We start from the raw sequence: 57,671 nt of genomic DNA on the forward strand, positions 1-57,671 counted from the left end.
CCAGTGCCGGATAATCCCGGACACAGGCCTCAGTGGCCTCATCCAGAGTGAGGGTGCTGTCCTCGTCCCCGGCAAGGCCGGCGCGCAGGGCGTGCAGCCAGCGCCAGCTTTCGTGAATGCGGCACTCCGGGCGTAAATAGCGCGGATCGAAAACCTGGAAGAAGCGCTGAGCGCGACCCTCCAGATTGACCAGGGTGCCATTCGCCTCGGCGAAGCTTGCTGCTGGCAGCCCCAGCAACGCCTGCTGCCAGGTACGAGTACGCTGATGATCCAGCACTACCAGAGTGGTCGCAGTATCCAGCGCTGCCTCGACGCGCGCCTCCGGCAACCGGGCGTACAAATCGTTTTCCAGCACCACGAGGGCGTCTGCGCGGCCTTCGACGATCTCATCCAGGGCCCACTCCAGCGAACGACCGCCCAGCATGGCAAGGCCGGTGCTGTTGGCTTCCTGGCGTACCAGCGTAAGGCCAGCGCGTTTGGTGCGCCGCGACAGCGCCCGGGCAATGCTGCCCGCCGCATCGAGCACCTGGGTGGATTGCAATGAGCCACCGCTGATCACCAGCGGCCTGTCTGCCGCCATCAGCTGTCTGGCCACCGTCTGCGCCGCGGCTATAAGGGTCGCATCAAGACCAGTGACCGCCGGTGAGTTCTCGTCGATGACATGGGCAATGGCGAAGCCAAGACGGGCGATATCGGCAGGCGCCAACCGCCAGCTGTCGGCACTGATTTCGTCGAGTTCGGTGGTGCTGGGATAGGCTATGTACAGTGGGTGGCGGCTGTCCTGGGCCAGGGTCTTGACAGCTTCGGCGTTCCACACTGGGATGCCGCGCTCCTGTGCCAAGGCATCACGCTGCGCCAGTACTGCCTGACGTACCGCAAGCGCCAGGCGCGCGGCGCTGTGCATCAGATCCTCGCCCAGCACCAATACCGCGTCGTGCGCTTCCACTTCGCGCAACGTGGGAATCGGCAGGCCGCAAGAGCCTTCCAGTTCCGCCATGCGCTCAAGACAGGCCAGCTCCCCGGCGACGATGCCGCTGGAGAAGTTGTCGCGTCCGACCAGTGCGATCAACTGATGATTGCTTTCCAGGCTGGCGCGTGGCGAACCAATGCAGATGACTCGTCGAGCACTGTGCAGCAGATCCACACCGCGGTTCAGCGCGGGGTCCACGTCCAAGACAACGGCCTCATCTGCACGCTCGCTGCGCCGGTCACTACGCCACTCTGGCTGACGCGGCCGGTCGGCACGATTGACGTAGCCGTAGCCGAAACGCCCCCGGTCGCACAGAAAGTAGCGATTGAGCTCACCGTGATAGCGGTTCTCGATGCGGCGAATCTCGCCGTAGCGCTCTCCCGGGCTGATGTTGCAGCCCTGAGCGCACTGATGGCAAACGCTGGGCGCGAACTGCATATCCCACTTGCGGACATAGTGATCAGAATGGGTCTGGTCAGTGAACACCCCGGTGGGACAGACCTCGGTCAGGTTGCCGGAAAACGGACTTTCCAGAACACCCTCCTGATGGCGCCCGAAATACAAGTTGTTGTTCATGCCGAAGACGCCAAGGTCAGTGCCTCCGGCGTAGTCATTGTAAAAGCGCACGCAGCGATAGCAGTTAATGCAACGGTTCATCTCGTGGGCGATGAAGGGCCCCAGATACTGATTGCGGTGGGTGCGTTTGCTAAAGCGATAGCGGCGCCGGTCGTGGCCGGTCATCACCGTCATGTCCTGCAGGTGGCAGTGCCCGCCCTCTTCGCAGACCGGGCAGTCGTGAGGATGATAGGTCATCAGCCACTCCACCACGCCCGCCCGAAACGCCTTGGCTTCCTCATCGTCGATGGAAATCCAGCTGTCGTCGGTGGACGGCGTCATACACGACATCACCAGCTTGCCCTCGGTATCGTCTTTGTCTTTGTACTGCTTCACTGCACATTGACGGCAAGCGCCGATGCTGCCCAGAGCGGGATGCCAGCAAAAGTAGGGAATATCGAGTCCCAGAGATAGACAGGCATGCAACAGGTTGTCCGCCCCGTCGACCTGATAGGCCTTGCCGTCCACGTGAATCGTTGCCATCAGCTCACCCCCTCGAGCGTTGAATACGCGATACCGGCCTCAAACTCCGTCCGGAAGTGCCGGATCGCCGACTCCAGCGGCATCGCCGCCCCAGGGGCGTGGGCACAGAAGGTCAGGCCTGGCCCCAGGTCTTGCGCGTGCTGCTCAAGGAGTTCGATATCGCCCGGCTTGCCCTCACCACGCTCCAGCGCCTGCAGCAGTTTCACCGTCCAGGGCAGGCCGTCGCGACAAGGGGTGCACCAGCCGCAGGACTCCCGCGCGAAGAACTGCTCCAGGTTACGCAGCAGCGACAGCAGGCTCTGACGCTGGCTTAGCACCGCTATCAGGCCAGTGCCCAGGCGACTGCCGTATTGATCAACAGTATCGAAGTCCAAGGCCAGCTCCAGATGCTCCGGCAGTAGAAAACCAGTGCTACCGCCGCCAGGCAGCCAGGCCTTGAGGCTGTGGCCCTGCCGCATGCCGCCAGCGCGCTCGAGAATCTCCCGGCCGCTGGTGCCGATAGGCAGTTCCCACAGCCCCGGGCGTTCGACCAGCCCGGAGACGCCATACAGCTTGGTGCCACCATCGTCGCTCAGCCCACCAGACAAGCCCTGATACCAGTCCGCACCATGCTGCATCACGCCTGGCACGTTGCACAGGGTCTCCACGTTGTTGACGACGGTGGGCTTGCCCCAAGCACCGGACTGGCCGGGAAACGGCGGCTTGGCCCGCGGATTAGCACGCTTGCCTTCCAGGGAGTTGATCAGCGCGGTTTCTTCCCCGCAGATATAGCGCCCGGCGCCAGTATGCAGGGCAATATCAAAATCGAAGCCACTGCCGGCGATGTCGCTCCCCAACAACCCCGCCTGCCGCGCCTCCTCGATGGCGAGAGCCACAGAGCGCGCCGCCTCGACGTATTCGCCGCGCAGGAAGATGTAGCCGCAACGGGAGCGGTTGGCATAGCCGGCGATAATCATGCCCTCAATCAACAGGTGCGGCTGTTGCTCCAGCAGCAGACGATCCTTGAAGGTACCCGGTTCCATTTCGTCAGCGTTGCAGATCAGGTAGCCGCGCGGTAAATGATCCCCCACCAGGGTCAGACTCCACTTGACCCCGGCGGAGAAGCCGCCGCCGCCCCGGCCACGCACATTGGCCTGCTTCATGGTATCAATCACGTTATCAGGCGTGCACTGCTTGAGGGTGTGCGTTGCGCCCTGATAGCCCTCCTTCGCACAATATTCCTCGAACCCGACCCGCGCGCCGTCCTCGCGCAGTCGCCAGGTGAGTGGGTGAGTGTCGGCGCGGCGTTCATCGGCACTCTGGTGCAGCTGGCAGTGATAGCGCAGTCGTGAATCCTGGGGTATCGCCTTCATGGATAGGCCTCCAGAAGTTCATCCAGATCGCCCGCCGTGACAGGGCCAAAAGTATCGTCGTCAATCATCAGAGCAGGGCCGCGATCGCAGGCCCCCAGACAGCACACCGGCAACAGAGTAAAACGTCCGTCCTCGGTGGTCTGGCCAAAGCGGATGCCGAGCCGTTCGCGCAAGGCCATGCTCAATTCCTCATAGCCAGTGAGAAAGCAGGAGCTGCTGTCGCACAGCAGGATCACATGACGCCCTACCGGCTGACGAAAGATCAGGCTGTAGAAGGTCGCCACGCCCTCCACCTCTCCTGCACCGATGCCCAGCGTCTTGGCGATGGCGGCAATCGCCCCGTCGGGAACCCAGCCGTGGCGCCGCTGCACGATTTTTAGCGCTTCGATGCAGGCCGCCTGGGGCTGCTCGTAATGATCACGCTGAGTGAGCATGGCGCGCCGGTCGTCCTCGTGAAGTACGAAGCCGTCGCTATCCGTAGCGATGGGCGTGGCGGTAGCGGAAGAGAAAAGAGTGTCAGACATAGTTAGCGGTCCACGTCGGCCATGACGAAATCGATACTGCCCAAGTGCGCGATCAGATCCGGCAAGAAGCCGCCACGCACCAGCTCGGGAATCTGCTGCAGATGCGGAAAGCTCGGTGTGCGAATACGCGTACGATAGCTCATAGCGCTGCCGTCACTGGTCAGGTAGTAGCTGTTGATACCTTTGGTGGCCTCGATCATCTGCAGCGATTCGTTGGCAGACAGCACCGGCCCCCAGGACACCTGCAAAAAATGGGTAATCAGGGTTTCAATATGCTCGAGCATACGCTCCCGGGGCGGCGGCGTGGTCAGCGGATGATCCGCCTTGTAGTCCCCTGCGGGCATGTGATTGATACACTGCTGGAGGATTCTCACGCTCTGACGCATCTCCTCGATGCGCAGCTGGCCGCGGTCGAAGGCGTCGCCGTTGTGGGCCAGCGGTATCTCGAAGTCAAAGTTCTCGTAGCCGGAGTAGGGGCGCTGCTTGCGCAGGTCGAAGTCACAGCCGGTGGCGCGCAGGTTGGGGCCGGTGACGCCCCAGGCCAGGGCGTTGGCGGTATCGAAGGCCGCAATGTGTTTGGTGCGATCACGAACCAGAGAATTTTCCATCATCGCCCGTTCGTATTCCTTAAGCCGGGCGGGCATCCAGTTGACGAAACCCTGCATGAGCTTGTCCCAGCCTTTCGGCAGATCCTGCATCACGCCACCGATGCGATACCAGGCCGGGTGCATACGAGAGCCGGTGATCGCCTCGATCACGTCGTAGCCTTTCTGTCGGTCGGTAAAAGCATAGAACACTGGCGACATGGCGCCGATATCCTGCAGATAGGTGCCCAGAAACAGCAAGTGGCTGGTAATGCGAAACAGCTCAGCCATCATCACTCGAATGGTCTGGGCGCGTTCTGTCACCTGTATGCCGGCGAGCTTCTCCACCGCCAGTACATAGGGCAGATTGTTCATTACGCCGCCCACGTAATCGATACGGTCGGTGTAGGGAATGAAGCTGTGCCAGGACTGGCGCTCGGCCATCTTTTCCGCACCGCGATGGTGATAGCCGATATCCGGCACACAGTCGATGACCTCTTCGCCGTCGAGCTGTAGCACGATGCGAAAGGCGCCGTGAGCGGAGGGGTGATTAGGCCCCAGATTGAGAAACATAAAGTCGGTGTTATCGCTTTGGCGTTGCATGCCCCAATCTTCAGGCTTGAACTGCAACGCTTCTTGCTCCCTCTCCTGGCTCTCCACGGTCATGCTGTAAGGGTCGACTTCCGTGGCTCTGGCATGGTGGTCCTTACGCAGCGGGTGGCCCTTCCACGTAGGTGGCATCAGAATACGAGACAGGTGGGGATGACCCTCAAAGCGAATGCCGAACATGTCCCAGACTTCGCGCTCGTACCAGTTGGCGTTGGGGTAGACAGGTATTACTGTGGGCAATGACAGATCGTGTTCAGAAAGCGCCACCTTAAGCATGATGTCGCGATTCCCCGAGACGGACAGCAGCTGATAGAACACAGTGAAGTCCGCCTCCGGCAGGCCGTGGCGTTGGCTGCGCAGGCGCTCATCAACGGCCGACAGATCAAACAGCATTTCGAACGGCTCGGGCAGCCGGCTCAGTGCAGTCAGCACCTCCACCAGTGCGTCCCGACTCACCCACAGCACGGGCATGCCGGTCAAAGTAGCCTGCTCACACAGTACCTGATCACCGAAGCGCTCACGTAGCAGCTCAATCAGTGAGCCGGCCCGTTGATCGAGAGCGGCTGTCGCATTGGTGTCGGGGTTAACAACGCTCATCTTGGCAGTGTCCCTTTCGCCCTGAAACGCTCTAAGAATGCCAGTCTGGAGCCTGCCTACAATCTTGCGAAGCCAAGGGCAGGCTCTAGGATTAAATGCTGTCCGGTGTGCGCAGCTCGGTCACCTGAATACGCCGATCGCGGTGCTTCTCGCGCTGGGACGGCATTTCGGCGCGGTACACGCCCTGATCGCCCACCACCCAGGACAGCGGTCGACGCTCTTCCTGAATCGAGTCCTGCAGCAGCTGCAACCCCTGTAGAAAGGCCTCGGGGCGAGGCGGACAGCCGGGCACATAGACATCCACCGGCAAAAACTTGTCAACCCCCTGCACCACCGAATAAATATCGTACATGCCACCCGAGTTGGCGCAGGAGCCCATGGAAATCACCCACTTGGGTTCGAGCATCTGGTCGTAGAGTTGCTGAATAATCGGCGCCATCTTCACGAAACAGGTGCCTGCAATAACCATGAAGTCTGCCTGCCGCGGAGACGCACGGATGACCTCGGCACCAAAACGCGCGATATCGTGGGGCGACGTAAACGCCGTGGTCATCTCCACATAACAGCAGGACAGCCCGAAGTTATACGGCCACAGGGAGTTTTTGCGCCCCCAATTGACTGCCGAGTGGAGTACCTCTTCAAGCTTGCCGGTGAACACACTGCGGTGCACCTGCTGCCTCATCGGATCGTCCACGCGCTGACGCTCACCTAAGGGATAGCGGGCGTTTTCTGCTGCCAGCGCATCTTCAACCCGAGTCAGGGTGTAGGTCATTACTTACCTCCTCGATGCAACCGGGCACTACCTTGCGGCGCCCAGTCCAGCGCACCGGCGCGGCGGTCATAAACCAGCCCGGCAAGTAGGATGAAGATGAACACCGCCGCACCCCAAAAGCCGTTCCAGCCCACCTCGCGCACCGACACGGCCCAGGCAAACAGGAACATGGCTTCGATATCGAAAATCACGAAAAGCATGGCGACGAGATAGAATTGGATGGAAAAACCTTGGCGTGCGCTACCGGTGCCAATGATGCCACTCTCGAAAGGCAGCGCCTTGCTCCGCCCCTGGCTGCGCCCGCCAAGCAGCGCGGACACGCCAAGCATGAAAGCACACAGGCCTATGACGGCTGCGATAAAAAGCCCAATGGCCCAGTACTCGGCTATTAACGCTACCCCATCCTGCTGCATAGTTGTCCTGATAATCACTTATGAGCATGTAGTCTTACTGAGCTCATTAATTTCGACTATTCCTAAACTTAGGAGACGGTTAGATTCCTGTCAAAGATCGGCTCGCTGCTGCGGGGCTAATGAACTTCACCTATGTCAACTCAGTAACCGGAACATTCTTCGGTACGGATGTTGTCTTCATTAACCTCAAGGTCCTCCAATGGCCTTGACCATCTCCGGCGGGCCAGACGGGACACTGATGGCACACAGGTAGTGCAACTGTTTGTTTGGCTGAACATGACCTAGACTTTCAAACAAGCGTGATCTCTTATGGGGTTGGAACCGCTTTATATGCTTTGCCGCTCTGGCCGAAGCGTATGTGCTGATAAATAAGGAGAACACAATGACAGGATTTGTTTCACTCAAGAAACCAATTGTCGCTGCGCTACTCTGCCTCTTGGTAGCGTCTTTTAATACCCATGCGCAGACAAGCGCCGCAGACATCATTGCCAAGGCCCGGGAGCGGGCCCGGAATATAGAAGAGTTTAAAGGCGTGTTGAACGATCCGGATCAGAACGTACGCCTGGCGGCCTTTGAGGTGATGGTAACCAATGGCGACCCTTTGATGCGGGAACTTGCCCTCGATACCGGATTCGCCAGCACGGACCAAGTGCTGCGGGCGCTCGCTTTCAAGTATGCCGTGCTGGGGCTGGAACAGATTATTCTGACGTTGGAGAAAGCGGATTCTGCCCCAAAAAACGTTCAGGAAAGAACGGACGCTTACCTGGAAAAATACGGCCAGAAGCTCGTGATAAATATTGATACAGGCGAGGTTGATCTAAATACCGGTTACTTTTCATATGGAAACAAGACTGGCAACATTAGCGGCACAGTCATGACATTCACTTACGGTAACTACATCGGCGACCTGCGACTTCAAGATGATAATTCGCTTGCCGGACATGTGAGTTTTGCAAACGGTAACTCACAATTCAAGGCGACCGCGCCTATTCGATGACCTGAAGCCGACCCAGCGCCACTGCATCCCCTGCGTCTTGGGAGCTGTAAATTTCAATCCGAAGCTTAAGTGCCCGGACCGGCAAAAAGTCGATCCGGGCCCTACCATCGTGATAGGTCAAGATTTCGGTAGCCACGGAGCGCCAAGCCGAACTGCCTGGCTTGATTGAAGTCAGAACCTGGACCTGTGCTGGTAAGAGCTTGGCATCCACCTCCGGGCTCGAGGTGAACTCAACCCCCCTAACTGCCCGGATACTCTGAGGTCCATCCAATTCAAGCACTGCGGGCCAGGCCGGGACATGGGCCGACCAGAAGCCATCGGTGCCTGGTTCGGTCAGCGTTGCTGTAGTATGTGATACGCCTGTTGAATCCACGTTCCACCCGCTTATTTTCCACATTCCAGAGCGTACTGCCGCTGGCTTCGTTTGAACAGTGCGAATCTCATGAAGACGAGCTTCCACTTTGTCGAGCAATGTATCCACTCGCATGACTTTGCCCACACCTGCGCGGGCATCAACCGAGAGCAGCATGCCTACCACCTGCCCGTTCACCATAAGAAGACTGCCACTATCGCCTCGCTGGATCCGTTCTGAATCCAGATTGGGGCGAATACGCAAGAATGTTTCCCCGTCATCATCCACAACGGTTACCGGCAGATGGCGAACGGTGCCATCACCATTGATTGTGCGCAGAGCCCCAAGGCCGCTGTTCCGCAGATGATGCTCCACTTGACGGCTGAGGCTGCCCAGAGTGCGGCCGCAGTCCTGAGCAAGATTGCCTTCCACCCGGACAATCGCGATGTCATCGCCAAGGTCAATAATCTCGGCTGTGTCGGCCCGCAGCCCGGCCCGGCCTTCACGAAGTAATGATAAGACCGTTCCCTGCTGAGCAACATGGTTTGGCATAATACCAAGACACCGACCGCCGCTATGCACCATCCACGCCTGACCGATTTCCTGTGCCAAAGCCTCATAAGAGCGAACTACAGACTGCTGTGCGGCCGCTGGGGACACCGCCAACAGCCCAGCAAAGAGCGCCGTAACAGTCCGGATTGCAACGCCGCCAAAATCGAACATCAGCCCCTCCAGAATTGCTGCCAGTGACGACGCAGCTCAACGCGCCTCCGTCGCCAGGAACTGGCCTCATGACAGATACCGGAGGTTTCTGAATAGATCGCCATCAAGGTCAATAATGAGAAAATCGCAACCGCCCAGGTCGTCACGGCGCTATGATGCATCAGTCGAGCGATCAGCCCCGGTGAGAAGGTGTACCCTGCATCGCCGAAGCGGATGATCCTGATCGCCTTGGCAGTCCCGAACGCGACCACGGTCATGGCTACGGGTTCGGTCAGTTCGGGCAAGAGATCGTAGTAAATGAACCCCTTTGTGACCTCAGAGCGATCGTTGGCTTCACGGTCCAGATCAATACGGTCGCCCGGCATTAATTCGGTGGAGGCGACCAAAGCCCGCCCGCCAACCGCTTCGTCCGAGTGCGTGTAAAGTTCGATGGAGCCTTTACGCAGCAGTGTGGATTCTCGCCAGGAGACGTCTTTCCCGATACTCCCCGACCCGGAGAAAGGCAGAACCATTCGGCCTGGCGGCGAATCCTCACCAGGCCGCGGAAATCTGAGTATAGCTTCAGTCCCGATCAGATCCGGATCACTCGATCCCGCAGTGATCAACGCAAGTTGGTCCAAATCTTTGCCTTGAGCGTTGATGTGGGCCAGCAACGCGCCGTCTTCCGCTGTATCCAGCCGTACGATGCTGCCTGACATGGGAAACCGCAGGGCCAGTTCGTGGGTTGTGTCGTTCAGATTGCCAAGGTTATAGCTTTCCCACCGTCGCCCCGGACAGGGACTGACTGCAGAATCAAGCGCTGGGTAGGGTGGCGGCTCAATACCTGCCCGTATACAAAGCTGCGCCCCGGCTATGCGCCAGAGTACTTGCTGATCCGGTGAGAGCATAAGCGTGACATGCTCAGTTTCCGCCTTGATCGAAAACGAAAAAGGCTTTGGCGAGAACAGCGCAAACAGGATCAAGCTGACCATCGCAATGACCAGAAACGGCCTTAGCCAGTGCAGGCCGGCAAGAGAGAGACTCCACGCGCCGCTGCAAAGCCCCCGAACCGCCCGTGATCGCTCCGACCAGCTCACGCTTCAGGGCCCAATTGCACCTCGACTTCGACGCTTCCTAATGGCCGGCCATACCGCTCGCGCTCGATGAGGATAACCTGGCGGCCCTGGTCGAGCTGACTGACAGGAACCGAGCACTGGTAGTCATAACTCGTTCGGCGGCCAGCCATGAATTCTGTGCAGCTTGCGCCGGACCCGTCCGGTGTCTGGTAAAAAACCGCTGTTGCGCCAAAACCGTTGATCAATAATTCCACAGAATCGAAGTTCTGGTCCCGCGCCGCAATGAGGTAAGTGTTCGAGCCCTGCTCGCAACTGCCTGGTGTGGTCTGAACTGCCAGATCACCTTGTTCATAACCAAGAATGAGATCTGGCTGTTTGGTTTCCTTATACGGGAGTTGTATGAGAGTGGCTGCATCAGTCTGAAGGGGAACGCTATAGCTATTGCGCGAGTAGTAGACCCCGTCCCGCGATTGCGTGGTCAGGCAGATCATTCTCGCAGTAGTCTGAAGAACCAGTCCGGCCAGGGTTGCTGGCCCTGACTGGGCGCCCGCCGCCGCTATGCCGACGATAACTGTGCCGCTGACGCTTACATCCTTCTGCACAGACTCGAAAAAATCATCACCTTCGCGGTTGGCCACCACGAGCGAGTCTGAATACGCCGGACTGATAGCGCTTGGACAGAGAGTTGCGCTCAGAAATAACCACATAAGCGCACGGCTTTTTTGTAAGTATTCTGGCTGCATCTGACTGCTGCTCCCCGTGAGTTCTATCGGAGCCCACTACCTCTGCTCAGCCCCATCAAAAATCCATTAGCGACTTCCCTGTGCACTTTATTGCATTTCGTTAATGCTATTTTAGACCAAGGCGAGGTGCCTGGAAATGGTAAAGCAGCAGATCGATTTTGATGGTGTGATTGCAGATGATGCCTCTGAACGGAGCTACAAAACCGGAGCACTGGAAGACGTTCAGGAGCTTCAAGTCAGACGATGCGTAAGATGCCTCCCAGGGGTAATCCTTTAATGCCATAACAACTCCGTACAATCAGGCAGTAGGGTGTAGGTAGTTCCCGCCCCCATATGCCACTTCGCCCCGGGCCTCCGCATGTGGTTTTCCCTGTTCGGTGGTCATCACCTGATCCCACTTTCCGCTGATGTAAGCGCTTTCACACAAGAATTTCGGATCTGCCAAACTAAATAGTCACCACGGTCCTCACGGGAGAAGATCAACGTTCCCAGAGCAAATAGCTTTCAACTACATCTCTGACGAATACAGCGTAGCCATCGACCGCAACGCCTTGATCACGATACTTACGGCGTTTCAGATACCAGTCTTGCAGTAAGGCCTTAATCATCGAGGAAACCAAACGGGCATTTTTGGCTCCGTACACCCCCATTTTGATACCATCTTCAATGACGCCCATGAAGATCTCTTCAATTTCAAGTTCAATCGCAATGGCATCTCGTTTTTCCTGAGCAGGCAGGCTCTTCGCTTCCATATAGGAAAAATAGAACCAGGCACGCATTTGCTCGCTCAAGTACAAATGCGCCTTGATCGCCGCAAATAGTCGGTCACGTGTACCCTCAACCTGGCTCGTGTAATGCAGGAGGGTACGGCGCGTGATAATGAACCCGTGGCTCTGTATCAAATGAATAAGATCGTCCTTGTTACGAATGTAAGCATATAGCCCACCCATACTCATCCCGGAGTCCGCACACAGATCCCGCAAGGTCATCGCGTGAAAACCCTTGGAATTAGCCAACCGGAGCGTTGACTCAATGATTCGTACCAGGCTCTTGACTGCAGTTGCCTCCTTTTTGATGCTGATACGGTCTTTGTTCTGACGGTAAACATCGCGGATCACACCCTCCTTTGACAGACTCAATTCGCCGCGGAATGCTTCATAGTTCTCAATCATGTGTGCTCCTACAGCCGCGGCCCCGTCCATATTAGGCGACCGACAAGAACCTTTCCTGAGTTGCATGATCAGTCTTCAGCTCATCACTACTGGCCTGATGAACAACCTGCCCCTTCTCCAGAATGTATGCTCGCCGGGCGTGTTTAAGTGCGAATCGAACGCTCTGATCGGTGAACAGTATGGTCGTGGTCTGACTAAGATCATCAATCAACTCCCCTATTTGCTGAACAATCACGGGGGCCAGGCCCTCATTGGGCTCATCCAGTAACAAAAGCCTTGGCTGAATCATCAGCGAACGAGCGACCGCCAGCATTTGCTGCTGACCACCGGACAAGGTCGCCCCGTCCTGGTCTTCTCGCTCTCCCAGCATTTCGTATTTCTTGAGAATATTGTCCACCGTCCAGTGAGCGACACTCCCTTTGCGCTGATACGCGGCTACTTCGAGGTTGTCCCGGACACTCAGGCTGGGGAAAATCCGGCGATCCTCCGGCACATAGCCAATTCCCGAACGGGCAATTCGGTGCGGCGGCAACCCCTGTATGTGCTTGCCGTCAAACTTCACCTCACCGGACCGCGGAGGCGTTAGGCCAATAATACTTTTCAGTGTTGTGCTCTTTCCTGCTCCGTTGCGGCCCAGTAGACAAACAGTCTCACCCTCTTCCAACTGAAGAGTAACGCCATGAAGCGCCTGGCTTTCGCCATAAAACGTCTGGATATTGCGAACATCAAGAATCATGCGCCGGTCTCCTCGGTCTCTTCGTCTTCTTCCTCACCCAGATACGCACGACGAACCTCCGGATGGCTCTTCACTTCCGATGGCGTGCCGGCAAACAACTTTTCGCCACGGTGCATCACCAGGATGCGATCGGCCACATCGAAAACCACATCCATGTCGTGCTCCGTGATCAGGAACGTGTAGTCGCCGCTGTCTGCCAGACTCTTGATCAGCCGTGTGGTTCGCCGGGTTTCATCCGGTGTCATACCTGCAGTAGGCTCGTCCAGCAGAACCAGTTTCGGGCGCGTTGCCAGAACCATAGCAATCTCCAAAAGACGCTTGTCACCGTAACTGATGACCTCCGCACGTTGATGCTTGAGGCTATCGATACCCAGGCGCTTGAGGAGCTCGACTGCCTCCTGCTGAATACCCGTGTTGCGCGACGCAATATTAAACAGCTTGCGACTATGGCCATGGTAAGCAGACAACACGACCTCCACGTTCTCCTGAACGGACATCTCAGGAAAAATATTGTTGATCTGGAACGAACGTGAAACTCCCAACCTGCTGATTTTATGGGGTGGTAAGCCAGTGATGTCTTTACCATCAAGCGTGATACTGCCCTCAGTGGGCTGCATTCGGCCAGAAACCATATTGTAGAACGTTGTCTTGCCAGCGCCATTAGGGCCAATAATGGCCATGGTTTCCTTCGATATCACTTCCAGATTGATGCCCGAGACCGCCGCATTTCCGCCAAAACGTTTGGTAAGATTCGATATGGTGAGAATTGGACTCGTCATTTCTTTATCTCCATCCACCAGTCAAGAACCGTACCCAGTAAACCCTTACGGAAGAAAATAACCATCAAGGCGAGAATGATACCCAGTACAAGCATCCAGGACTCTGTAAAGCTGGTTATCCAGGTTTCCAACAGTATGAACACTGCCGAACCAATGAACGGCCCCAAAAAGTAGCCTGTGCCACCCAGGATAGCCATCAGTATTGGCTCTGCTGACATCGACCAGTGCAGCAGCTCGGGGCTCGCCACGCGAAGGAACGGAGCAATCAGGCCGCCTGCCAGGCCAGCAAAAGACCCTGCAATCACAAAGGCCACCAACCGGTATGTACGCACATTCAGACCGGCAAATGACACCCGCTCGGGATTCTGGCGAATCGCTCTCAGGATCATCCCGAATGAACTGCGGCATATCAGATAGAGCGTTGCCGACGCAATGGCAACAATGGCCAGCACGACATGGTAATAGACAGCTGGGTTCCCCAGAGTCAGATCAAGCCCCAGCCCGAACGAACCCAGAGAGAAGCCCGCCAGTCCGTCACTGCCATTGGTGACTGAGCGCCACTGGTACGCAATAGCAAACACCATCATGCCAAAGGCCAGTGTCAACATGGCGAAATACACTTCATTTAGCCGAACGCAGAAAAAACCAATGACCAGGGCTAACAGCGCTGAGACACCCATGGATACCAGCAGGCTGATAACGAACGGCCACTCCAGATGTATTAGCACCAGTGCCATAGCATAGGAACCGATACCAAAGAAGGCGGCGTGCCCGAAACTCAGCATCCCGGTATAACCAAAAATCAGATTAAAACTGGCTGCGAACAAACCCAGAATAAGAATTTCCGTAAAAATGAAAATATAAAAATAAGAGGCAATCCAGGGCACCGAAATCAGCCCCGCAATCACCAAAGCCAGCAAGGCCCATAACACTCTGGTTTTCATGCCGTTGCTCCTTTGCCCATAATGCCATTAGGTTTGAACAACAGAACCAGTGCCATGCCCAGGAAAGGCAAAAGCATGTTCACTTCCGGGAAATAACGACCACCAAAGCCATGGATCAACCCGAGAACAATGGCGCCAAGCAAGGCTCCGGGAAAGCTCCCAAGCCCGCCGATGACCACCACAATGAAGGACTCGATAATGATCTTGTCGCCCATGCCGGGATCCAATGCACGCATCGGCGCGGCAATCACCCCACCGAAAGCCGCAAGCCAGGCGCCAAAGGCAAACACACCGGTCACAACCACCCGGGTATTAATGCACAAAACCTCAGCCATATCGCGGTCGAGCGCCGCCGCGCGCATGATTCGACCGACTCGGGTCCGATTAAACAGGAACCAGAGCCCCGCCAGTAACAGCAAGCCCATAACAATCACGAACAGACTGTATGTCGGTATGGAGCTGTCCAGAATATCCATCGACCCGGCCAGCAACTGCGGTGGTTGAACGACCTGAATGCCACTCCCCCAGATCATTCGGACACTTTCGTTAATAATTAACAGAAGCGCGAAAGTAAGCAGCAGGCTGTCTGCTACATCCCTGGAATAGATATACCGCAATAAAAACCGGTCGATGAATACCGCCAATATAGCCACGCCAAGCGGAGCCAGGAGCAACGCTGCCCAAAACGGCATACCGGCTATATTGATCAGGGTAAATGCCAGGTACGCTCCCAGCATGTAGAGCGCTCCGTGAGCAAAGTTAATGATATTCAGAACACCGAACACGATGTTCAGGCCCACTGCGATAATGAACAGCAGAAGCCCGATATCAAGACTATTCAGCAACGCCGATCCGATGCCAGTCATGAATTACCTCATTTCGTTAGGGCCGGTTTCATGGCGCCCTGCACGGACGCCACAACAAGCTTTTGGACAACCGTCAGTTCAGAGCTTGCAACCGGTCTCTTCGACAGAGCGAGCCACCTGTTCGCCGTCAAAGATCTGCAGATCAGTCAGTGTGCGGATACCGTACTCAGGGTGCATTGGGCCTGAAATCCCCCAGTTCGGACTTACCATTGCCTGATTATCTCCTTTGCGGAACGTAACCGTGCCGTTCGGCGCTTCCATACTCATACCACTAAGTGCCTTTGCAACCGCAGGGCCATCGGTCGTACCCGCTGCTTCTATTGCCTTTTTGTAGGCATGAATTGCCGCATAAGCGCCTTCAGCGTTGTAGCTGGGAGGAGTACCGTAAGCATCGACATAGGCCTTAACGAAACGGGCATTGATGTCGTTATCATAGGCTTCGTACCAGTACCGGGTAGAAAGGTGCACGCCTTCCGGCATCCCATCGCCAAGAGCAGACAGCACTTCGGTTGCTGCGCCAACGGTAAACAACACTTCGAAGTTCTTCTCAAAGAATCCGCGATTGTTGGCCTGACGAATAAAGTTGACCAGATCACCACCCCAGACAGAAATAAGAACACCGTCAGCATCCGAGTCCATCACCCGATCAATGAAGGGCGTAAAATCTTCCGCTCCAAAGCGCGGAAAATTGGTTTCCGACATCAGGTTGACATCAGGCTTGATGTCTTTGAGGTAATTCCCGAAATACTCCCAGGACTGGTGACCGAAAGCATAGTCCGGACCGATAGTCGTCCAGTTAGTGGCATCAAGTTTTCCCGCCACCAGAGCAGCGGCTTTCATATTCTGGGCAACGTTTACGCTGATACGGTAGGTAAACGCATTACACAGTTCTCCAGTCACATCGGGGGTGGCTGCGTGGGTAATAATGAGTGGTTTCTGCAGTTCCGGCATTGTCGGCACCATGCCCTGCGCAACACCGGAACTATCCAGCCCTACCAGAGCGTCGACACCTTCGGAGTAAACCAATTTCCGGGCTGCCTGAATGGCCACCGATGCTTTACCCTGGCTATCTTCATAGATCATCTCGACTTGACGACCCAGAATTCCTCCAGTGGCGTTGATTTCATCGACCGCAAGGTTGATGCCCTTCTGGGCAAACTCACCATAGGTCGCAGCACTGCCAGAGAGAATATAGATTCCCCCTATACGGATCGGGTCCTCCGCGTAACTGGTGCTTGCGGCACCAATCGAAGCAGCTGCCGTCATCGCAACCAGGATTTTTTTTGCGCATGTTTTTATCATTGTAATGCCCCTTCGTTGTTGTAGTTGTTGTCATTGGTTAAAATCTTCTGGACGCTATTGCAACCTCCTTCTGACCGCGGTCAGACCTATCATGGGACCAACGAATCCCGGAGTATATTTTTGCGGACCTTCCCCGTAGCGGTTTTCGGCAACTCACCAAACACCACTTTTCCGGGCGCCTTGAAATGTGGCATGCGCTCCCTGCAAAACGCGATAATGTCTGCGGGGGTCATCTCCCCACTGTCTTCAACCAGACTGACAAAGGCACAAGGCACCTCGCCCCATTTTTCATCGGCCATTGCTACGACAGCTGCCTCGGAAATCTGTGGGTGCTGGTAAAGGACTTCTTCCACTTCAAGGCTGGAGATGTTCTCTCCGCCGGATATGATCACATCCTTCGCCCGGTCCCGGATCTCAACGTAGTGATCGGGGTGCATAACCGCCAGATCGCCTGTGTGAAACCAGCCATTACTGAAAGCATTGGCCGTCGCGTCCGGATTTTTCAGGTAGCCCTTCATCACGGTGTTTCCCCGGATACAGATCTCACCCATGGTATTGCCATCCGCAGGCACGGATTCGCCACTCACAACATCGAGAACAACGATCTCATCCAGCCCGTGTGTAAAAACGCCTTGGCGGGACATTTTTAACGCTCTTTGCTCCAGAGGAAGGGCTTGCCATTCGGGCTGTGGCACGCACAATGCGGACGGACCAAATGTCTCGGTAAGCCCATAAAGGTGAGTAATCTGAAAACCAATCTCTTCCGCTTTGCGAATCACACTGCTGGGGGGCGCCGCTCCACCCAGGGCAAACTGTGTCGAACGGGAAAGTTTCAGCTCCTGTCGCCCAAGCTCCTGCAGTAACATATTCATAACCACCGGCGCGCCACACATATGCGTCACGCCCTGGGTCTCGATGTGGCGATAAATTTTCATCGGGTCCACTTCCCGAAGACAAACGTGGGTTCCGCCCACGGCCGTTATCGCCCATGTGTAGGCCCAACCGTTGCAATGGAACATAGGAAGAGTCCACAGGTAGACCGTCTCGGGCGTCATTTCAAACACCATGGCGTTCGTCATTGCTGCCAGGAAAGCGCCACGGTGGTGGTAGATCACGCCTTTCGGATTGCCGGTGGTGCCCGACGTATAATTCAGAGAAATGGCATCCCACTCGTCATTGGGGCGCTGCCAACTGGCCTCCGCGCTCCCCTCTGACAGAAAGCTTTCATAATTCTGCTGTGCAAGCCCATCACTCTCACCAGCCTTACTCTCGATAGAAATTAAAAGCGGCGGCACGTCCAGCTCCGAAACCGCAGCGCGCACTACATTCTCCCAGCCGGTATCATAGAACAGCACCCGCGCCTCACCATGACCCAAAATAAAGGACAGCGTCGCGGCATCGAGGCGAATGTTAATCGTGTTGATAACGGCTCCCGCCATCGGCACGGAGTAGTGGGACTCAAGCATCTCATGGCTATTGGGACTTAATATCGCAACCGTATCCCCGGGGTTAATACCTCTGCGCCGCAGAGCATCGCCCATCTGGCAGCAGCGCCGGTACAGCTCGCGATAGGAAAACCTCTGGTCGCCATCGATGACCGCTTGTTTATCCGGATACACGGTTGCAGAGCGCTGCAACAACGTCAGGGGCGTCAAAGCTGAATAATTGGCGCGTGTTCTGTCGAACTTTTTGTATTTATTCATGATTCACCGTTTCAGATAACCTGGGCTGTTTATTCCCAAGCGAGCCTCCGTTAACGTTCGAAGCAGGTTACGCAGGGCCTCATCGCCTCCATCCAGCCGACGTTCTCGAATCGCCTCGGCAAGAAATGCCTCACATTCAGCATGATGATGTGGCTCAGATCGCGCCTCCAAAAATGCGCTGACAGCCCGATCAGCCTTCTCCACCTTGGCCTGCTCATCCTGCCCAAGCTCGCGGATTGCCATACCCATAGCATTGGCAATCATCAGCGCTTCGTATTTGTGCTCTCCCTTGAGCTCTGGTGTCAGTGAGTTCATCAGCACCCGGCGCGCTTCGGTCAACAGATCGTGGATGTCCGGTTTATTGATCACTGATCGCCCTCCAATTCCTGAATCTGCGTCAATAGGTCATACTCCATCTGCGCGACCATTCGACCGGTCAGCGCCAGTTCCAACGAGCGTTGTTCGCCGGAGATGTGCCGGCGCGCTTGTTGAAGCGCGATCATCGCCCAACGTACGAGAGCCATCACTTCCCAATAACTGACAGCGGTCGAATCAATCTCAGTGCCACCGGCTTCGCGGTAACCGTCCAGAAAATCCTGCTTCTCACCGACCCCGCCCGCTTCCCGCTCATGCGCTCCAAACCGCCAACTGCGGCTACAAAACCAGCCGAGGTCCTCCGCCGGATCACTCCAGGCAGCGAACTCCCAATCCAGGACAGCGGTCAACTGTTCACCAGCCATCATGTAGTTTCCGGTTCGAAAGTCGCAGTGGCACAGCACCGTTGGACCCGGTTCAGGCGTGTTGTCTTCCAACCAGTTGAGCGCCCATTCCAGAACGGGATGGGGCTCTGCGATTTCCCGGAGGTGCCGCCGGTAAATCGCTACACGGCTCAACGCCGCGCCGTCCTGACCAGGTAATGTCAGAAAATCCAGCGACCGCACCGGTGGGCGCACTGTGTGTAATTTGGCAAGCTCTGCGCCTAGCCGTCGGACAATGTTGCGGCGTTGCTCTGCAGTTAAATCTGACTTGACCAATTTGCGGGGTGATGCGCTCCCGTCCGCCCGGGTCATGACATAAAACAACTGCCCGCTGACATCAAGATCTGCGCACAGCCAAAGCGGTTCCGGTACGGTGACCCCCGCTTTAAACGCCGCTTCCAGCACCCGGAACTCCTCGGGTCTGGAAAGGCTTTCCGCAACGCCTGAAGGGGCATCCTGCCGCACCACAAGCTCCTGAAGACCTGGCCGATCCCCACCTTCGATCTGCAAGCTCAATCCGAAGTTGTCCTGAATGGCGCCCCCGGAGAGCTTTTCAAACGTGATTACTTTGGCGCTTCGAGCGCCGGATTGGTGAACGACAAACCGGCTGAAGGCCTCCGCAAGCTCAGACATCAGGCTTATACCCCCCAACGCCAGAAATCAGCGCGCTCGGCCAACAATGTTTTTGAGAACACCATCTTGTGAATTTCCGATGCGCCATCAACCAGCCGCGCCTGGCGCGCATATCGATAGATCCATTCCAGAGGGGTGTCTTTGGAGTAGCCTCTCGCCCCACACAATTGAATAGCGGTATCTACGGCTTTGTGCAAGGTATCGGCAACCGCCACTTTCGCCATGGAGACTTCTTTCCGGGCAAAGTCACCCTGGTCCAGCTTCCAGGCCGCATGCATGGTCAGCAAACGACCGACCTGGATATCCATCGCAGCCTCACCCAAGAGCCACTGCACTCCCTCGCGCTGAGCCAAGGTCTGGCCAAAGGACTCTCGCGTATTGACATATTCAGTGGCGATTTCGAGGGATCGGCGCGCCAAGCCAAGCCAGCGCATGCAGTGAGTAAGCCGCGCAGTACCAAGGCGAATCTGGGTAAGTTTCAGGCCGTCTCCGACCTCCATCAGACGGTTCTCATCCGGAATTTCCAAGCCATCAAACCGGAGTTCACAGTGCCCGCCATGCTCTTCCGGTCCCATGATGGGAATGCGCCGAATAATCTCCCAACCCGGATCATCCTTGTGGAACATAAAGGCCGTTAAACCCTTTCTGGTGTCGTCGGACGTTCGGGCAATCAGAATGAAATGGGAGGCTGCGGCAGCGCCCGTAATATAGTGTTTATGCCCATGGATAACCCACTTGTCACCCACACGCTTTGCGCTTGTCTGCATCATGCCGGGGTCTGAGCCACAGCCGGGGGGTGGTTCCGTCATCACAAATGCGGATCGCACCGTCCCCTCCACAATGGGCTTTAGCCAACGCTCCTTCTGCGCCTCAGTAGCGACCTTCGCCAATACGATCATGTTGCCATCATCGGGCGCTGCGGAATTGAAAACCACTGGACCAAAAATCGAGCGGTTCATTTCCTCGTAACAGGCTGCCATACCCGAGATATCAAGCCCTTTCCCACCAAGGTGCTCCGGAATCTGCAGACACCATAGCCCCTCCTGCTTTGCTTTGGCACGCATTTTTTCCAGATGTTCTTGCGCAATATTCTCATGCTCATCGTAAGCTTCCGGATTACTCTCCAGCGGCAACAGATGCTGTTCCACAAAGTCTCTTATCCGCTCTCGATAAGACTCATTTTTGGCATTGAGATTAAAATCCACAGCGGGAACCTCTATAGCGAAGATTGAAGATGACCGCCACCCACCACAAGGGTGCTGCCGGTCATGTAACCAGAAAGCTCCGATGCCAGAAGCAGCAACGGGCCACACAGATCGTCTGGCTGCCCAAGGCGCCGCTGGGGAATGCGGCGAATCATCTTCTGGCCCGGCTCGGTAACGAAGAACTCTCGGTTCAGGTCGGTTTCTATATACCCGGGTGCCAGCGCGTTTACACGAATGCCGTAGCGAGCAAGCACCCGGTAAAACTTTTTCCCAACCCGCCCGCAGCGCCTGTGACAAGTGCGATCCTGCCATCGGTGCATAGAGGCCAGTTGGAACTCTCAGGATTCGTTTCATTGGAATTGTTCATTTTTCTCCCTACTTACAAAATAGATCGAGCGCTCGATTTATTCAAGAAAATAGAAGTAATAAGTTTCAAAAGATCTCGTCAATGAGCGCTAAATGGCACGTTGGGGCCTTTTCATAATAGAACCAATACTGGGAGGGGACACTGGAAACTGCAATTTGACTAAACGATGCCTTTAGTCCAGAACATAGGATAAGTCCGTCACTGCGGAGTATCCATTATGACTAGAAACCATAGTGTCCAGGCCAACTCAACCCCGGATGCGCCTGATTCAGAGCTCCATCGCGCCATCTCTGATTTGCTGGCAACCGCCGATATACACATCGGCGGCCAACGGCCCTGGGATATCCGGTTCAATGCCCCGGGCGTGATTGAGCGTGCCATTACCAAAGGCAATCTCGGATTCGGCGAAGCCTATATGGACGGAGACTGGGACGCTGATCGGCTGGATGAATTCTTCTGCCGGCTGCTGAGCTGCAGGCTGGATCAACACTTCAAGCCCCGCAAGCAACTGCTCTATTATCTCAGCGCTACCCTGCGCAACCTTCAGCAGGGCAAACGAGTGTGGAAGGTAGCCCAGGTCCATTACGATCTGGGCAATGAATTCTATAAAACCATGCTTGATCCACGCATGAACTACAGCTGTGGCTACTGGAAGAATGCCGACAACCTGGCCGCCGCCCAGGAAGCAAAACTCGACCTCGTTTGCCGCAAGCTCGGCTTGCAACCAGGCATGCGGGTGCTCGACATTGGCTGTGGCTGGGGCAGTTTTATGGGTTACGCGGCGGAGCACTACGGCGTGGAATGCGTCGGTTTCACCGTTTCCCAGGCCCAGGCCGACTGGGCCCGGACTCAATACGCCGACTTACCCATTGAAGTGAGACTGCAGGATTACCGGGAGGTAGAAGGCAAGTTTGACCGCATCGCCAGTATCGGCATGTTTGAACATGTTGGCCGCAAGAACCATCTGGAATTCATGCGCGTAGCTAACAACGCTCTCACCGAAGACGGGCTGCTTCTGCTCCACACCATCGGCAAAAACAAGTCCCGGACTGTGACAGACCCCTGGATCGAAAAATACATTTTCCCCAATGGAGATTTACCTTCCATTCGCCAGATCGCGGATGCTTCTGAAGGTCTGTTTATAGTTGAGGATCTGGAAAATTTTGGTGCCGATTACGACAAAACGCTGATGGCCTGGCACGCCAATTTCGAGGCGGCCTGGCCATCCTTTCGAGAGAGTCTGGGCGATCGTTTCTATCGAATGTGGCGGTACTATCTGTTGTCCTGCGCCGGCGCTTTCCGGGCCCGGGACCTGCAATTGTGGCAATGGGTACTGTCCAAAGGAGGTGTACAGGGCGGTTATTTGTTCAGATTATCCCAGACCTGCCGTTAACCAGAGCATCGAGCACCTAAAAAGAGATAGAACCGTGGCTGTAAACAGATTTGAATCAATTGAGCGTCGACTCGGCGTAAGCGGCAAACTCCTGATTGCTCCCGTTTTCATTCTGCTGCTTTTTGCGTTCGTCACTTTTTACAGTATCAGAGAGTTTCAAAGCCTGGACGAACGAATGAGCACCGTTGCGCGGGATTTGGCTCCGGAAACGGCCGTTGCGACGGGCGTTCTCATCAATCTATACAGGATGAGACTGTGGGTCTTTGATTATTACGTCACTGGCAATGACGAAATCCTGTCTCGCTTTGAACGGCTCGAATCCGAGTTTTTTAGCGGAATATCCGTTGGACAGAAAAACATGCTGAATTCAGACCGCAAACAGCTTGTGGATGAAATTGAGCAAGCAACATCGCGATACATTGATATTTTCAAAGCGGAATTGGTGCCTGCCAAGCAGCAAGTACAACGTATCATTACCAACGAGCTCGACAAATATGGCCCCACCGCATCGGAAGCACTGCGAAGAGCCATCGACGGGATTACCAACAGAGATCCGGATAGCCAATTACGAGTCGTTCTGGAACAGCTGACCAACGACACACTCCTGATGCGAATGACAGCACAGCGATACTTCGCAAACGGCGACGAATCCTCGGAAAAAGCCCTTGGGTATGCTATTGAGGATCTGGCCGATGGCCTCGCTTTTCTCGATATGGACACGGTCCCGCAGTACATCAGACAGTACATCGATACCGCAACAGAGGCGCTGGGAAAATACCAGGCATCGGTAGACGATCTGCTGGTCCATCAAAGAGCGATGATCAACACGAAAAACACCGAGCTTGACGTGTTGGGCCCAAAGATCACCGAGCTGGCCCGGGATCTTGAGCGGAAGGTCTTCACCGCCCTTGAAGCTGTAGCCGACGAAGCCGAAGCCGAAACCGGCACGGCACTCAGTTTTATACTCGCTGCATTCATCGCCTCTGTCATTCTGGGGCTGGTGGTTGCCTTTGTGATGAGCCGGATTATGGGCGCGAGTGTCAAACGCGCCCGAACAGAAATCCTCACGTACCTGAAAGACATTGGCAATAACAATGGCGATATCTCGACCCGGCTAACCAGCGGGCGCCCGGATGAGATCGGGGACTTTATTTCGGCGGTAAACTCGTTTCTGGAAACTCTGGAAAATACCATTTCCCGGATTGTTACGTCATCGCGCCGTCTCAGCACTGAATCGGAATCCTTGTCGGGCATAACCAACAGAACCTCAGGGAATGCCGAACAACAGCGAGATCAGATCACCCAGATGTCGGCCGCTATGCAGGAGATGGTTTCCACCTCGGATGAAATCGCGTCCAATACGAGCGACACAGATGAATCTGCGCGCCAGGCGGCCAACCTGGCAGATACGGGACAAGCGACGGTTGCGACGGCCATTAGATCCGTATCCAACCTGGCAGAACAGGTCGAAGAGGGTTCTCAGCGCATTCAACGTCTGGAACAGGAGTCGGGCGAAATTGGCGGTGTGCTGGAGGTTATCCAGGCGATTGCAGAACAAACCAACCTCCTGGCCCTGAATGCGGCTATCGAAGCGGCTCGCGCAGGTGATGCAGGCCGGGGTTTCTCGGTAGTTGCAGACGAAGTCCGTGGCCTGGCCAAGCGGGTTCAGGATTCAACCGTCGACATCGAACGGATCGTATCAAACCTGCAAAGCGGTGCGGCGGGCGCCGTGGTTGATATGAGCAAAGCCAAGCACATGGCCGGCGAGGCCAGAGAAGAAGCCTCCAAATCCGGCACCGCCTTATCAGAAATTCTGGCTGCGGTGAACCGCATCGTGGAAATGACAACACAGATCGCAAGCGCCACCGAGCAACAGCGTGCAACGGCGGCAGAGATGACTCAAAACTTCGAAGCCAGCAGTAGCGCTATCGATGAGCTTACGGACGACATTGCCCACGTTAACCAGTCCAGCAAATCGATGGCCGATATGGCCGAAGATCTGGACGGCTTGGTGCGCCGATTCAAGATCGTTTGATGCAGGTAAGACCAAATGCGGGTTAGGGTGAGTCTAAAGGCCTCGATAGCCAGGCCGCCCCGCGCACCCCGCTGGAATCCCCGTGGGCGGCCTTTATGACCGGCGTTCCACACTCTCCGCCAAACACGTACGTCGCCAACCTTGGCGGCAGCTCCCGATAGATTTGTTCGGTATTACTCATACCACCGCCCAGTACAATAACGTCCGGGTCCAATACATTGATAACGGCCGCAAGGCCGCGGGCGAGGTGCTCCAAGTACTGGTCGAGGGTTTCAACAGCCGCTTTTTTACCCTTAAGGGCATTTTCGGCGATGTCGCGTGCGGCCTGTGCCTCCCCTGTCAGCAGTTTGTGCGTCAGTGCCAGTCCGGTGCCAGAAAGAAAGGTTTCGTTACAGCCGTCGCGACCACAGAAGCAGGGGCGCAGTGCCAACTCGGCTTGCGGGGTCCAGGCCAACGGATTGTGGCCCCACTCGCCCGCAACGCCGTTAAGGCCCGTGAGAATTTGACCATTCACACTTATGCCGGCTCCGCAGCCAGTACCCAGTATGGCTGCGAATACCAGATTGTGGTTTTTGCCTGCGCCATCAGTGGCCTCGGAAAGCGCCAGGCAATTGGCGTCGTTGGTGAGAGTGACCCGCCTTTGCAACAGGGCGCGCAAGTCATCCTGCATGGGTTGTCCGTTGAGCCAGGTGGAGTTGCCGTTCTTCACCCTGCCAGTGATGCGGGAAACGCTACCGGGTATGCCAATGCCCACGGGCAAACCGCTGACCCCGGCCTGCAATTCAGCGTCCAGCACCAGTGTTTGTATGGTTTGAAGAGTGGCATGGTAATCTCCCACAGGTGTCGGCACGCGTTTTCTGAAATGTTCGCTGTTCTTGAAATACTGGTCGCCCTGACGGTCAATCAGGATGACTTCAGTTTTGGTGCCACCCAGATCAATACCAATATGCCAATTGCTGTGCATGGAGCATTTCTCCTCGAGGCTCAAGCTCGCTCAGCGCGCGTCCACTCATTCATTAGGCCACAAAATACGGTATTCTGCTCTCGGCTACATCCATTAAATGCCTGCAAAACATACCTGCAAAAAGAGGAATTCCCTTCCGATGCCCTACCCCATCGAAGACAAGCTCGTTATTGCGGTTGCCTCCAGCGCTCTGTTTGACCTCTCCAGGTCTGATCGTGTGTTCCGGGAACAGGGTGAAAAGGCCTATCGGAAATATCAGGAGGCCCACCTGGATGAGCCTTTGCGTAAGGGCGTTGCCTTCCCGTTTGTAAGGCGTTTTCTGAGCGTGAATCAGAAGTTTCCGGAGCAATGCCCGGTGGAAGTGGTGTTGCTGTCGCGAAACTCGGTTATTACCGGAAAGCGGGTATTCCACTCCATTCACCACCACCGCCTGGATATTTCCCGCGCAGCATTTCTGGAGGGCAAATCACCCTATGCCTACATTCCAGCGTTCAATGCATCGCTGTTTCTCTCAGCTAACGCGACCGATGTAGGCCAAGCAATAGACTATGGCTACGCAGCTGGCACGGTTCTGCCGAGTAAGGTTGTGGATGATGAGGCTGATACGGAGCTGCGCATTGCTTTCGACTTTGATGGCGTGATCGCCGATGACGCCTCTGAGCGGGTATACAAAGCCGGCTCATTGGAAGACTTTCAGGAGCACGAGACGTCTTGCTCCCAAATCCCACATAGCCCCGGCCCGCTTGCAGATTTGTTCCGGAAGCTTTCACACCTGCAAAAACTGGAAGACCAGGCTTTAACGGACAATCCCGACTATCGGCGGGTATTGCGAACCGCCATTGTGACGGCCCGCAATGCGCCGTCCCATGAGCGGGTGATTACAACGCTGGAGCACTGGGGCGTGGATGCCAATGAGGTTTTCTTCTTGGGGGGCATGAAGAAAGACCGGATTCTGAACGTGCTCAAACCCCACATGTTTTTTGATGACCAACGATCGCACCTGGAATCCGATGCCGGCGATATTCCGATGGTGCATATTCCGTTTGGAGTGGCGAATATGGAAGCTTGAAGATGTCGCCAGACCTCTGGGCCAGCCCGAGCATCGGTCACTACTTAGGCACAACCCAAACCTGCATTTAAACCGCCTGCGCTTTATCGAGACTTGGCACTACACTAATAGTTCGAGATTTCCGCTATCTCTGGTTTTAATATCACCCTCCCAAGACGAGAGCTATGAATAACTACAAATCTACATTTCTCTTTTTGAGTGGACTAATAACACTCCCATTCACAATGACGGCTCATGGGCAATCTGCCGCCGACATAGTCGTGACGGCTCCAGTGATGGAGCGTGCTTTATATGAAACACCGGCAGCCATGTCGATCGTTCAGCAGGACGCCATTCATAAAGGCCAGCCCAGGTTAAAAATGGGTGAGACTCTGGGTCAGGTTCCGGGCATTTTTCTGCAAAATCAGGAGAACTACGCCCAAGGTGAACGCATAGCCATACGTGGATTTGGAGCGCGAGCGCCTTTTGGCGTTCGGGGTATTACGGTTGTCGTTGATGGCATTCCCTACACCCTGCCGGATGGGCAGGCCCAGTTGGACGCTATCGACCTCGACAGCGCCGAGCGCATCGAAATTATTCGGGGCCCGGCCTCGGTTCTTTATGGGAACGCAGCGGGTGGCGTTATCAGCGTAACCACCGCAGACGGGCACCGTAAGCCCGATGAAACATCGGTTCGTGTCACCGGCGGAAGCGATAGCTTTGGCAAGATCTCAGTAAAAAACAGCCAAAACAACGGCCCCTGGTCACACAGCGTAAGCGCTTCTGCGCTGAACTATGAAGGCTATCGCGATAATGCCAAGGTGGAGAAATACCTTCTCAATACCAAATTGCGCCGCGAGCTGGGTAACGACCGTTCGCTGACCGCTATCCTGAATCTCCTGGACAACCCGCGCTCCGAAGACCCTGGCGCCCTGACCGCTGAGCAGGTTGAAACAGACCGGTCCCAGGCCGGGCGTTTTACGGAAGAGTACGGCACGGGGCAAACCGTCGATCAACAAGTGTTTGGCCTGCAATATCAGGATCTATCTATGGGACCAGGCGAGTTCCGGGCCAAAACATTCTATCTGCGCAGGAACTTTGAGCAGCAACTGCCCTACCCTGGTGACAGCCGCATCGATTACGATCGGGATTATTTTGGAGCAAGGGCTGATTATCGGCAGTCGCTTGAACTCTCAGGATTTCCTTTTCGCTATGTCACGGGTGTGGAAGCCCGTGAACAACGGGATGACCGTATCCGCCGTCAAATGAGCTTCGCCGGTGATCTGCAAGGGCGGACCGCAGATGAACTACAAACGGCAACCACTTTGGGCGCCTTTGCGCAAGGCGACCTGAACCTTACCAATCAATTGATCCTGTCGGTTGGCGGTCGTTTCGATCGAACTCGCCTTAAGGTTGAAGATGATTTTTCGGCGGATGGGGACCAAAGCGGGAGCCGAACGTTCAGGGAATGGAGCGGATCTGCAGGTTTGAGCTATCGTTACCGGCCATCCCACCAGGCATACGCCAATATCAGCACGGCCTTCGAAACGCCGACGTTCTCGGAGTTTGCCAACCCATCTGGAGTGGGTGGGCTCAACCCGGAGACCGAACCGCAAAAATCTCAAAATCATGAACTGGGGCTGCGCGGTGAACTGAGCAACGGCATTGATTATGACCTCACGCTGTTCTGGGTTGATGTTCGCGATGAACTGATCCCCTATGAGTTGCCGGGGCCCGATGACCGAACTTTCTACCGCAATGCCGGGGATACAACCCGCAAAGGCATCGAGGCGGCGGCCGGTTGGCTTTTTTCACCAAGCTGGCGTGCAGAAACCGCACTCACTCTGGCCAGCTACGAGTTTGATACCTACCGTTCTGGAAGCGACCGTTACGATGGCAACCGATTACCTGGCCTGCCCGAGCAGGTTTGGTCCAACCGACTGACATGGCAAGGCTTAGGCGGCACTTTTGCCACACTGGAGGCTCGTTATATCGGAGATATAGTCGCAGACGATGCCAATGAGGTAAAAGTCGACGATTACTGGCTGGTAAACCTGCGGGGCGGCAACACCCTATACGCCGGCAGAAATCTTCTTTTGAAAGGTTTTGCGGGCATTCGCAACCTGGGCGACAAGGATCACTTCGCTAACGTTCGCATTAACGCCAGCAATGACCGGTACTTTGAGCCCGCCGCAGGGCGCACCTGGTACGCCGGGCTCGAGTTTGTTTTCTGAATACCTAAGTGCTGAGGCCCGCAAACCAAGCTCATTATACCTTTGGGGCTTCAAGTGCTTTGTAACGTTCCGCTAACTCAGCACGAATCGCACGACGCTGCTGGCCGTTAGCGAAGCGTCTGATTTCATCAGGAGTGCGTGGCTCCAGTTTTGGCACTTTCACTGTTGCCCCGGTCTCATCAACCGCCACCACAGTAAAAAAGCAACTATTGGTATGTCTGACCAGCCTTTCATTGATGTTTTCCGTGATCACTTTTATACCCACCTCCATTGAGGTGTTTCCTGTGTAGTTTACGCTGGCCAGAAAAGTAACCAACTCTCCCACATGGACAGGCTGACGAAACGTCACCTGGTCGACCGACAGGGTAACGACATAATTGCCTGCATAACGGCTGGCGCACGCATAGGCCACTTCATCAAGATATTTAAGCAGCGTGCCGCCGTGAACATTGCCAGAAAAGTTGGCTTTATCAGGCGTCATTAAAACAGTCATTGTTAACGTTGCTGAACCAAGAGCCATAGTGTTCTCTTATTAAATGAACCGCAGAGTTGACCCTCAGAATCAGCGATAGTGCGACTACCGTCAACCGTAACATCAATAATGGAACCTAGCCCGCTTCCACCATTGGCTCTGCCGTAGCCCAGCGTGAGCTTTGCTGTGACGACACGGCCTGAATCACGCCCGAGACAATAATCAATACGCTGAGTCCTGATAACCGCTCGCCCATAAAAAAGTGTGCAACCGTGGACGCTGTAACAGGGGCCAGGTACAACAACATAACCGCGTTCGCCATACTGGTGTAATTCAAAGCCATTACATAAAAGACCACAAAGCATGCGAGGAACGCGCCTGTCACCAAAACTTTAATACCAGGCCAGGTAAATATTTTATCTTTCTGGCCTGTAAACAGAAGGAAGAAACCCATTAAAACGGCACCCAAAAACAGGCGATAAAACGTAACCGTTTCGGCACTGACATCGGCATAAACCGCAACCGCGCCAATTGTGCCCATGAAAACGGCCGAAAGAACGGCCGCTAAAATGTGTGGATTCATTCGTTCAAGGTTCCTTGTAAAGCCCGGGAAGGCATGGATTATCAGCGTTTTGTCTGGACTGGCCTGAAGAAGAAAAAGCAGCGATATAAAGGCGCAGATCGGTAAGGTTATCTTTAATAGATGTCAGGATGTGATAGGGGTTATCCATATTGAACACTGCCAAGTGCAGCAGGCTGATCAGGAGATCGGCTATTGCTGATAGTACAAAACATACACAATAAACCAAAGAATCCGATTTCCTGATAGAATCCCGGCTCAAACAATCCGTTCTGTCGAAGCTTTCAGGCCAAACGCCTGTCTTCGGGTTGTGACCCCGCATAACCGGTCCGATTTGAGCATTTAATGATCCAAGATACATCTTTCGAAAACAACGGGGTCAAGCCATCCCGCCGCTTCTGCGTAGCGCCGATGATGGATTGGACTACCCCGCAATATCGTTACCTCGCACGCCTGTTAAGCCGGCATACGCTGCTCTATACCGAGATGGTCACTACAGGAGCACTGATTCACGGAGATACTGAGCGGTTTTTGCATCACAATCCTGCCGAATGCCCGCTGGCACTCCAGCTTGGCGGCAGTGATGCAGGTGAGCTGGCCCATTGTGCTCGATTGGCGGAGCAGTTTGGTTTCAGTGAGGTAAATCTGAACGTTGGCTGCCCCAGCGACCGGGTTCAGAACAACATGATCGGGGCGTGCCTGATGGCACACCCGGATAAGGTAGCTGAAGGCGTCAAAGCGATGATTGAAGCCACGCAGCTTCCGGTTACCGTCAAGCACCGTATTGGCATTAATGGCCGGGAATCCTGGGACGATCTTTGCGAGTTTGTGGACAAGGTAAGCGCCGCCGGATGCCGGACATTTATCGTGCATGCCCGTATTGCCGTACTTGAAGGCCTGAGCCCCAAGGAAAACCGGGATATTCCGCCGTTAAAGTACGATTGGGTGTACCGCTTGAAGCAGAAATATCCGCACCTTGAGATCGTTATCAACGGCGGCATAAAAACCTTTGAAGAGTGCCATGAACATTTGCGGCACACCGATGGCGTGATGCTTGGCCGCGAGGCATACCACAACCCCTGGCTTCTGGCGGGCGTGGATCCGGAGTTCTTCGGTTGCGAGACCGCCACGGCCTCACGCCATGACGCCCTCAGGGCCATGTACCCGTTTATCCAGAGCGAACTCGAGCGCGGAGTTTTCCTCTGCCACATATCCCGGCATTTGCTGGGGCTTTTTCACGGTGTACCCGGCGGGCGCCAGTTTCGTCGTTATATCAGCGAAAACGCTCATAAGCCCGGCGCAGGGCTGGAGGTCATTGAGACCGCTCTGGAGAAGGTTCACGAACCCGCGCAGCCTATGTTAAATGAAGAGACAACCAGCGCCTGACCGCGACCTTAACGCTTTATTGCCAGAACCTTACTTTTTGCTGTCTTGTTCCTGTCTTTACAGCCCGCTATTGTAGACCTATAACCAGCACCCGGGATTCGGATGTGCTGATACAACATCAATCCGGACGACAGTACGAATGGCCAATAAACTCGAACAATTGAAGACGATGACAACGGTAGTCGCCGACACCGGCGATATCGATGCCATCGCCCAATGGCGCCCGCAGGATGCGACAACAAACCCTTCATTGTTGCTCAAGGCAGCCGCTTCCGATGCCTACCGCCCTATGCTGGCAAAGGCGGTCGCCATGGCCCGCAAACAGGGTGGTTCCGACGCCGAGCAGTTAACGGTGGCAACCGATATGCTGGCAGTTCTTGCGTGCCAGGAAATACTCAATCTGATTCCGGGTGTGGTTTCAACGGAAGTCGACGCTCGATTGTCATTCGATACCGAGGCCACGCTCAAGCGCGCACGCCGCCTTATAGAGCTCTATGACCAACAGGGAGTCGATACCCGCCGGGTTCTGATCAAGATTGCTGCCACCTGGGAAGGCATCCGTGCGGCGGAAATACTTGAACAGGAAGGCATACGCTGCAATCTCACTCTGTTGTTCTCATTTGTACAGGCTGCTGCTTGTGCTCAAGCCGGTGCGTTCCTGATTTCACCTTTTGTGGGTCGCATACTGGACTGGCACCTTGCCAGCAGCGGGCGGGACCACTTCCCTGCCGCCGAGGACCCCGGTGTACGTTCAGTCGCCCGCATCTATAATTACTACAAAGCCAATGGCTACAGTACGGTGGTTATGGGAGCGAGTTTCCGGAATACCGGGGAAATTGAAATGCTGGCGGGCTGTGACCGCCTGACCATCAGCCCTGCGTTGTTGCAGGAGCTGAAAAACGACAACGGGAGCCTGGAACAAAGACTCTCTGCAAATGGAGCAAGTTCACAAGACGGTTTCAGTATTCTGGATGAGAAACGGTTTCGCTGGGAGAGCAACGAGGATGCCATGGCCACTGAAAAACTGGCAGACGGCATTCGTCGCTTCACCGTCGACCAGATTGAACTGGAGGGCCAGGTTCGCCAACTGGCCAGTAAAGCGGCCTGATTACGACGCGCCTTCAAGGCGCTCTTGATGCAATCTCAACGCACCTCAATGATCGTGGCAGATTATGATTGAAAGCCTGAAAAAACTGTTTAGTACGCCGGAAACAGAGGACCATAAACCCGATGCTCGCGAGATGGCGATTGCAGCAACCGCTTTGATGGTGCAGCTTTCAAGGGTGGATAACGACGAAGACGAGCGCGAGCTGCAAGCTATCGTAGACTGTGCGATAAAAGCTCATCACTTGACCCGGGAAGAAGCTGAAGAAATTCTCAGCCATGCCCTGGAGCAGGCGGACCACGCCACCTCGCTGTATGAATTCACAGAGCAGATCAACGAGTCTCTGGGCCAGGAGGACAAGCAGTCATTGCTGGAAAATATCTGGCACGTTGCGCTCGCCGATGATCGCGTCGACAAGTACGAAGAACACCTTATTCGCCGTATGGCTGACCTGCTGCATCTTAACCATCGGGAATTCGTACAGGCGCGACACAAGGCCGAGAGCGCACGCTCCTGACCGGCACATAACAGAGGAAGCCCCATGCTAGCCATTCTTCATCCCAACACGCCTCTGGACAGCGACGCCTATCGCCAGACGATGCATTTTCTGGAGCACCTGCCGGGTGTGACTGTGCGGGTGCATGAGATTCAGGGCGTCAGTCAGCGGCTGACCGAAGTTTACCTTCTGGGCGACACCAAACCACTTGATATGGCAGAAATCGAAGCGCTACCGGCTGTCGAGCGCGCCATCCGCATATCCGAGGATTACCGGATACTGGGGCGTCACCGGGATGACAATCGGCAAACGGGCTTCAGCTACAACGGCGTGGACTTCAACCAGTCCAATCTAAACATTTTTGCCGGGCTGTGCGCTGTCGACATTCCCGAGCACGTTGAAATGATGCTGAAGGCACTAGAGGAACACGGCGAAGTTTGTACCCGCATGGGTGCCTACAAGCCCCGCACCAACCCCTATTCGTTTCAGGGGCATGGTAAGGGCTGTCTACCGTGGGTTTTCGAGAAAGCCGGCAAACACGGTATCAAAGTGATCGCCATGGAGATCACCCATGAGAGCCACATTGAGGAAATTGATACCTGCCTGGAAAAACTCGGCCAACCAACCGGGGTCATGCTTCAGGTCGGTACCCGGAACACCCAGAATTTTGAACTGCTCAAAGCCATTGGCCGGCAAACCACGTACCCCGTTCTGCTCAAGCGCGGGTTCGGCATCACGCTGAATGAATCCCTGAATGCAGCGGAATATCTGGCCAGTGAAGGCAACGCGAACGTTGTTTTCTGTTTGCGAGGCATGAAAACCGAAGCCGGCCAACCGCACCGTAACATGGTGGATTTCGCCCATGTACCGGCGGTTAAACGGCTGACGCGCATGCCCGTTTGTGTCGACCCCTCACACTCGGTAGGTACCCGCGAGAAGGCGCCGGATGGCATCCTGGACGTAATGCACGCAACCGCACAGGGCGTGATCGCAGGCGCCAACATGGTTCTGGTGGACTTTCACCCCAAGCCCGAGAAGGCTCTGGTAGATGGCCCGCAGGCCCTGCTGATGGATGAGCTGTCGGCCTACCTGGAAGACATACGCCTGTGTCACGATACCTGGAAAAAACGCCAGGCTATTTATCAACGCTTGAGAGGTAAAACACCGGAATGATTGTCTACGGACACCGGGGCGCCAAAGGTGAAGCCCCAGAAAATACCCTGCCCGGATTCAGGCACGCCTACCGACAGGGCATTCGGCATTTTGAGCTGGATCTGGTGCTGTCGAAGGATGGCAAGCCCGTACTTGTGCATGATCTCACCACCGACCGCACTACCGACCAGAAAGGTAATGTTGGCCAATACACGGCTGCGGAGCTGGCAGCCATGGACGCTCGCCGGAACACAAGCACATGGCCTGTAAGAGCGGGTATTCCGACACTGGAAGATTTGCTGGACCAGTTCAGTGATGTCGAGCACTTCCAGTTCGAGGTAAAAAAAGATTCTCGCGCCAGGCTTAATATTCTGTGCAACCGGTTAACGGAAATTATCCAGCATCGCAACCTTTACCAGACAGCAGCGATTACCTCGTCAGACACTTGGTTTCTGAAAGAAATACGCAGAAGAAATAAGCGCATACACACCGGGCTGGTAACAGAACGTCGATTCCCGAGGCCGCTTCGCATAGCAACCGGGCTGGGTTGTGACTACTTGTGCATTAACTGGAAGCTATGCTCGCCAGAGCTTGTGGAGAATGCTCACCGCAGGGAAATGCACGTCTCCTGCTGGACGGTTAACCGCATCCAGGACATGCTTCAGCTCGAAGCGATGGGAGTCGACAGCATTATCACGGATTACCCTACCAGCACGCGGATGTTCTTTGATAACCGCGCAAGCGCCTCGCTCACGCTGCCTGGTCGTCAGGAAAACAAAACGGCGGGTAATGAGGCATTACCCGCAAGCTGAAACAAGATCGTTCAGAAGATCCGGTTCAGGCCGTTCAACGCAGCTACCCGATAAGCTTCCGCCATGGTCGGGTAGTTGAAGGTTGTGTTTATAAAGTAATCGAGAGAGTTGGCCTCACCCTTCTGGTTCATGATCGCCTGGCCGATATGAACGATCTCGGCTGCCTGGTCTCCAAAGCAGTGTATGCCCAGAATCTGTCGGGTTTCGCGGTGGAACAGGAGTTTCAGCATACCAACGGCTTCGCCGGTAATCTGTGCCCGGGCAAGGTCCTTGAAAAAAGCCTGACCGACTTCGTAGGGCACCTTGGCCTCTGTAAGCTCACGCTCGGTCTTGCCTACAGAACTGATCTCGGGAATTGTATAGATGCCCGTGGGTACGTCGGACACAAACCGGAAGTACTCATCCTGAACAATCGCCGAGGTTGCAGATCGACCCTGGTCATAAGCGGCACTGGCGAGGCTTGGCCAGCCGATGACATCACCGACAGCGTAAATGTTTTCCACCTCAGTGCGATAGTGCTCATCCACCGACAATTGGCCGCGACCATTGGGAACCAGCCCGACCGCCTCAAGCCCGAGTTTATTGGTGTTCCCTGTTCTGCCATTACACCAGAGAAACGCATCCGCCCGGATCTTCTTGCCGGATTTCAGGGAGAGCACGATACCGTGATCATCACCATCCACAGACGCATACTCTTCGTTGTGGCGCACCAGCACACCATTATTGCGCAAGTGGTAGCTCAGAGCATCCGAGATTTCATCATCAAGGAATGACAATAGACGGCTGCCTGGGTTGATCAGATCAACTTTCACACCCAGACCAGCAAAGATAGACGCGTATTCCGAACCGATAACACCAGCACCATAAATGACCAGCGTGCGAGGCGTATGAGACAGGTTGAGAATCGTATCCGAGTTGTAGATCCGGTGATGGCGGAAATCCACATCAGGCGGCAGATAAGGGCGTGAGCCGGTCGCAATCACTACCTGTTTGAAGTTCAGTGTTTCGTCGGACGTGCTACCGCGGACTTCGAGCCGGTTGTTATCGAGAAACGACGCGCGTCCGTTGATCAGATCCACACGGTTACGGGAGTAAAACTGGGTTCTTAATTTTACCTGTTTGCCGATAACCTTCTGTGCGCTTTGCAGTACCCGGGGAAACGAGAACCAGCGGGGCTCTCCGATATCCCGGAACATCTGATTGGTGTTGAAGGTAATGATCTGCTTGACCGAATGGCGCAAAGCCTTGGAAGGAATCGTGCCCCAATGGGTGCAGTTGCCTCCCACTGTGGGCTTGTCTTCAACGATAGCAACACGCTTGCCATGCTTCGTCGCATTCATTGCCGCACCTTCACCTGAAGGTCCAGCACCGATAACGACGACGTCGTAATGATGTTCCGCCATGCGCGCAGTGACTCCTTATCTACGTCGTGAAAAAGTAATTATGATTATTGGGAATCCGCCAACCTTTACTACTTGCGACCCGCTTTGCTCGCATCGTAGGCCAGTTCTTCGGGCGCTACGGCCTCTGAAGCCACACGCTGGCTTTCCTCTTCGCACTTCTGGGTGTTGCCACCGCAAATATCACAGGACGAACTGATGCCTAGCGCACCGATACCGCCACAGGTGCCGCTGATCGGCTTGCGACCAAAAATGACGCCAACAGCCATGCCAGCTACCAGCAGAACCACAATCAATAAAACCAGAAGAAAGGTACCCATGTTGCGCTCCCCTTACTGAGTAACGTAGGACGAAAACGCCGGAGTCTGATGTCCCTCAAACCCGTTTTCCGTCCGGATAATAAAATAGGCGGGGATATTCTCCCTCGTTGCAAGCGCACTCGCGCGCTCATAACCCATCACCGTGAAACCGGTTGCCAGTGCATCGGCGGTCATGCTGTCATCTGCGATAACCGTTACAGAAGCCAGATGATGTGCTATCGGCTGTCCGGTTCCAGGGTCTATTGTATGGGAGAAACGGCGCCCTTCCGATTCGTAATAGTTACGATAGTCTCCGGAGGTGGCCATCGCCCGGGAAGGCAGTGAAACAACAAGGTTTACCCTATGCTCTGTGCTTTCCACCGGCTGTTCAATAGCAAGCCTCCACACGTCGCCGTCAGGCTTCTTCCCGCTGGTGCGGATTTCCCCGCCAATTTCGACAAGATACGCTTCTATGCCTTCGCTATCGAGATAACGGGCCACGACATCAACACCATAACCTTTTGCGATCGCAGAGAGATCGATGTATTGGGGCACGTCCGCCTTTACCGCGGGCGGCTCAGGCCGGAACGCAAGATGCTCGTAACCCGTTGTGGCCAGGGCTCGAGCCAGGCTCTCTTCAGAAGGAATCTGTTCAGGCCTTGCATCTGGCCCGAAGCCCCAGAGATTCACTAGTGGCCCAATGGTCACGTCAAACGCGCCGTCTGTCAGCCGCGAAATCTCATCCGCTCTGGCCAACACTTCAAAAAGTTCATCCGACACAGGAATCCAGTCCGATTGATCGTCCCGGCGATTCAGTTTTGACAGCTCCGAATCCTCTCGCCAGGTCGACATGGACACATCAACGTGTTCAAGAGTTTCGTCGATGCCTTTGGCCAGCGCCTTAAGTTTTTCGTGATCTTCCGGTAAGACAACGCTGATATGGTAGCTGGTACCAAATACAGGCCCCGAAATCTCCCAGACTTCTTCATCTGGCTGAAACGAGCAACCCGCCAGGGCCACCAGTGTCAGCATCATGAAAACGCTGGCAAAAGCCACCCGGGCGGGTTGTAACATACGGGATGTCATCTGAAAGGTTTAGCCTCCGAAGTCATCCAGCATGATGTTCTCGTCTTCGACACCCATATCTTTCAGCATCTTGATAACCGACGCATTCATGATAGGAGGCCCGCACATGTAGAACTCACAGTCTTCAGGCGCAGGGTGATCCTTCAGGTAGTTTTCATAGAGTACATTGTGGATAAAGCCCGTCGGGCCTTCCCAGTTGTCCTCAGGCTGCGCGTCAGACAGGGCAACATGCCATTCGAAGTTGTCGTTCTCTTCGGCAAGCCCGTCGAAATCTTCTACGTAGAACATCTCACGCTCGCTCCGGGCACCGTACCAGAAGCTGATCTTGCGTTTGGAGTTCAGGCGCTTTAACTGATCAAAGATATGAGACCGCATGGGCGCCATACCGGCACCACCACCGATAAACACCATTTCCGCTTCGGTTTTCTTGGCGAAAAACTCACCAAATGGTCCCATTACCGTAACCTTGTCACCCGGCTTCAGGTCAAACACGTAACTGGACATGATGCCCGGCAGGTGATCAGTACCCGGAGGCGGAGTGGCAATACGGATATTGAACTTGAGAACGCCCTTCTCCTCCGGATAGTTCGCCATGGAATAGGCGCGAATGGTCTCCTCCTTGTTGATGGCCTTATAGCGCCAGATATCCAGCTTGTCCCAATCGCCGTGGAACTCTTCTTCAATAACAAAATCCTTGAAGTTGATTTCGTAGGGAGGGCATTCCAGCTGAACATAACCGCCAGCGCGGAAATCGACTTCCTCGCCTTCCGGCAGCTTCAGGATAAGTTCTTTGATAAACGTGGCAACGTTATGGTTGGAGACAACCTCACATTCCCACTTCTTGACGCCGAAGAACTCCTCAGGCACCTCAATTTTCATGTCCTGCTTGACCGGAACCTGACACGACAGGCGCCAGCCTTCCTTCTCTTCACGGTTCGTGAAGTGGGTCTTTTCCGTAGCCAGCATCGCGCCGCCGCCTTCAAACACCTTGCACTTGCACTGGGCACAGGTACCGCCGCCGCCACAGGCTGACGACAGGAAAATACCGCTGCCCGCGAGGGTGCCCAATAGCTTGCCACCGGCTTCCGTTTTCACGGTGTGTTCCGGATCGTCATTGATTTCGATGGTCACATCACCGGTGCTTACCAGTTTGGATCTCGCCGCGAGGATGATCGCCACAAGCGCCAGAACGATAACGGTGAACATGACCACGCCGAGTATTATTTCTGTATACATGGTCTCGCCTTTTCGTTAAACCGAATCACCGGATGAATTACAGGGAAATCCCAGAGAAAGACATGAAGCCAAGGGACATCAAACCTACGGTAATGAAGGTGATACCCAGGCCACGCAGACCTTCAGGAACGTCGCTGTACTTCAGCTTTTCACGGATACCGGCCAGGGCAATAATGGCCAGAGCCCAGCCCACACCAGCACCAAAGCCATAAACCACACTTTCACTGAACGTATAGTCACGCTCCACCATGAACAGTGCAGCACCCATGATCGCGCAGTTCACCGTAATCAACGGCAGGAAAACGCCCAGTGCGGAGTATAGTGCCGGGATATATTTGTCCAGAATCATTTCCATGATCTGAACGATGGCCGCAATAACACCGATGTAGGTGATCAATCCAAGAAAGCTCAGATCCACATCAGGCAAACCTGCCCAGGACAGGGCGCCTTCGCGAAGGATGTTGTTGTAGATCAGGTTGTTAACCGGCACGGTCAGCGTCAGAACAACAACAACGGCAATACCAAGGCCCGTAGCCGCTTCAATTTTCTTGGAAATGGCAAGGAACGTACACATGCCCAGGAAAAACGCGAGCGCCATGTTCTCAATGAAAATCGCTTTCAGAAGCAGGCTGATATAGTGCTCCATCAGAAGGCCTCCTTATGGGTGTGGCGAGACATCTTGTAGTCCGGCTCTTCTACCTGCTCGGGCATCCAGGTGCGCAAGCCCCAGATCGCCAGGCCGATAATGAAGAACGCGCTCGGCGGCAACAACAGCAAGCCGTTAGTGATGTACCAACCACCTTCGTTTACCGGAGATAGCAGGGTTACACCAAAGAGTGAGCCCGCACCAAGCAGCTCGCGGAAAAACGCCACGAACAGCAGCATGATCGAGTAGCCCATACCGTTACCGATGCCGTCCAGGAAGCTCAGCCAGGGGCCGTTCTTCATAGCGAAACCTTCAGCACGCCCCATAACAATACAGTTGGTTATAATCAGACCAACAAATACGGACAGCTGCTTGCTGATTTCGTAAGCATAGGCTTTGAGTATCTGATCGACCACGATGACCAGGGAGGCGATAATGGTCATCTGTACGATGATCCGAATGCTGTTCGGAATCTGTGTACGAACCAGCGATACCGCAAGGTTGGAAAAAGCGGTAACCGCAATAACCGACAGACACATAACGATGGTGACGTTCATGCTGGTAGTTACCGCAAGCGCTGAACAGATACCAAGGATCTGCAGACCGATCGGGTTGTTACTGAATATCGGTTCGAAAAGAACCTGTTTGGCAGTTACTTCGGCCATGATCAGACCTCCCCTTCACGAAGTTTCTTGAGGAACGGTGCGTAACCCCGGTCACCCATCCAGTAGTTAACCAATTGCTGAACGCCACGGCTCGTCAGCGTCGCACCTGAGAGCGCATCAACCTTGTGTTCCTTATCAGGGGTGTTAGCGCCTACGCCACCCTTCATCAGGCGGATCTGGGGTTCGGTTTTATCTTCACCGTAAAGCTCTTTACCTGCCCACTGGGATTTCCAGCGCGGGTTATCCACTTCGCCGCCAAGACCAGGTGTCTCTGCGTGAGCATAGAAACCGAGACCTTCGATGGTATTCAGGTCCCCTTCAAGGGACATAAAGCCGTAAAGAGTGGACCAGAGTCCGTAACCATGAATTGGCAACACCACACGCTTCAGGTTCCCGTTTTCGCTCAGGGTGTAAACCTTGGCGATGTTGGGACGACGCTTGATACCCGCCTTGTCTTCCGAAGAAGGAATCTTGGTGGACATCTTGGGATCAGAAGCCGCTTTGTACATGTCGTACTTCATGGGATCTTTTACATCCACGGAAGACGGCTCTACATAGTCACCTGTATCCAGATCCACCAGGCGCACTTCAAATTGCGCGAAGACCTCTTCGATCTCTTCGGCACCCGCGCCTTGGGGAAGCATTCCCGCGGCAGACAGGATGTTGGTTTTAATATCCAGGTTCTGGTTCTTGATCTGCGCCGGGCGGAGCACGACAGCAGCGGTAGAGACCACGACAGAGAACACAATACTCAGTACCAGAGCAACAAACAGCGTTCTGGAGACCGTTTCTTTAGCTTTAGCCACGAGCGAGCCTCCTTTTGACGTTGGCCTGAACCACGTAATGATCCATAAGCGGAGCAAAAAGGTTAGCGAACAGAATCGCCAGCATAATGCCTTCCGGGAATGCCGGGTTAATAACCCGGATAAGGATGGTCATTACGCCCACCAGGATCCCGAAACACCAGCGACCGGTATTGGTCATTGCCGCAGAGACCGGATCCGTCGCCATGAACATCATACCGAAGGCAAAGCCACCCATAACCAGGTGCCAGTGCGCCGGAATCGCAAACATCGGGTTGGTTTCAGAACCGACAAGGTTCAGCAAAACGGCCATGCCGATCATGCCGATCAGAACACCACCTACAATCCTGTAGCTGGCAATTCGCATGCCGACCAGAATCAAACCACCGATAAGTACAGCCAGCGTGGAGGTTTCGCCCATCGAGCCCTGAATCGAGCCCATGAATGCATTCATCCAGCCAATATTACTTTCCAACGCGTCAAGGCCACCGCTCGCGGCCCAGCTCAGGGCTGTTGCGCCACTGAAGCCGTCGACCGCAGTCCATACCGTATCGCCGGAAATCTGCGCCGGGTAAGCGAAGTACAGGAACGCACGGCCAGTCAGCGCCGGGTTCAGGAAGTTCTTGCCTGTACCGCCGAAAACTTCCTTACCGATCACGATACCGAAGGTAATACCCAGAGCGACCTGCCAAAGCGGGATCGTCGGAGGGCAAATCAACGCGAACAGGATTGAGGTTACGAAGAAGCCTTCATTCACCTCGTGACGACGCACGGTGGCGAATAGCACTTCCCAGAAGCCACCAACCACGAAGGTAACGGCGTAAACAGGAATGAAGTAAGCCATTCCGTAAACAAAATTATCCCAGATACCAGCGCCGGCACCTGTAACCGCCAGGGCTTGTATGAAAGCTGCACGCAGTCCGCCGTCAGCTATCAACGCATCCGGGTTGGACGCCAGAAAGCTGTTGGCCTGGAAGCCAATGTTCCACATACCAAAGAACATCGCCGGGAAGGTACACATCCAAACCGTGATCATGATGCGTTTGAGATCAACGCCATCGCGCACGTGCGAAGTTGTGGACGTTACCGAACTGGGCGTGTAGAAAATGGTGTCAGCGGCTTCGTACAGAGCATACCAGCGCTCGTACTTGCCACCTTTTTCAAAATGATGCTCGATTCCATCGAGAAACTGTCTGATAGCCATCGTATTAGCCCTCGATCTCGATTCGGGTCAGGTTCTCACGGAGAATCGGACCGTATTCATATTTACCCGGGCACACGAAGGTGCACAGCGCCAGATCTTCTTCGTCCAGCTCCAGAGCGCCGAGCTTCTGAGCCATTTCGGTATCGCCCACAATCAACGCACGTAGCAACTGGGTAGGCAGGATATCGAGAGGCATAACCTTTTCGTAGGCACCTACAGGTACCATGGCGCGTTCACTGCCATTGGTGGTGGTCGTAAAATCGAACAGCTTCCCGCCAGTAAGTTTCGACAGGTAGATGTTCAGAACAGAGAACTTGTTCACGCCCGGTGACAGCCATCCCATGAAGTAGCGCTTGTTGCCCTCTTCCAGCAGAGATACCTGATTGGCAAAACGGCCAAGATACTCACAGGGACCTTCGCCACGACGACCGCCGAACACAGAGCCGGAAATCGCGCGCACATCGCAGTCTGTCGCCACTTCGCCATCGAGAAGCTCGGCAAGGCTGGCGCCCAGACGGGTTCGAACCAGCCGTGGCTTCAGGGCCTTGGGGCCACCCAAAGCAACAATACGGCCAACATTCAGCTCACCGGTTGTAAACAGTTGCCCTACATCAATCACGTCCTGGTAGTTAATCGTCCAGACGCACTTTGAGACTGACACCGGGTCAAGGTGATGAATGTGCGTTCCGACGTTTCCAGCGGGATGCAAACCATCAAACTGCTGAACGTCGATATTGTCGGCTTTTGGCACGGACACGTTGGATCCGGGCCGGCCGGTGACGAACACTTTGCCAGAGGTGAGCCGACCCAGAATGGTCAGGCCGTTCTCAAACGCTGCAGCATTTTCAGCGATCACAAGAGTGGGATCAGCAGCCAGCGGGTTGGTATCCATAACGGAAACAAAAATGGAGTGCGGGGCCGTGTCGATTTCAGGCACTTTGCTGTAGGGGCGGGTCTTGAATGCCGTCCACAAACCGGACTCAACCAGGTTATCAACCACCTGCTGACGTTCCAGACCAGCCAGATCCGAGTCACTGAAGCGGGCAAAGGTCTCGGCCTCGTCACCATCGATTTCGATGACAATTGACTGAAAAACCCGACGCTCACCGCGGTTGATTTCTTTCACCACGCCAGCGGCAGGTGATGTATAACGAACGCCTTCGGTCTTCTTGTCCGTGAACAGCAGCGTACCGCGCTTGACACGGTCTCCTTCTTTTACAGCCATCGTCGGCTTCATGCCGATATAGTCAAAACCGATTAGCGCAACATGGCGAACCGGCTTGCCGTCTGTGATGGTCTGTTCGGGAGCGCCGCTGATGGGAAGATCCAGGCCTTTTTTGATCTTGATCATTAGCCTCATCCAATCATCAGAAACTATTCTATGCATTTGTATCGCCCGCCCCCTGCGGCCCAGAAACAGTTGAGAAACGGGGGGACAGACATACCCAAAATCGCGCCAATTATAGTGTCTAAGGCAAGCTATTTCCACCTGAAACGAGAACAGGTTTGTACCGGAACGTAATCCCGTAGTGGCCAGTCGCCGTTAACAAAAAACCCGGCGACTTCCGGCGCCGGGTTTTTGGAACTGCCAGTGCCAATTCTGACGCACTGATTTCAGTCGCGTGCGCGCTTCGGAAAGATGGGATAGTTGATACCCGCCATCTGGCTTACAACCCGGATCACCTGCGCGCTGTACCCGAATTCGTTGTCGTACCATACGTAAAGAATCAAGCGCTTGCCCGCGGCGATCGTGGCTTGGGCATCAACAATACCGGCATGACGTGAGCCAACAAAATCTGTCGACACCACTTCCGGAGAGTTCACAAAATCGATCTGCTTCTGCAGCTCAGAGTGTAAAGCCATCTCACGCAGGTAATCATTGACACTTTCTACATCAACCTCTTTCTTCAGATTGAGGTTCAGAATCGCCATGGAAACGTTCGGCGTAGGCACCCGGATAGCATTCCCCGTGAGCTTTCCTTTCAGTTCAGGAAGCGCTTTAGAGACCGCCTTTGCCGCTCCTGTCTCGGTAATTACCATGTTCAGCGCGGCACTCCGGCCACGGCGACTGCCTTTATGGTAGTTATCGATCAGGTTCTGGTCGTTGGTGTAAGAGTGCACAGTCTCAACATGGCCGTCTTCAATGCCGTACTCATCGTAAATTGCTTTCAGAACCGGAGTAATGGCGTTGGTGGTGCATGAGGCGGCTGACAAAATCTTGTCTTCGTCGGTAATCCAGTCGTTATTAATGCCGTAAACGATGTTCTTGATATCGCCTTTGCCCGGCGCCGTCAGCATAACGCGGCTCACGCCCTTGGACTTGAGATGCAGGCCCAAGCCCTCTTCGTCACGCCAAATACCGGTGTTATCAATTACGATGGCATTGTTAATGCCATACTGGGTGTAATCCACCTTGTCCGGGCCGTCTGAATAGATCACCTTGATGAAGTTACCGTTGGCAATCAGCGCAGACTCTTTCTCATCGACGCGAATGGTGCCATCAAAAGGACCATGTACAGAGTCGCGACGCAGCAGGCTGGCGCGCTTTTGCAGATCGTTTTCGGCGCCACCCTGGCGAACCACAATCGCTCGCAAGCGGAGGTTATTGCCACCACCTGCCTTTTCAATCAGGATGCGCGCGAGCAGGCGCCCGATACGCCCGAAGCCATAAAGCACAACGTCTTTAGTGCCGTTGCTGGCATCTTCTTCTGACTGGGAAGAATACTGGCCAATCACCGGTCCGATTTCTTTTTTCAGAAACTCGGCCAGATCGCCACCCTCTTCCTTGAATTTTACCGCCAGCTTACCGATGTCGACGTGCGCGCGCCCGAGATCCATCTGATCCATGGCTTGCAGTAGAGGCAGCGTGTCGTGCACAGACAGCTCACTTTGTTCCACCTGACGCACGTATCTGTGAGCGCGAATAATATCGATAACCGACTGATTGATAATGGCGCGACCGTAGACGGAGGTGACTACATTATTTTTCCGATAGAGGCGGCCAATAAGCGGAATCATAGCCTCTGCGATAGATTCTCTGTCCATCCAGTTAGACAGGCACTGGTTCATCTGTTCGTGACTCACGGTAGGGACCCCTGTGTTTCGCACGTGGAATAATTAAGGTCGGGCATTATCCAACTTAAACCGACCAACGGCAAATACGAACTGGCACGGACATCGTACAACTGCCGCCATGACACCGCCATCTGTGAACGTTAGAATAGCCGCCACACCGGCTCCCTCAAGTCTCCCCAACACCTAAATGCAGGAGAAAACGACTGCCCATGAACCAAGGTGCCCAGACTCCCGCGTCACTGCAAACACTGATTGCGCCGCAATTTCCCGAGAAACCGGGCGATAACCGCACCTGGGGACAATTGCATGGCAGCAGTGATGCCCTCGCCATTTGTGAAAGCGCGCGGGCCCACAAAGGGCTGACACTGGTGATTACTCGCAGCACCGCCGATGCGATCCGGCTGGAGCAGTCCATGCGGTTTTTCCTGGGCTTGCCACCCGAGGAAGATGGAGCGACAGTTACAGAGGATGGCCTGGAACTTTTGTCGCTGCCTGACTGGGAAACCCTGCCTTACGATCTGTTTTCTCCACATCAGGATATTACCTCGCGGCGCATCCGCACCTTGCACCGACTGCCCGGGATCCAACATGGGGTTATCGTGGTACCCGCCAGAACCCTGATGCACCGGTTGCCCCCGGTAAACTATCTCCAGGGTAACACTCTGTTGCTTGAGACAGGCCAGTCTCTGGACATTGACAACTGGCGTATGCAACTGGCAACCGCAGGTTACCGGCACGCCGAAAACGTTTATGAGCATGGTGAGTACGCCGTTCGCGGATCCATACTCGATATATTCCCCATGGGCTCGAACCTGCCCTACCGAATTGATCTGTTTGATAATGAAGTCGAAACCCTTCGTACCTTCGACCCGGAAACGCAGCGTTCCATCGACCGCATTGAGCGCATCGAACTTCTCCCGGCCTATGAATTCCCCTGGCACAAGGAAGCCCGTTCCGGCTTCCGTGGGCGCTGGTTCGAGCAGTTTCCAAACGCGGATAAAAACGCGCCCATCTACCAGGACGTGACTCATGGCATTACGCCCCCGGGCATTGAATACTATTTACCGCTGTTTTTCGACCAGACCGCCACCCTGTTTGATTACCTGCCAGGCACCACCCACGTCGTTACGGCCGAAGGCCTGAACGAAGCGGTCAGTCATTTTGATGCCGAAACCCGCAATCGCTATGAAGACCGCCGCCACGACCGGCACCGGCCGATTCTTCCGCCCGCCAGCCTGTTTTTGCAGCAGGATGAACTGTTTGGTCAGCTCAAAGGCTTCCCGCGGGTAACCATGACGCCGGAGACGGCAGAAGGCGGTGGCGCCGTGAATTGCGCCAGCGAGGCTTTGCCGGATATCGCCATGAATGCACGGGCTGCCGACCCTGCCGGCCGATTGAAGCGCTTTATACAGGACTTTGCCGGGCGCGTGCTGATTTGCGCCGAGTCTTCAGGCCGACGCGAGGCCTTGATTGAAAACCTGGGAGAGCACCAGCTTCAGCTACAAGGTTTCGAAAACTGGCGGGACTTCCTGGCTGATGACAGCGGCACACTGGGCATCACCATTGCTCCCATGGAGCAGGGGCTGGTATTACCCGGCCACAATCTGGCCCTGATTACTGAAACTGCCCTGTTTGGCGAGCGTGTGCTGCAGCGCAGACGCCGTGAGAAGCCCACAGAGCTCAATGACGACGGCTATCGCGACCTGTCCGAGCTGAGAATCGGCTCACCCGTTGTGCATATCGATCACGGCGTTGGCCGCTACCTCGGTCTGGAAACAATCACCGTAGAAGGTGAATCGAGCGAATTTCTGATGCTCGAATACGCCGGCGGCTCAAAACTGTACGTGCCTGTTTCCGGCCTGCACCTGATATCCCGCTACGCCGGCGCAGACACAGAACACGCACCTCTGCATAAGCTGGGAACTGACCGCTGGAGCACTGCCAAACAAAAGGCCCTGGAAAAAATCCGCGATACCGCCGCCGAGCTCCTGGACGTCTACGCGCGTCGAGAAGCCCGCAAAGGATTCGCCTTCGAAGATCCAAAGGAAGCCTATCGCGCCTTTGCAGCAGGCTTCCCTTTTGAGGAGACGCCCGATCAGCAGGTTGCTATTCAGGCCGTCTTCGAAGACATGACCAATGAGAAGCCCATGGACAGGCTGATCTGCGGCGATGTCGGCTTTGGCAAAACCGAAGTCGCCATGCGCGCCGCCTTCCTGGCGACCTGGTCGGGAAAGCAGGTCGCTGTATTGGTGCCCACAACGCTGCTGGCCCAACAACACTACGAATCCTTCCGTGACCGCTTCTCGGATACTCCGGTCAGTATCGAACTGCTAAGCCGTTTTCGAAGTGCCAGCCAGACCAGCAAGGCGCTGGAAGCCACAGAAAGCGGCAAAGCCGATATCGTCATTGGCACGCACAAGCTGCTTCAGGGCGATATTCGGTTCAAAAACCTGGGGCTTGTGATTATTGATGAAGAACACCGATTTGGCGTCGGGCAGAAGGAAAAGCTCAAAGCTCTGCGCGCGGAAGTAGACATGCTGAACCTCACCGCGACACCTATTCCCAGAACGCTCAACATGGCCTTGGGCCACCTGAGAGATCTTTCCATCATCGCGACACCACCGGCCCGACGGCTCTCGGTGAAAACCTTTGTGCGTCAGCGCGATCAGCCGATGGTCAAAGAAGCCATCCTGCGTGAGGTTCTGCGTGGTGGTCAGGTGTATGTCCTGCACAACGATGTGGCGAGCATCGAGAAAACCGCAGAGGATTTGCGGCGCCTGGTTCCCGAGGCGCGCGTGGGTGTGGCCCATGGCCAGATGCGAGAGAGACAGCTTGAGCAGATCATGTCGGACTTCTACCACAAGCGCTTCAACGTGCTGGTGTGCACTACGATCATCGAAACAGGTATCGACATTCCAAGCGCCAACACCATTATTATTGAACGCGCTGACAAATTCGGCCTTGCCCAGTTGCACCAGCTGCGCGGCCGCGTTGGCCGGTCCCACCACCAGGCTTACGCCTATCTGCTGACACCTCCGCCAAAAGCGATTTCAGCGGATGCCAAAAAGCGACTGGAAGCCATTTCCGAGGCGCAGGATCTCGGCGCCGGGTTTATGCTGGCAACTCACGATCTGGAGATTCGAGGTGCCGGTGAATTACTGGGCGACGAACAGAGCGGACAGATAGAAAGCATCGGTTTTACCCTGTACATGCAGCTATTGGACGAAGCGGTGAAAGCCATTCGTGAAGGTCGCACACCCAATGCAGAGCTGCCCCTGAGCCACGGCACAGAAATGAACCTTCGGATACCAGCACTGATTCCGGAGGATTACCTGCCAGACGTTCACAACCGGTTGATGCTCTACAAGCGTATTGCCAGCGTCAGCAACCGCGATGGATTAAAAGAACTTCAGGTTGAAATGATTGACCGCTTCGGATTATTACCGGAACCGGCAAAAAACCTTGTCCGGCAAACAGAGCTCCGGCTCCAGGCAGAAGCCCTGGGCATCGTGAAAGTGGACGCTGGCAAGGAGTGGGCGCGTATTGAATTCGGCAGCTCCACCCCCGTGGATCCGCTGATTCTGGTTAAGAAGATGCAATCTGCGCCGGACACCTATCGCCTTGAGGGCGCCAACAGCTTTCGTTTTCGGCTGAAGGACGCCTCAACCAGTGGTAAACTCGACGGCATTTCCGGGATGCTGAGCGAACTGGTGCCTGCACCAAGCGCCGCTACCGCCTAAATATCGCCTGAAAAAAGGGCCTGAATAAAACTGGAGCAACCTCTTGCAGACTGATGGTAATCGCTTGTACCGGCTATTGGCCCACACACTATTGACGGGTTTTCTGCTTACAACTGCCATGGTGAGCTACGCGCAGCAAACGCCCGACGACTATTACCGGGCAGAGTTTGTGATTCTGGAGCGCATCGTCGACCCGGCTGCGGTGAATGAGCGCATGGTTAACCGTAAAGTGTCAGCACCGGTGGATACCAACGAGATCCTTTATCGGGTCACTGGCGACGGAACGACTCGTTCTTCCCTCAAACTCGTGTCACGCAACGAGCTTCACCTCGGGAACGCGGCCAACAGACTGGAACGAAGCGGCAAATACCGAGTACTCATGTCGGCAGGCTGGTACGAAGCCTTCCCACCAGACTACAAAGGCCAACCACTACGCGTTGAAATTGGAGACTGGCTGCAACAGGCCGGCCAGAGAGCCATCGAAGGAAATATCACGATTGACCGGCAACGCTATCTGCACGTTGCGGTTCACCTGAACCACTGGCAGGAAGGAAAGGTTGCTGCTGAGGGAATAACTCAAGACAGCTCAGCAGAGCCTCAGGAAGCCATCCCTGTCTCTACCTCGGCTCCTGCATCAGAGCTGACGCTGAGGCCTGAAGTACCACTGGAGCTACTCACCTGGATCCGCGAAACCCGCCGGATGCGGAGTGGGGAAATCCATTTTCTGGACTCCCCCACCATCGGCGTTCTTGTATTCTTCAAGAAGGTTGAGGCAAAGTAGTAAGGGTCCCGAGACCGGTCATCGAGACTTCAAGAATCTGTCTGACACCAGACATGCCTTGCTTGATGGCCGCTTCGATTTCTTCCATAGTAATGATGTGGTCGGACTTCCCCGCCGCCCAGTTCACCACCAGACCCAGGCACACATACCGCATCCCCAGCTCGGCTGCCAGAGCGGCTTCCGGCATGCCGGTCATTCCTACCAGATCACACCCATCGCGCTCCATACGCCGTATTTCGGCCGCTGTTTCAAGCCTCGGCCCCTGGGTTGCGCCATAAACACCAAACCCTGAGAACACGACATCGTGAGCGGCAGCTGCCTGAATCAATATGTCACGCGCGCTTTGGTCGTAAGGCCAAGTGAAATCGATATGGGTTACTTTATCCAGATTGCCCTCAAAGAACGTACTTGCCCTGCCCCAGGTGTAGTCAATGATCTGCTCTGGAATAACCACGCTTGCAGGGCCCATATCAGGGTGTATCCCACCCACCGCATTCACCCCAATGACGGTGCGTACGCCGGCGTCATAAAGGGCTTTAATGTTCGCCCGATAGTTCACTTCATGAGGCGGTATTCTGTGAGGATTGCCATGCCGGGACAGAAACACAACAGTCTGGCCATCAAGTCGCCCTTCGGTCAATTCGGATGATGGCGTGCCCCAGGGTGTTTCGACGGTTCTCGTCCCCGCAATCTCGAGGCCTGACAGGGTCGTCAGGCCGGTACCGCCAATAATGCCAATGGCACCGCTGATTTCAGACATCAATCACCACCCTCTTCTCCATATCCGGCCTCCAGAGACTGCTCGCCTTCGTCACCCGCCTGGGTGTCGTGGCGACGGCTACGCTCGCGCCTGGCACGGTCTCCTCTGCTTCGCGACGCCTGTTTTCGATCACGCCCCTCTTCATCGCCTTCCTGGCTGTCGCGATTGTTTTCGCGCTCTGAAAGGCAGCTATCATCGCTGATATGCAAGGTTTGCGTCGGGAAGGCTACCTCGCCGCCGTGGCCGACAATAATGTCGCTGATCTTCAGCAGCACATCCTGCTTCACCTCATGGTATCGAACCCATTGGGTCGTTTTGGTGAAAGCGTAAACCATGATGTCCAGCGACGAGTGGTTGAAAGCAAGAAAATTCACAATCAGCGTTTGCTTACTATCAATGTCTTCGTGTTCTTCAAGCATCGAGCGGATATCTGCAACAATCGTTGCCATCTCACTGACGTCCGCATAGCGAATGCCAATGATCTCGGAAATACGCCGGTTGGTCATGCGCGAAGGGTTTTCTACTGCGATGGTTGTAAACGTGGCATTGGGTACATAGAGAGGGCGCTTGTCGAATGTCCGGATAGTGGTAAGCCGCCATCCGATGTGTTCCACGGTACCCTCAATATTGCGATCCGGTGAGCGCACCCAGTCTCCGACCTTGAACGGTCGGTCGAGATGGATAATAAAACCGCCGAAAAAGTTAGCCAACAGATCCTTGGCCGCAAAACCCACAGCGATACCGCCCACACCACCAAAAGCAAGCACACCCGATATGCTGTAGCCCAGAGACTGCAAGCTGATCAGCACAGCGGTAATAATCACCACGGCTCGCAAAAGCTTGCTCACCGCGTTAACGGTGGTGTAATCCATAGGCTTCTTCATTTTTACCGGAGAGATAAGGATGCTCTCTATTGCCTTTACCGCCCTGAGCAAAGTCCAGACAAAGATATAAATGAAGCCGACCTTGAGCACCGTTTCGTTGGCTTTGAAGATCTCGGCTGACGAGTAGCGATGGGCGACCTCAGCAGCCCAGTACACACCCTGAAGCCAAACAAACGCTACCACCGGTGAGCGGGCAGCATGAAGCAGTGCGTCATCCCAGATATTTTGAGTTTTGGCGAATCGGCGCTCCAATGTGCCTATGACATGGCCGACAATGTAGGCGATAGTGGCCGTGCCAAATACTAGCGCGAATACCACAATACTCACGCGCCATGCTTCAGACAGCACACCAAAATTCTCGATCCAGCCATTCAGCGTGGACATCATTTCGCCTATCATCGAATTCCTCTAATCTTTGTTAACAATCTGGTTTCAACGGATCGTAACCGGCATACCCGGCCGAACATGGTCAAACAGTTCAATAACATCGGCATTGCGCATACGAACACAGCCATGGGAAAGCGCCAGTCCCATGGGCTCTGTGTCAGGGGTGCCATGTATGTATATAAAACGGCGGAAGGTGTCGACACCGGCACCGCGATTTTTCCCCGGTTCCAGACCGCATAACCAGAGGATGCGGCTCAGGATCCAGTCGCGGCCTGGATGGCTGGCGGCAAGTTCCGGGTTATAGATCTCGCCGGTTGGCCGACGAGCACGGAACACAGTATTGGCTGGGAGCCCGGAACCGATCATGGCGCGTATGTAGTGCTCACCTCTCGGGGTGCAACCACTGCCATCCTGCTCACCCTCACCATAAAGCGCAGTGGAAACAGGATAACGAACGATTACGCCCCCGCCTGCATCGAGCAGCGCAAGGCTTTGGCCTTCCAGGCTGATGTCAATTGAACTGGCACTGAGGTTGTGGTGGGTCACAACGGGTCGGGCTCCCTCCAGGATTCAGGAGGAAGCCTAACCGAGAGGATGCAAGTCAGGCAACCGGGATCTTGCCTGATGCAGGAGGAACAAGCAGAGCATCGGGCGCCTGCATGCCTGCTGCAAGGAAGGGAACAAGGCGTGCGGCAATTTCCTGAACCGTAGTCTCTACGCCCAGCTTGTTACGGAGAATGTCCTGAAGGGCATCGCTACTGGACATGGTAAACGCTGTAGCACCGAGCATGAACTGGATGCGCCAGTAACGATCCACGGCCGAGAGCTGAGGCGTGGCTTCCTTTAACAGTCGCATGAAACGGCTGAACGGCTCGCCGTATTCCAGTTCAAGAAACTTGCGCAAATGCCCTTGCGACTGGGTATAAGCCAACCCGAGCAACCGCATGAAAATCGATATACCCTTCTCATTGCGCTGAGGCATGCGAACAGCACTTTCAGTAAGCGCCCAAAGGGTCTGATTCAAAGTTGGTGGGTTACCGTCGCAACGCGCTTCGAGCTCATCAAATGCGTTTTCAAGCGTCGCTGAAAACGGAGTCAAAAAACGGGCAAAGACCGCATGAATCAGCGCATTCTTGGAGCCAAAGTGGTAATTCACAGCCGCCAGGTTTACTCTGGCCTTGCTGGTGATCATACGCAGTGAAGTTTCTGAAAAACCACGTTCAGCGAACAGCTCTTCTGCGGCATCAAGAATTCGGTCAACAGTATCTGACTGGGCCATTTTGTTTTCAGTGCCTCTAGCAAACGTCTGTTTGAAACATACGTTTGACGCACATCTATGTCAAGCCCGGCGCTCAGGCTCAGCAACCGCCTTTTGCCAACTGCGGTCGATGGCTTCCTGATTACCTTCGAAAAACGCCACCTGAACCCTCCCGTAAGCCTTTTCCGCTTCAAGAAGATAAATCAGATAGAGCCTTATATGTTCCCGGCGGGACAGAGCCCGGGGCAGAACTTTCTGTTCCGACAAGCGCAGAAGACGGCTGAACCGGCTATTTTTCAGGGCGGGATTAAACTCTGCCATACGGATACACTGCCAGATCAGCCCCTCTTTGCCTTCAAGATGTTCGGCGTGCTTCCGTGCATCCCGCATCATGCGTTGGCGCTTGATCAGCAAATCCAGGTAGGAAGGCTCCGCAGTGTAAATCCGGCGCACGGCTGGAATACCCAAAAGCAGAATGATAACAAATGCACCAAACCCGCCCCCGGCAATCCAGGCGGGCACAGCACCTGTCAACCCACTGAGAAATACGGTGGCCGCCACTAGCGCAGTGAACACCCAAAGATCACGGCTGCGGCGTGCTGACGCAACACTGAAGTTATCAGGCCAGTCGTTCATTGCCAACAGATCGAAGTCCATCAGCAAAACACGATCACACTGGCGCAAAATCAGTCTCAGCGTTCGCTGACGGGATTCTGCCTGCACCGGCCCTGCATCTTCAGTCGCGCCAACACCATCCACCGACTCAGTACCGGGCTGAGCACCACCAACCCCGGTGGTCGTAACGTCCTCGTTTTGAGACGAAGGTACAGGGACAGCCTTGATTGCAGAGCTTGCATCTGGCTGGGCAGGTACGGGGTCAGCCGACCGCCCAGGGCGTAGTACAGCACCCTGTGCGGCTCCTTTTATAGCTTCTGCGGTATCCTGATTCTGGGCCATGGCAGTCTGTCCAATGCGTTATGGAGCCTCTAGTAAAAGAATCTGTTAAAAATTGTATCGGCAGTCTTGCTCAAATCTTGAATCATGACTTTCACCATAGCATTTTCCGCCCCTCACGCTTGGCAATAGCAACCTTGCTCGTTATCCTTCCCTTCTGTTATTGCTCCCTATATAGGCCTGCTTATGTTCACCGGTATTGTTCAGGGTATTGCTGTTGTTGAAGGTGTCACCGCTGCCACGGGGCTGAGTACCTTTGCAATCCGTTTGCCGGACAGTAAAACAGAAGGCGTAAACATTGGCGCGTCGGTCGCTATCAATGGCACCTGCCTTACGGTTACGCGCCAGGCCGGTAACGCACTGTTTTTTGACGCCATGCAGGAAACCCTGAGACGGACAACACTCGGCGGCCTGGTACCCGGAGATGCGGTCAACTTTGAAAGGGCAGCGCGGATCGGAGACGAAATTGGCGGCCATTTGCTCTCAGGGCACATACACACAACCGCAAACGTGGTTGAGATACTGCGCCCGGAAAACAATGTGATTATCTGGTTTGAGGTTCCGGATCAATGGGCTCGGTACATTTTCCCGAAAGGCTATATTGCGATCAACGGCGCCAGCCTGACCATTGGTCAAGTGGACGGAAACCGGTTCAACATACACCTGATTCCGGAAACCTTACGAGCCACAACCTTCGGCGTAATAGAAGAAGGCACGACGGTGAACATCGAAATCGACAGCCAGACACAAACCATAGTCGACACACTGGCGCGACTGGGCTACGACCGCCCTGCTTCGTCTTTGTAAAAAGACTCGGTATTCAGCCGCGCCAGGCTTCGAAGACGACAAACTTGGGGCTGGCATCCAACTGACGGACGTGCGGGAAGAACCGCTGCAAGCTGCGGTGGTAACCGAGGTGCCGGTTTCCAACCATAATCAGGCGACCGGTTTCAGACAGGCGCTGTGACGCCTGGTCGAATAGCCTCAAGGCAATATGGCCACCCACTACACCGCCTTCATGAAAGGGTGGATTTAACAGGATAAGCTCAAACGGACCCTTGTCGCCGGGAAGGCCGTCCGCGTGCAGGAACCAGGCCTTGGCCTTGGGGAATGCCGCTTCCGTGTTACGCCGGGCACTCAGAATTGCCTGACTGGACACGTCACTGAAGGTGATCTCGATTTCCGACTGCACAGCCAACGCGTTCAGCCCGAGAACACCATTCCCACAGGCCAGATCCAGCACTTGAGCGCCTGAGGCACATGGTTTCAATGCAGACCTAACGTGGGGCAGCATCAACCGCGTGCCAACATCCAGTTTCTCCCGCGCAAATACGGCGGGCATGGCTTCGACACGCAGGTCTCTGCCTGCAAACCCGCAATCCAACTCATAACCCTTCCAGGCGCCAGGCCAGCCGTCGATCCTGGCCTCACCGCGGCCACAGGTCATCATGCGGGCCTTTTTTTCGGCACGGCCCACGCTCCGAACTTCCACCGCGGCAGCGAAAACGTCGACGCTGCGATCTGGCAGATGTTTGATCATTCCGGCTGCCAGTATGACCCCATCAGGCTTCAGAGCACCATTGGCCCAGCGTAGCAGCCAGGCCAGATAGTCGACTTCCCGCGGAATCTTCAGCAGTATCAGGTCATAAGCTTTATCAGGTGGCTGCAGCCAACTGTATATCTGCGCCGGCGCCACAGTGCCCGGGTTCTGCCTCGCATTCACCGCCAGTGCATCGTTGAGCTGAGCGCCGTCGGCAACCACATCCGGCGCAAACCGGGACAAACCCAGCGTCAATGCGCCGTACTGGTCATCCACCACCAACACCCGGGAGTCAGGCGCGGCTTCCATACGGATGCACGCCTCCTGCAAGAGCAATTCATCGGCAGCACTCCAGGCGCGCAGGTTCGGGTCGTCGGTGCCGGGGCGGCTCAGAATCAGGCTACCAGCAGGAAAATCCAGCACAGCGGTTGTCATATCAGGCATCCAGGGGGAATTCGTGTAAAACATGCCATTTTAGGCTGATTACTCTAGAAAATAACCCTATTGTTCGGTTTGTTCACTTTAAGGAGGTTCTGATTGGCAGGGCTGTCCTTATACACTTTCGCGGTTAGCTCCGTTTTTTCCGGAAGCGAACCTTTTGCCCCTCACCCCAGGGGCTTTTTTCGTTATTGCCCCCGAAAAGCACGGTAAACGGTAAAACGCCCGTCTTCCCGTAAGCGTTCGACGCGCCCAATGTGGCGTTTGATCAGGGCGTCATAAGGCAGAAAACTGTTCGCCACAAGGCGCAACTCGCCACCGGGCTGCAAGTGCCGTTTCACGTCCTGAAGAAACTGCTCGGTCATGGACGTATCGGTTTTCACACCGGTATGGAAGGGGGGATTGCTGATAATCGCAGGCCAGAGGCCGTCAATACCCGCGAGGCCGTCGGAGGCAAAAATGGTGCCGGCTACGTTATTGCGCCGATAGGTTTCTCGTGCGCAGATGACCGCCTGGGACTGGACATCGACACCATCGATACTGGCAACAGGCGTTTCCCGCGCTGCCTGCCAGGCTTCAATCCAGGCGCCTATAACGCCAGAACCACAAGCAAAATCCAGCAAACGGTCAGCGCGAATCGGCTGTTCAGAAAAGGTTTCCAGCAACATTCGAGTTCCATTATCCAAACCATCCTGGCTGAAGATCCCCGGCAGGCCGGCAACGTCAATGGATACTCCCGAACACTCGATTCTGCTCCAGCCCAGCCAGTCCTGAACCCGAAACCCGGGCGCCGACTCAATCGCTTCTGCACACCAGACCTGGCAGTGGCGAGCACTGTCGACCTTGGAAGCCTGCGGGGCAACCGCTTTAAGCTGTTTGATGGCGCCGGCAATACCTTCCTTTTTTTCGCCGACCAGTATCAGTCGAGCATTTTCTACTGCCAGCGAGCGCGCCAAAGCCAAGCGCATCTCCAGCTCCGCGCGAGCTTTGGGCAAAAACACCACAACACTGTCGTAGCGGTTATCAGCCAGCGCCAGGTCATCATAACCAAAGCAGGCCTGCCAGCTTTCATGGTGCTCGATCGCACGAAAAACACCCGCGTGCTCGCTCATGGCAAGGCCGCTAACCGAAAGTTCTGGAAGCAGGTGTGCTGATGCGACCCCCAACAAAGCCAGCCGACCGGATAACAGGTGCTGGTTTTTAAGCAGCGCCTGATGGGAATTAGGTAAGCCGGACCCAGATATACTCTGCATGGGATGGAGGATGCCGTTTTACGGTGAAGACTGGACTGTTTTCTGACGGCCTGAACGCACAGGGCGTAATACCAGCTCATCCAGACTGTTCTGCTTGATCTTCTCCCAGTCTTCAGCGCCGGAAACTGACAAGCCCATATCCCGGAGTATGCCGTCTGCCAAATCGTATACGAAACCGTGAATATTCAGCCGCTGGCCGCGCTTCCAGGCTTCCTGAACAATGCTGTTCTGACACACATGTCCCACCTGCTCAATAACATTCAGCTCACACAGCCGATCAGCCTGATCATTCTCATTGTTACAAGCACTCAGTATGGACTGATGGCGGTCC

General features: G+C 55.1%; 55 protein-coding genes (1 of these 55 running past the window's edge). 13 read left to right on the plus strand and 42 right to left on the minus strand.

From position 1 onward, the window contains the following. The 6 genes from nuoG to ndhC form a co-directional block, all read right to left on the minus strand. A partial coding sequence (gene nuoG, locus ACN0V1_RS11410; protein WP_417545109.1) for an NADH-quinone oxidoreductase subunit NuoG occupies positions 1–2,068 on the minus strand: 2,068 nt, incomplete at its 3' end. Continuing rightward, on the minus strand, positions 2,068–3,420 hold the full coding sequence (gene nuoF / locus ACN0V1_RS11415; RefSeq protein ID WP_417545110.1) for an NADH-quinone oxidoreductase subunit NuoF: 1,353 nt from the start codon (positions 3,418–3,420) through the stop codon (positions 2,068–2,070). The genes nuoG and nuoF, both read right to left, overlap by 1 nt. Continuing rightward, the gene (nuoE, locus tag ACN0V1_RS11420) at positions 3,417–3,944 is read right to left on the minus strand and encodes an NADH-quinone oxidoreductase subunit NuoE (RefSeq protein WP_417545111.1); all 528 of its coding nucleotides are present in this window, start codon (positions 3,942–3,944) and stop codon (positions 3,417–3,419) included. The genes nuoF and nuoE overlap by 4 nt, the downstream gene beginning before the upstream one ends. Positions 3,945–3,946: 2 nt before the next feature. Further along, entirely contained in the window at positions 3,947–5,734 is a 1,788-nt protein-coding gene (gene nuoC / locus ACN0V1_RS11425; protein WP_417545112.1) for an NADH-quinone oxidoreductase subunit C/D, read from the minus strand. A gap of 91 nt (positions 5,735–5,825) precedes the next feature. Then, the gene (locus tag ACN0V1_RS11430) at positions 5,826–6,506 is read right to left on the minus strand and encodes an NADH-quinone oxidoreductase subunit B (protein WP_417545113.1); all 681 of its coding nucleotides are present in this window, start codon (positions 6,504–6,506) and stop codon (positions 5,826–5,828) included. After that, entirely contained in the window at positions 6,506–6,919 is a 414-nt protein-coding gene (gene ndhC, locus ACN0V1_RS11435; RefSeq protein WP_417545114.1) for an NADH-quinone oxidoreductase subunit A, read from the minus strand. Before ndhC ends, ACN0V1_RS11430 begins: the two co-directional genes overlap by 1 nt. Positions 6,920–7,301: 382 nt before the next feature. On the opposite strand from ndhC, the gene ACN0V1_RS11440 reads away from it, so the two are divergent. Next, a complete protein-coding gene (locus ACN0V1_RS11440; RefSeq protein WP_417545115.1) occupies positions 7,302–7,916 on the plus strand; it encodes a HEAT repeat domain-containing protein in 615 nt (204 codons plus the stop codon). On the opposite strand, the gene ACN0V1_RS11445 is transcribed toward ACN0V1_RS11440, so the two are convergent. The 15 genes from ACN0V1_RS11445 to ACN0V1_RS11515 all read right to left on the minus strand — a co-directional run bounded on the left by ACN0V1_RS11445 (position 7,906) and on the right by ACN0V1_RS11515 (position 21,141). Further along, the gene (locus tag ACN0V1_RS11445; protein WP_417545116.1) at positions 7,906–8,991 is read right to left on the minus strand and encodes a hypothetical protein; all 1,086 of its coding nucleotides are present in this window, start codon (positions 8,989–8,991) and stop codon (positions 7,906–7,908) included. The two genes, ACN0V1_RS11440 and ACN0V1_RS11445, sit on opposite strands and share 11 nt — an antisense overlap. Continuing rightward, positions 8,991–10,067, minus strand: a complete 1,077-nt coding sequence (locus tag ACN0V1_RS11450) for a hypothetical protein (RefSeq protein WP_417545117.1) — start codon at positions 10,065–10,067, stop codon at positions 8,991–8,993. Before ACN0V1_RS11450 ends, ACN0V1_RS11445 begins: the two co-directional genes overlap by 1 nt. Next, a complete protein-coding gene (locus tag ACN0V1_RS11455; protein ID WP_417545118.1) occupies positions 10,064–10,789 on the minus strand; it encodes a hypothetical protein in 726 nt (241 codons plus the stop codon). Before ACN0V1_RS11455 ends, ACN0V1_RS11450 begins: the two co-directional genes overlap by 4 nt. 106 nt (positions 10,790–10,895) lie before the next feature. Then, on the minus strand, positions 10,896–11,072 hold the full coding sequence (locus tag ACN0V1_RS11460; RefSeq protein ID WP_417545119.1) for a hypothetical protein: 177 nt from the start codon (positions 11,070–11,072) through the stop codon (positions 10,896–10,898). A gap of 196 nt (positions 11,073–11,268) precedes the next feature. Continuing rightward, the gene (locus tag ACN0V1_RS11465) at positions 11,269–11,961 is read right to left on the minus strand and encodes a TetR/AcrR family transcriptional regulator (RefSeq protein WP_417545120.1); all 693 of its coding nucleotides are present in this window, start codon (positions 11,959–11,961) and stop codon (positions 11,269–11,271) included. Positions 11,962–11,992: 31 nt separating this feature from the next. Then, positions 11,993–12,697, minus strand: coding sequence for an ABC transporter ATP-binding protein (locus tag ACN0V1_RS11470; protein ID WP_417545121.1), 705 nt, complete (start codon positions 12,695–12,697; stop codon positions 11,993–11,995). Continuing rightward, a complete protein-coding gene (locus ACN0V1_RS11475; RefSeq protein ID WP_417545122.1) occupies positions 12,694–13,476 on the minus strand; it encodes an ABC transporter ATP-binding protein in 783 nt (260 codons plus the stop codon). The genes ACN0V1_RS11470 and ACN0V1_RS11475 overlap by 4 nt, the downstream gene beginning before the upstream one ends. Beyond that, positions 13,473–14,420, minus strand: coding sequence for a branched-chain amino acid ABC transporter permease (locus tag ACN0V1_RS11480; RefSeq protein WP_417545123.1), 948 nt, complete (start codon positions 14,418–14,420; stop codon positions 13,473–13,475). The genes ACN0V1_RS11475 and ACN0V1_RS11480 overlap by 4 nt, the downstream gene beginning before the upstream one ends. Further along, on the minus strand, positions 14,417–15,286 hold the full coding sequence (locus ACN0V1_RS11485; RefSeq protein WP_417545124.1) for a branched-chain amino acid ABC transporter permease: 870 nt from the start codon (positions 15,284–15,286) through the stop codon (positions 14,417–14,419). Before ACN0V1_RS11485 ends, ACN0V1_RS11480 begins: the two co-directional genes overlap by 4 nt. Positions 15,287–15,364: 78 nt before the next feature. Continuing rightward, positions 15,365–16,588 (minus strand): ABC transporter substrate-binding protein, encoded by a 1,224-nt coding sequence (locus ACN0V1_RS11490; RefSeq protein ID WP_417545125.1) that lies wholly within the window; start codon positions 16,586–16,588, stop codon positions 15,365–15,367. An 89-nt stretch (positions 16,589–16,677) separates the two neighbouring features. Beyond that, on the minus strand, positions 16,678–18,291 hold the full coding sequence (locus ACN0V1_RS11495; protein ID WP_417545126.1) for a long-chain-fatty-acid--CoA ligase: 1,614 nt from the start codon (positions 18,289–18,291) through the stop codon (positions 16,678–16,680). 3 nt (positions 18,292–18,294) lie between these two features. Beyond that, a complete protein-coding gene (locus tag ACN0V1_RS11500; RefSeq protein WP_417545127.1) occupies positions 18,295–18,660 on the minus strand; it encodes a DUF6285 domain-containing protein in 366 nt (121 codons plus the stop codon). Beyond that, a complete protein-coding gene (locus ACN0V1_RS11505; protein ID WP_417545128.1) occupies positions 18,657–19,682 on the minus strand; it encodes a phosphotransferase family protein in 1,026 nt (341 codons plus the stop codon). Before ACN0V1_RS11505 ends, ACN0V1_RS11500 begins: the two co-directional genes overlap by 4 nt. 5 nt (positions 19,683–19,687) lie before the next feature. Further along, positions 19,688–20,887 (minus strand): acyl-CoA dehydrogenase family protein, encoded by a 1,200-nt coding sequence (locus ACN0V1_RS11510; RefSeq protein ID WP_417545129.1) that lies wholly within the window; start codon positions 20,885–20,887, stop codon positions 19,688–19,690. Positions 20,888–20,898: 11 nt separating this feature from the next. Next, complete coding sequence (locus ACN0V1_RS11515) at positions 20,899–21,141, minus strand: SDR family NAD(P)-dependent oxidoreductase (protein WP_417545130.1); 243 nt, start codon at positions 21,139–21,141, stop codon at positions 20,899–20,901. Between the two features lie 330 nt (positions 21,142–21,471). Here ACN0V1_RS11515 and cfa point away from each other — a divergent pair, with 330 nt between their 5' ends. Together cfa and ACN0V1_RS11525 are read left to right on the plus strand one after the other, a co-directional pair. Next, positions 21,472–22,647: a cyclopropane fatty acyl phospholipid synthase gene (gene cfa, locus ACN0V1_RS11520; protein WP_417545131.1), complete on the plus strand. Its 1,176-nt coding sequence runs from the start codon at positions 21,472–21,474 to the stop codon at positions 22,645–22,647. Between the two features lie 34 nt (positions 22,648–22,681). After that, the gene (locus tag ACN0V1_RS11525) at positions 22,682–24,682 is read left to right on the plus strand and encodes a methyl-accepting chemotaxis protein (RefSeq protein WP_417545132.1); all 2,001 of its coding nucleotides are present in this window, start codon (positions 22,682–22,684) and stop codon (positions 24,680–24,682) included. A gap of 22 nt (positions 24,683–24,704) precedes the next feature. Here ACN0V1_RS11525 and ACN0V1_RS11530 read toward each other — a convergent pair whose 3' ends face one another. Further along, on the minus strand, positions 24,705–25,646 hold the full coding sequence (locus ACN0V1_RS11530; RefSeq protein WP_417545133.1) for an ROK family protein: 942 nt from the start codon (positions 25,644–25,646) through the stop codon (positions 24,705–24,707). 139 nt (positions 25,647–25,785) lie between these two features. Here ACN0V1_RS11530 and ACN0V1_RS11535 point away from each other — a divergent pair, with 139 nt between their 5' ends. Continuing rightward, positions 25,786–26,715: a 5'-nucleotidase gene (locus tag ACN0V1_RS11535; RefSeq protein WP_417545134.1), complete on the plus strand. Its 930-nt coding sequence runs from the start codon at positions 25,786–25,788 to the stop codon at positions 26,713–26,715. Between the two features lie 275 nt (positions 26,716–26,990). Next, positions 26,991–28,928: a TonB-dependent receptor family protein gene (locus tag ACN0V1_RS11540; RefSeq protein WP_417545135.1), complete on the plus strand. Its 1,938-nt coding sequence runs from the start codon at positions 26,991–26,993 to the stop codon at positions 28,926–28,928. Between the two features lie 34 nt (positions 28,929–28,962). Here ACN0V1_RS11540 and ACN0V1_RS11545 read toward each other — a convergent pair whose 3' ends face one another. Together ACN0V1_RS11545 and ACN0V1_RS11550 are read right to left on the minus strand one after the other, a co-directional pair. Then, entirely contained in the window at positions 28,963–29,448 is a 486-nt protein-coding gene (locus ACN0V1_RS11545) for an acyl-CoA thioesterase (RefSeq protein WP_417545136.1), read from the minus strand. 88 nt (positions 29,449–29,536) lie between these two features. Continuing rightward, a complete protein-coding gene (locus tag ACN0V1_RS11550) occupies positions 29,537–29,983 on the minus strand; it encodes a DMT family transporter (RefSeq protein ID WP_417545137.1) in 447 nt (148 codons plus the stop codon). A gap of 342 nt (positions 29,984–30,325) precedes the next feature. Between ACN0V1_RS11550 and dusA the strand changes: the two genes are divergently transcribed. The 5 genes from dusA to ACN0V1_RS11575 all read left to right on the plus strand — a co-directional run bounded on the left by dusA (position 30,326) and on the right by ACN0V1_RS11575 (position 34,931). Further along, positions 30,326–31,366 carry a tRNA dihydrouridine(20/20a) synthase DusA gene (gene dusA, locus ACN0V1_RS11555; RefSeq protein ID WP_417545138.1) on the plus strand — a complete coding sequence of 347 codons (1,041 nt, stop codon included), beginning with the start codon at positions 30,326–30,328 and terminating at the stop codon, positions 31,364–31,366. 139 nt (positions 31,367–31,505) lie between these two features. After that, positions 31,506–32,474, plus strand: a complete 969-nt coding sequence (tal, locus tag ACN0V1_RS11560) for a transaldolase (protein ID WP_417545139.1) — start codon at positions 31,506–31,508, stop codon at positions 32,472–32,474. A 64-nt stretch (positions 32,475–32,538) separates the two neighbouring features. Continuing rightward, on the plus strand, positions 32,539–32,988 hold the full coding sequence (locus ACN0V1_RS11565) for a TerB family tellurite resistance protein (RefSeq protein WP_417545140.1): 450 nt from the start codon (positions 32,539–32,541) through the stop codon (positions 32,986–32,988). Between the two features lie 24 nt (positions 32,989–33,012). Further along, positions 33,013–34,140: a 3-deoxy-7-phosphoheptulonate synthase gene (locus ACN0V1_RS11570; RefSeq protein WP_417545141.1), complete on the plus strand. Its 1,128-nt coding sequence runs from the start codon at positions 33,013–33,015 to the stop codon at positions 34,138–34,140. Then, positions 34,137–34,931 (plus strand): glycerophosphodiester phosphodiesterase, encoded by a 795-nt coding sequence (locus ACN0V1_RS11575; protein WP_417545142.1) that lies wholly within the window; start codon positions 34,137–34,139, stop codon positions 34,929–34,931. Before ACN0V1_RS11570 ends, ACN0V1_RS11575 begins: the two co-directional genes overlap by 4 nt. An 11-nt stretch (positions 34,932–34,942) precedes the next feature. On the opposite strand, the gene sthA is transcribed toward ACN0V1_RS11575, so the two are convergent. The 10 genes from sthA to ACN0V1_RS11625 all read right to left on the minus strand — a co-directional run bounded on the left by sthA (position 34,943) and on the right by ACN0V1_RS11625 (position 45,354). Continuing rightward, entirely contained in the window at positions 34,943–36,334 is a 1,392-nt protein-coding gene (gene sthA, locus ACN0V1_RS11580) for a Si-specific NAD(P)(+) transhydrogenase (RefSeq protein ID WP_417545143.1), read from the minus strand. Between the two features lie 68 nt (positions 36,335–36,402). Beyond that, positions 36,403–36,651 carry a (Na+)-NQR maturation NqrM gene (nqrM, locus tag ACN0V1_RS11585; RefSeq protein WP_417545144.1) on the minus strand — a complete coding sequence of 83 codons (249 nt, stop codon included), beginning with the start codon at positions 36,649–36,651 and terminating at the stop codon, positions 36,403–36,405. Between the two features lie 12 nt (positions 36,652–36,663). Next, positions 36,664–37,716: an FAD:protein FMN transferase gene (locus tag ACN0V1_RS11590; protein WP_417545145.1), complete on the minus strand. Its 1,053-nt coding sequence runs from the start codon at positions 37,714–37,716 to the stop codon at positions 36,664–36,666. 9 nt (positions 37,717–37,725) lie between these two features. Then, positions 37,726–38,952, minus strand: a complete 1,227-nt coding sequence (gene nqrF, locus ACN0V1_RS11595) for an NADH:ubiquinone reductase (Na(+)-transporting) subunit F (protein ID WP_417545146.1) — start codon at positions 38,950–38,952, stop codon at positions 37,726–37,728. 37 nt (positions 38,953–38,989) lie between these two features. Next, positions 38,990–39,598: an NADH:ubiquinone reductase (Na(+)-transporting) subunit E gene (gene nqrE / locus ACN0V1_RS11600; RefSeq protein ID WP_072796844.1), complete on the minus strand. Its 609-nt coding sequence runs from the start codon at positions 39,596–39,598 to the stop codon at positions 38,990–38,992. Continuing rightward, entirely contained in the window at positions 39,598–40,263 is a 666-nt protein-coding gene (locus tag ACN0V1_RS11605; protein WP_417545147.1) for an NADH:ubiquinone reductase (Na(+)-transporting) subunit D, read from the minus strand. The genes nqrE and ACN0V1_RS11605 overlap by 1 nt, the downstream gene beginning before the upstream one ends. A 2-nt stretch (positions 40,264–40,265) precedes the next feature. Continuing rightward, the gene (locus tag ACN0V1_RS11610; protein WP_417545148.1) at positions 40,266–41,069 is read right to left on the minus strand and encodes a Na(+)-translocating NADH-quinone reductase subunit C; all 804 of its coding nucleotides are present in this window, start codon (positions 41,067–41,069) and stop codon (positions 40,266–40,268) included. Further along, positions 41,062–42,270, minus strand: coding sequence for an NADH:ubiquinone reductase (Na(+)-transporting) subunit B (locus ACN0V1_RS11615; protein ID WP_417545149.1), 1,209 nt, complete (start codon positions 42,268–42,270; stop codon positions 41,062–41,064). Before ACN0V1_RS11615 ends, ACN0V1_RS11610 begins: the two co-directional genes overlap by 8 nt. A 4-nt stretch (positions 42,271–42,274) precedes the next feature. Beyond that, on the minus strand, positions 42,275–43,621 hold the full coding sequence (locus tag ACN0V1_RS11620; protein WP_417545150.1) for a Na(+)-translocating NADH-quinone reductase subunit A: 1,347 nt from the start codon (positions 43,619–43,621) through the stop codon (positions 42,275–42,277). Between the two features lie 263 nt (positions 43,622–43,884). Beyond that, on the minus strand, positions 43,885–45,354 hold the full coding sequence (locus tag ACN0V1_RS11625; RefSeq protein WP_417545151.1) for a glyceraldehyde-3-phosphate dehydrogenase: 1,470 nt from the start codon (positions 45,352–45,354) through the stop codon (positions 43,885–43,887). Between the two features lie 200 nt (positions 45,355–45,554). Between ACN0V1_RS11625 and mfd the strand changes: the two genes are divergently transcribed. Together mfd and ACN0V1_RS11635 are read left to right on the plus strand one after the other, a co-directional pair. After that, on the plus strand, positions 45,555–49,085 hold the full coding sequence (gene mfd / locus ACN0V1_RS11630; protein ID WP_417545152.1) for a transcription-repair coupling factor: 3,531 nt from the start codon (positions 45,555–45,557) through the stop codon (positions 49,083–49,085). Positions 49,086–49,128: 43 nt separating this feature from the next. Beyond that, positions 49,129–49,866: a CsiV family protein gene (locus tag ACN0V1_RS11635; protein ID WP_417545153.1), complete on the plus strand. Its 738-nt coding sequence runs from the start codon at positions 49,129–49,131 to the stop codon at positions 49,864–49,866. On the opposite strand, the gene ACN0V1_RS11640 is transcribed toward ACN0V1_RS11635, so the two are convergent. The 5 genes from ACN0V1_RS11640 to ACN0V1_RS11660 are packed head-to-tail and all read right to left on the minus strand — an operon-like array spanning position 49,844 to position 54,112. Then, positions 49,844–50,626 (minus strand): S-methyl-5'-thioinosine phosphorylase, encoded by a 783-nt coding sequence (locus tag ACN0V1_RS11640; protein WP_417545154.1) that lies wholly within the window; start codon positions 50,624–50,626, stop codon positions 49,844–49,846. The two genes, ACN0V1_RS11635 and ACN0V1_RS11640, sit on opposite strands and share 23 nt — an antisense overlap. Beyond that, positions 50,626–51,909 carry a mechanosensitive ion channel family protein gene (locus ACN0V1_RS11645; RefSeq protein WP_417545155.1) on the minus strand — a complete coding sequence of 428 codons (1,284 nt, stop codon included), beginning with the start codon at positions 51,907–51,909 and terminating at the stop codon, positions 50,626–50,628. The genes ACN0V1_RS11640 and ACN0V1_RS11645 overlap by 1 nt, the downstream gene beginning before the upstream one ends. A gap of 33 nt (positions 51,910–51,942) precedes the next feature. Next, the gene (locus tag ACN0V1_RS11650) at positions 51,943–52,443 is read right to left on the minus strand and encodes a L,D-transpeptidase family protein (RefSeq protein ID WP_417545156.1); all 501 of its coding nucleotides are present in this window, start codon (positions 52,441–52,443) and stop codon (positions 51,943–51,945) included. A gap of 55 nt (positions 52,444–52,498) precedes the next feature. Next, on the minus strand, positions 52,499–53,176 hold the full coding sequence (locus ACN0V1_RS11655) for a TetR/AcrR family transcriptional regulator (RefSeq protein ID WP_417545157.1): 678 nt from the start codon (positions 53,174–53,176) through the stop codon (positions 52,499–52,501). 60 nt (positions 53,177–53,236) lie between these two features. Beyond that, positions 53,237–54,112 carry a hypothetical protein gene (locus tag ACN0V1_RS11660; RefSeq protein ID WP_417545158.1) on the minus strand — a complete coding sequence of 292 codons (876 nt, stop codon included), beginning with the start codon at positions 54,110–54,112 and terminating at the stop codon, positions 53,237–53,239. A gap of 183 nt (positions 54,113–54,295) precedes the next feature. Between ACN0V1_RS11660 and ACN0V1_RS11665 the strand changes: the two genes are divergently transcribed. Further along, on the plus strand, positions 54,296–54,916 hold the full coding sequence (locus ACN0V1_RS11665) for a riboflavin synthase subunit alpha (RefSeq protein WP_417545159.1): 621 nt from the start codon (positions 54,296–54,298) through the stop codon (positions 54,914–54,916). 13 nt (positions 54,917–54,929) lie between these two features. Here ACN0V1_RS11665 and ACN0V1_RS11670 read toward each other — a convergent pair whose 3' ends face one another. The 3 genes from ACN0V1_RS11670 to can all read right to left on the minus strand — a co-directional run. Further along, positions 54,930–56,084 carry a class I SAM-dependent methyltransferase gene (locus ACN0V1_RS11670; RefSeq protein WP_417545160.1) on the minus strand — a complete coding sequence of 385 codons (1,155 nt, stop codon included), beginning with the start codon at positions 56,082–56,084 and terminating at the stop codon, positions 54,930–54,932. 191 nt (positions 56,085–56,275) lie between these two features. Further along, positions 56,276–57,340, minus strand: coding sequence for a methyltransferase (locus ACN0V1_RS11675; protein WP_417545161.1), 1,065 nt, complete (start codon positions 57,338–57,340; stop codon positions 56,276–56,278). An 18-nt stretch (positions 57,341–57,358) separates the two neighbouring features. After that, a protein-coding gene (can, locus tag ACN0V1_RS11680; protein WP_417545162.1) for a carbonate dehydratase crosses the window boundary here: on the minus strand, positions 57,359–57,671 show its end. The gene runs 380 nt beyond the window's last position; the window shows 313 of its 693 coding nt (coding positions 381–693); its start codon lies off the right edge, out of view — the gene reads right to left on this strand; it ends in the stop codon at positions 57,359–57,361.

Source organism: Marinobacter sp. (assembly GCF_048266785.1).
In the GTDB taxonomy this organism is placed as follows: domain Bacteria; phylum Pseudomonadota; class Gammaproteobacteria; order Pseudomonadales; family Oleiphilaceae; genus Marinobacter.

What these genes read in the sequence shown, in the direction of transcription:
- ACN0V1_RS11645 (WP_417545155.1), bottom strand. Translation starts at nt 51,909, where the DNA reads ATGATAGGCGAAATGATGTCCACGCTGAATGGCTGGATCGAGAATTTT.
- ACN0V1_RS11590 (WP_417545145.1), bottom strand. Translation starts at nt 37,716, where the DNA reads ATGACATCCCGTATGTTACAACCCGCCCGGGTGGCTTTTGCCAGCGTT.
- nuoC (WP_417545112.1), bottom strand. Translation starts at nt 5,734, where the DNA reads ATGAGCGTTGTTAACCCCGACACCAATGCGACAGCCGCTCTCGATCAA.
- ACN0V1_RS11485 (WP_417545124.1), bottom strand. Translation starts at nt 15,286, where the DNA reads ATGACTGGCATCGGATCGGCGTTGCTGAATAGTCTTGATATCGGGCTT.
- ACN0V1_RS11430 (WP_417545113.1), bottom strand. Translation starts at nt 6,506, where the DNA reads ATGACCTACACCCTGACTCGGGTTGAAGATGCGCTGGCAGCAGAAAAC.
- ACN0V1_RS11475 (WP_417545122.1), bottom strand. Translation starts at nt 13,476, where the DNA reads ATGACGAGTCCAATTCTCACCATATCGAATCTTACCAAACGTTTTGGC.
- ACN0V1_RS11495 (WP_417545126.1), bottom strand. Translation starts at nt 18,291, where the DNA reads ATGAATAAATACAAAAAGTTCGACAGAACACGCGCCAATTATTCAGCT.
- ACN0V1_RS11540 (WP_417545135.1), top strand. Translation starts at nt 26,991, where the DNA reads ATGGAGCGTGCTTTATATGAAACACCGGCAGCCATGTCGATCGTTCAG.
- ACN0V1_RS11530 (WP_417545133.1), bottom strand. Translation starts at nt 25,646, where the DNA reads ATGCACAGCAATTGGCATATTGGTATTGATCTGGGTGGCACCAAAACT.
- ACN0V1_RS11615 (WP_417545149.1), bottom strand. Translation starts at nt 42,270, where the DNA reads ATGGCTATCAGACAGTTTCTCGATGGAATCGAGCATCATTTTGAAAAA.
- nqrF (WP_417545146.1), bottom strand. Translation starts at nt 38,952, where the DNA reads ATGTATACAGAAATAATACTCGGCGTGGTCATGTTCACCGTTATCGTT.
- ACN0V1_RS11570 (WP_417545141.1), top strand. Translation starts at nt 33,013, where the DNA reads ATGCTAGCCATTCTTCATCCCAACACGCCTCTGGACAGCGACGCCTAT.
- ACN0V1_RS11545 (WP_417545136.1), bottom strand. Translation starts at nt 29,448, where the DNA reads ATGGCTCTTGGTTCAGCAACGTTAACAATGACTGTTTTAATGACGCCT.
- ACN0V1_RS11490 (WP_417545125.1), bottom strand. Translation starts at nt 16,588, where the DNA reads ATGATAAAAACATGCGCAAAAAAAATCCTGGTTGCGATGACGGCAGCT.
- ACN0V1_RS11455 (WP_417545118.1), bottom strand. Translation starts at nt 10,789, where the DNA reads ATGCAGCCAGAATACTTACAAAAAAGCCGTGCGCTTATGTGGTTATTT.
- ACN0V1_RS11660 (WP_417545158.1), bottom strand. Translation starts at nt 54,112, where the DNA reads ATGGCCCAGAATCAGGATACCGCAGAAGCTATAAAAGGAGCCGCACAG.
- ACN0V1_RS11620 (WP_417545150.1), bottom strand. Translation starts at nt 43,621, where the DNA reads ATGATCAAGATCAAAAAAGGCCTGGATCTTCCCATCAGCGGCGCTCCC.
- nuoF (WP_417545110.1), bottom strand. Translation starts at nt 3,420, where the DNA reads ATGAAGGCGATACCCCAGGATTCACGACTGCGCTATCACTGCCAGCTG.
- ACN0V1_RS11440 (WP_417545115.1), top strand. Translation starts at nt 7,302, where the DNA reads ATGACAGGATTTGTTTCACTCAAGAAACCAATTGTCGCTGCGCTACTC.
- ACN0V1_RS11460 (WP_417545119.1), bottom strand. Translation starts at nt 11,072, where the DNA reads ATGGCATTAAAGGATTACCCCTGGGAGGCATCTTACGCATCGTCTGAC.
- tal (WP_417545139.1), top strand. Translation starts at nt 31,506, where the DNA reads ATGGCCAATAAACTCGAACAATTGAAGACGATGACAACGGTAGTCGCC.
- sthA (WP_417545143.1), bottom strand. Translation starts at nt 36,334, where the DNA reads ATGGCGGAACATCATTACGACGTCGTCGTTATCGGTGCTGGACCTTCA.
- ACN0V1_RS11465 (WP_417545120.1), bottom strand. Translation starts at nt 11,961, where the DNA reads ATGATTGAGAACTATGAAGCATTCCGCGGCGAATTGAGTCTGTCAAAG.
- ACN0V1_RS11505 (WP_417545128.1), bottom strand. Translation starts at nt 19,682, where the DNA reads ATGTCTGAGCTTGCGGAGGCCTTCAGCCGGTTTGTCGTTCACCAATCC.
- ACN0V1_RS11535 (WP_417545134.1), top strand. Translation starts at nt 25,786, where the DNA reads ATGCCCTACCCCATCGAAGACAAGCTCGTTATTGCGGTTGCCTCCAGC.
- ACN0V1_RS11655 (WP_417545157.1), bottom strand. Translation starts at nt 53,176, where the DNA reads ATGGCCCAGTCAGATACTGTTGACCGAATTCTTGATGCCGCAGAAGAG.
- ACN0V1_RS11665 (WP_417545159.1), top strand. Translation starts at nt 54,296, where the DNA reads ATGTTCACCGGTATTGTTCAGGGTATTGCTGTTGTTGAAGGTGTCACC.
- ACN0V1_RS11675 (WP_417545161.1), bottom strand. Translation starts at nt 57,340, where the DNA reads ATGCAGAGTATATCTGGGTCCGGCTTACCTAATTCCCATCAGGCGCTG.
- ACN0V1_RS11470 (WP_417545121.1), bottom strand. Translation starts at nt 12,697, where the DNA reads ATGATTCTTGATGTTCGCAATATCCAGACGTTTTATGGCGAAAGCCAG.
- dusA (WP_417545138.1), top strand. Translation starts at nt 30,326, where the DNA reads ATGATCCAAGATACATCTTTCGAAAACAACGGGGTCAAGCCATCCCGC.
- ACN0V1_RS11670 (WP_417545160.1), bottom strand. Translation starts at nt 56,084, where the DNA reads ATGACAACCGCTGTGCTGGATTTTCCTGCTGGTAGCCTGATTCTGAGC.
- ACN0V1_RS11605 (WP_417545147.1), bottom strand. Translation starts at nt 40,263, where the DNA reads ATGGCCGAAGTAACTGCCAAACAGGTTCTTTTCGAACCGATATTCAGT.
- ACN0V1_RS11550 (WP_417545137.1), bottom strand. Translation starts at nt 29,983, where the DNA reads ATGAATCCACACATTTTAGCGGCCGTTCTTTCGGCCGTTTTCATGGGC.
- ACN0V1_RS11565 (WP_417545140.1), top strand. Translation starts at nt 32,539, where the DNA reads ATGATTGAAAGCCTGAAAAAACTGTTTAGTACGCCGGAAACAGAGGAC.
- ACN0V1_RS11480 (WP_417545123.1), bottom strand. Translation starts at nt 14,420, where the DNA reads ATGAAAACCAGAGTGTTATGGGCCTTGCTGGCTTTGGTGATTGCGGGG.
- ACN0V1_RS11640 (WP_417545154.1), bottom strand. Translation starts at nt 50,626, where the DNA reads ATGTCTGAAATCAGCGGTGCCATTGGCATTATTGGCGGTACCGGCCTG.
- mfd (WP_417545152.1), top strand. Translation starts at nt 45,555, where the DNA reads ATGAACCAAGGTGCCCAGACTCCCGCGTCACTGCAAACACTGATTGCG.
- ndhC (WP_417545114.1), bottom strand. Translation starts at nt 6,919, where the DNA reads ATGCAGCAGGATGGGGTAGCGTTAATAGCCGAGTACTGGGCCATTGGG.
- ACN0V1_RS11445 (WP_417545116.1), bottom strand. Translation starts at nt 8,991, where the DNA reads ATGTTCGATTTTGGCGGCGTTGCAATCCGGACTGTTACGGCGCTCTTT.
- nqrE (WP_072796844.1), bottom strand. Translation starts at nt 39,598, where the DNA reads ATGGAGCACTATATCAGCCTGCTTCTGAAAGCGATTTTCATTGAGAAC.
- cfa (WP_417545131.1), top strand. Translation starts at nt 21,472, where the DNA reads ATGACTAGAAACCATAGTGTCCAGGCCAACTCAACCCCGGATGCGCCT.
- nuoE (WP_417545111.1), bottom strand. Translation starts at nt 3,944, where the DNA reads ATGTCTGACACTCTTTTCTCTTCCGCTACCGCCACGCCCATCGCTACG.
- ACN0V1_RS11575 (WP_417545142.1), top strand. Translation starts at nt 34,137, where the DNA reads ATGATTGTCTACGGACACCGGGGCGCCAAAGGTGAAGCCCCAGAAAAT.
- nqrM (WP_417545144.1), bottom strand. Translation starts at nt 36,651, where the DNA reads ATGGGTACCTTTCTTCTGGTTTTATTGATTGTGGTTCTGCTGGTAGCT.